This window comes from Bartonella sp. AA89HNZF, from assembly GCF_042196905.1.
Classification (GTDB): Bacteria; Pseudomonadota; Alphaproteobacteria; order Rhizobiales; family Rhizobiaceae; genus Bartonella.
The window spans coordinates 1-57,671 of the sequence record NZ_JBHIRD010000012.1 but is presented as its reverse complement, the minus strand read 5'-3'; the positions used below and the strand labels follow the sequence as shown (position 1 = coordinate 57,671).

The 57,671-nt window shown below is 36.9% G+C and carries 44 protein-coding genes and 2 tRNA genes (1 of these 46 running past the window's edge); 21 read left to right on the top strand and 25 right to left on the bottom strand.

Features of this window, described 5'->3' with window-relative positions:
• Together ACFIN0_RS06645 and glpX are read left to right on the top strand one after the other, a co-directional pair.
• A protein-coding gene (locus ACFIN0_RS06645) for a homoserine dehydrogenase (RefSeq protein ID WP_375606659.1) crosses the window boundary here: on the top strand, positions 1-794 show its 3' portion. The gene continues 523 nt to the left of window position 1, outside the view; only the last 794 of its 1,317 coding nucleotides appear in the window; its start codon lies off the left edge, out of view; it ends in the stop codon at positions 792-794.
• A 144-nt stretch (positions 795-938) separates the two neighbouring features.
• Positions 939-1,925 carry a class II fructose-bisphosphatase gene (gene glpX / locus ACFIN0_RS06640; RefSeq protein ID WP_375606658.1) on the top strand — a complete coding sequence of 329 codons (987 nt, stop codon included), beginning with the start codon at positions 939-941 and terminating at the stop codon, positions 1,923-1,925.
• Positions 1,926-2,035: 110 nt separating this feature from the next.
• Here glpX and ACFIN0_RS06635 read toward each other — a convergent pair whose 3' ends face one another.
• On the bottom strand, positions 2,036-3,142 hold the full coding sequence (locus ACFIN0_RS06635) for a branched-chain amino acid aminotransferase (protein WP_375702167.1): 1,107 nt from the start codon (positions 3,140-3,142) through the stop codon (positions 2,036-2,038).
• 310 nt (positions 3,143-3,452) lie between these two features.
• Here ACFIN0_RS06635 and ACFIN0_RS06630 point away from each other — a divergent pair, with 310 nt between their 5' ends.
• Positions 3,453-3,728 carry a hypothetical protein gene (locus tag ACFIN0_RS06630; protein WP_375606656.1) on the top strand — a complete coding sequence of 92 codons (276 nt, stop codon included), beginning with the start codon at positions 3,453-3,455 and terminating at the stop codon, positions 3,726-3,728.
• Positions 3,729-3,909: 181 nt separating this feature from the next.
• On the opposite strand, the gene ACFIN0_RS06625 is transcribed toward ACFIN0_RS06630, so the two are convergent.
• From ACFIN0_RS06625 to ACFIN0_RS06615, 3 genes are all read right to left on the bottom strand, one after another.
• Positions 3,910-6,414: an SPOR domain-containing protein gene (locus tag ACFIN0_RS06625; RefSeq protein ID WP_375702166.1), complete on the bottom strand. Its 2,505-nt coding sequence runs from the start codon at positions 6,412-6,414 to the stop codon at positions 3,910-3,912.
• Between the two features lie 150 nt (positions 6,415-6,564).
• A complete protein-coding gene (gene argS, locus ACFIN0_RS06620) occupies positions 6,565-8,322 on the bottom strand; it encodes an arginine--tRNA ligase (protein WP_375702165.1) in 1,758 nt (585 codons plus the stop codon).
• A gap of 30 nt (positions 8,323-8,352) precedes the next feature.
• On the bottom strand, positions 8,353-9,555 hold the full coding sequence (locus tag ACFIN0_RS06615) for a deoxyguanosinetriphosphate triphosphohydrolase (RefSeq protein ID WP_375608325.1): 1,203 nt from the start codon (positions 9,553-9,555) through the stop codon (positions 8,353-8,355).
• A 108-nt stretch (positions 9,556-9,663) separates the two neighbouring features.
• Here ACFIN0_RS06615 and ACFIN0_RS06610 point away from each other — a divergent pair, with 108 nt between their 5' ends.
• The 5 genes from ACFIN0_RS06610 to glmS all read left to right on the top strand — a co-directional run bounded on the left by ACFIN0_RS06610 (position 9,664) and on the right by glmS (position 15,209).
• Positions 9,664-9,987 carry a HesB/IscA family protein gene (locus ACFIN0_RS06610; RefSeq protein ID WP_375606652.1) on the top strand — a complete coding sequence of 108 codons (324 nt, stop codon included), beginning with the start codon at positions 9,664-9,666 and terminating at the stop codon, positions 9,985-9,987.
• Positions 9,988-10,026: 39 nt separating this feature from the next.
• A complete protein-coding gene (locus ACFIN0_RS06605; protein ID WP_375608338.1) occupies positions 10,027-11,016 on the top strand; it encodes a carboxypeptidase regulatory-like domain-containing protein in 990 nt (329 codons plus the stop codon).
• A gap of 43 nt (positions 11,017-11,059) precedes the next feature.
• The gene (locus tag ACFIN0_RS06600; RefSeq protein ID WP_375702168.1) at positions 11,060-11,848 is read left to right on the top strand and encodes a cytochrome c biogenesis CcdA family protein; all 789 of its coding nucleotides are present in this window, start codon (positions 11,060-11,062) and stop codon (positions 11,846-11,848) included.
• Between the two features lie 14 nt (positions 11,849-11,862).
• Complete coding sequence (gene glmU, locus ACFIN0_RS06595; RefSeq protein WP_375702164.1) at positions 11,863-13,212, top strand: bifunctional UDP-N-acetylglucosamine diphosphorylase/glucosamine-1-phosphate N-acetyltransferase GlmU; 1,350 nt, start codon at positions 11,863-11,865, stop codon at positions 13,210-13,212.
• Positions 13,213-13,385: 173 nt separating this feature from the next.
• A complete protein-coding gene (glmS, locus tag ACFIN0_RS06590; protein WP_375702163.1) occupies positions 13,386-15,209 on the top strand; it encodes a glutamine--fructose-6-phosphate transaminase (isomerizing) in 1,824 nt (607 codons plus the stop codon).
• Positions 15,210-15,597: 388 nt separating this feature from the next.
• Here the strand turns inward: glmS and recG are convergent, their stop codons facing one another.
• Positions 15,598-17,706, bottom strand: coding sequence for an ATP-dependent DNA helicase RecG (gene recG, locus ACFIN0_RS06585; RefSeq protein ID WP_375702162.1), 2,109 nt, complete (start codon positions 17,704-17,706; stop codon positions 15,598-15,600).
• Positions 17,707-18,072: 366 nt separating this feature from the next.
• Here recG and dnaE point away from each other — a divergent pair, with 366 nt between their 5' ends.
• Positions 18,073-21,561, top strand: coding sequence for a DNA polymerase III subunit alpha (dnaE, locus tag ACFIN0_RS06580; RefSeq protein WP_375610452.1), 3,489 nt, complete (start codon positions 18,073-18,075; stop codon positions 21,559-21,561).
• A gap of 191 nt (positions 21,562-21,752) precedes the next feature.
• Here dnaE and ACFIN0_RS06575 read toward each other — a convergent pair whose 3' ends face one another.
• Both ACFIN0_RS06575 and ACFIN0_RS06570 read right to left on the bottom strand, forming a co-directional pair.
• Complete coding sequence (locus tag ACFIN0_RS06575) at positions 21,753-23,003, bottom strand: FAD-binding protein (protein ID WP_375702161.1); 1,251 nt, start codon at positions 23,001-23,003, stop codon at positions 21,753-21,755.
• 52 nt (positions 23,004-23,055) lie between these two features.
• Positions 23,056-23,304, bottom strand: coding sequence for a zinc-finger domain-containing protein (locus ACFIN0_RS06570; RefSeq protein WP_375606646.1), 249 nt, complete (start codon positions 23,302-23,304; stop codon positions 23,056-23,058).
• Between the two features lie 327 nt (positions 23,305-23,631).
• Here ACFIN0_RS06570 and ACFIN0_RS06565 point away from each other — a divergent pair, with 327 nt between their 5' ends.
• Both ACFIN0_RS06565 and ppx read left to right on the top strand, forming a co-directional pair.
• Positions 23,632-25,812, top strand: coding sequence for an RNA degradosome polyphosphate kinase (locus tag ACFIN0_RS06565; RefSeq protein ID WP_375702160.1), 2,181 nt, complete (start codon positions 23,632-23,634; stop codon positions 25,810-25,812).
• 6 nt (positions 25,813-25,818) lie between these two features.
• Complete coding sequence (gene ppx, locus ACFIN0_RS06560) at positions 25,819-27,336, top strand: exopolyphosphatase (RefSeq protein WP_375702159.1); 1,518 nt, start codon at positions 25,819-25,821, stop codon at positions 27,334-27,336.
• Between the two features lie 270 nt (positions 27,337-27,606).
• Here the strand turns inward: ppx and ACFIN0_RS06555 are convergent, their stop codons facing one another.
• The 3 genes from ACFIN0_RS06555 to rnd all read right to left on the bottom strand — a co-directional run bounded on the left by ACFIN0_RS06555 (position 27,607) and on the right by rnd (position 29,594).
• Entirely contained in the window at positions 27,607-27,810 is a 204-nt protein-coding gene (locus tag ACFIN0_RS06555; RefSeq protein ID WP_375606725.1) for a DNA-binding protein, read from the bottom strand.
• 339 nt (positions 27,811-28,149) lie between these two features.
• Positions 28,150-28,293 (bottom strand): hypothetical protein, encoded by a 144-nt coding sequence (locus ACFIN0_RS06550; RefSeq protein ID WP_375608318.1) that lies wholly within the window; start codon positions 28,291-28,293, stop codon positions 28,150-28,152.
• Between the two features lie 146 nt (positions 28,294-28,439).
• Positions 28,440-29,594, bottom strand: a complete 1,155-nt coding sequence (gene rnd / locus ACFIN0_RS06545; protein WP_375606642.1) for a ribonuclease D — start codon at positions 29,592-29,594, stop codon at positions 28,440-28,442.
• A gap of 132 nt (positions 29,595-29,726) precedes the next feature.
• Here rnd and aspS point away from each other — a divergent pair, with 132 nt between their 5' ends.
• Both aspS and parC read left to right on the top strand, forming a co-directional pair.
• Complete coding sequence (gene aspS / locus ACFIN0_RS06540) at positions 29,727-31,520, top strand: aspartate--tRNA ligase (protein WP_375608317.1); 1,794 nt, start codon at positions 29,727-29,729, stop codon at positions 31,518-31,520.
• A gap of 796 nt (positions 31,521-32,316) precedes the next feature.
• The gene (gene parC / locus ACFIN0_RS06535) at positions 32,317-34,566 is read left to right on the top strand and encodes a DNA topoisomerase IV subunit A (protein ID WP_375702158.1); all 2,250 of its coding nucleotides are present in this window, start codon (positions 32,317-32,319) and stop codon (positions 34,564-34,566) included.
• A gap of 553 nt (positions 34,567-35,119) precedes the next feature.
• Here the strand turns inward: parC and ACFIN0_RS06530 are convergent.
• From ACFIN0_RS06530 to rpe, 10 genes are all read right to left on the bottom strand, one after another.
• On the bottom strand, positions 35,120-36,376 hold the full coding sequence (locus tag ACFIN0_RS06530; RefSeq protein ID WP_375702157.1) for a multidrug effflux MFS transporter: 1,257 nt from the start codon (positions 36,374-36,376) through the stop codon (positions 35,120-35,122).
• Positions 36,377-36,447: 71 nt separating this feature from the next.
• Positions 36,448-36,780, bottom strand: a complete 333-nt coding sequence (gene grxD / locus ACFIN0_RS06525) for a Grx4 family monothiol glutaredoxin (RefSeq protein ID WP_375606638.1) — start codon at positions 36,778-36,780, stop codon at positions 36,448-36,450.
• A gap of 98 nt (positions 36,781-36,878) precedes the next feature.
• Positions 36,879-37,112, bottom strand: coding sequence for a BolA/IbaG family iron-sulfur metabolism protein (locus tag ACFIN0_RS06520; protein ID WP_375702156.1), 234 nt, complete (start codon positions 37,110-37,112; stop codon positions 36,879-36,881).
• 59 nt (positions 37,113-37,171) lie between these two features.
• Positions 37,172-39,382: a phosphoribosylformylglycinamidine synthase subunit PurL gene (purL, locus tag ACFIN0_RS06515; RefSeq protein WP_375610460.1), complete on the bottom strand. Its 2,211-nt coding sequence runs from the start codon at positions 39,380-39,382 to the stop codon at positions 37,172-37,174.
• Between the two features lie 281 nt (positions 39,383-39,663).
• The gene (gene purQ / locus ACFIN0_RS06510) at positions 39,664-40,335 is read right to left on the bottom strand and encodes a phosphoribosylformylglycinamidine synthase subunit PurQ (RefSeq protein WP_375606636.1); all 672 of its coding nucleotides are present in this window, start codon (positions 40,333-40,335) and stop codon (positions 39,664-39,666) included.
• 11 nt (positions 40,336-40,346) lie between these two features.
• Positions 40,347-40,586, bottom strand: a complete 240-nt coding sequence (gene purS / locus ACFIN0_RS06505; RefSeq protein ID WP_375606635.1) for a phosphoribosylformylglycinamidine synthase subunit PurS — start codon at positions 40,584-40,586, stop codon at positions 40,347-40,349.
• A 79-nt stretch (positions 40,587-40,665) separates the two neighbouring features.
• The gene (gene purC, locus ACFIN0_RS06500; protein WP_375606723.1) at positions 40,666-41,430 is read right to left on the bottom strand and encodes a phosphoribosylaminoimidazolesuccinocarboxamide synthase; all 765 of its coding nucleotides are present in this window, start codon (positions 41,428-41,430) and stop codon (positions 40,666-40,668) included.
• 173 nt (positions 41,431-41,603) lie between these two features.
• Complete coding sequence (locus tag ACFIN0_RS06495; protein ID WP_375606634.1) at positions 41,604-42,152, bottom strand: RBBP9/YdeN family alpha/beta hydrolase; 549 nt, start codon at positions 42,150-42,152, stop codon at positions 41,604-41,606.
• A gap of 68 nt (positions 42,153-42,220) precedes the next feature.
• Complete coding sequence (gene purB / locus ACFIN0_RS06490; RefSeq protein WP_375606722.1) at positions 42,221-43,528, bottom strand: adenylosuccinate lyase; 1,308 nt, start codon at positions 43,526-43,528, stop codon at positions 42,221-42,223.
• Positions 43,528-44,214: a ribulose-phosphate 3-epimerase gene (gene rpe, locus ACFIN0_RS06485; RefSeq protein WP_375608312.1), complete on the bottom strand. Its 687-nt coding sequence runs from the start codon at positions 44,212-44,214 to the stop codon at positions 43,528-43,530. Before rpe ends, purB begins: the two co-directional genes overlap by 1 nt.
• Positions 44,215-44,360: 146 nt before the next feature.
• Here rpe and ACFIN0_RS06480 point away from each other — a divergent pair, with 146 nt between their 5' ends.
• Positions 44,361-44,900, top strand: coding sequence for a flavin reductase (locus tag ACFIN0_RS06480; protein ID WP_375610461.1), 540 nt, complete (start codon positions 44,361-44,363; stop codon positions 44,898-44,900).
• Between the two features lie 308 nt (positions 44,901-45,208).
• Positions 45,209-45,625: an RNA polymerase-binding protein DksA gene (dksA, locus tag ACFIN0_RS06475; RefSeq protein WP_375606631.1), complete on the top strand. Its 417-nt coding sequence runs from the start codon at positions 45,209-45,211 to the stop codon at positions 45,623-45,625.
• A gap of 57 nt (positions 45,626-45,682) precedes the next feature.
• Here the strand turns inward: dksA and ACFIN0_RS06470 are convergent, their stop codons facing one another.
• The gene (locus tag ACFIN0_RS06470) at positions 45,683-46,159 is read right to left on the bottom strand and encodes a hypothetical protein (protein WP_375702155.1); all 477 of its coding nucleotides are present in this window, start codon (positions 46,157-46,159) and stop codon (positions 45,683-45,685) included.
• 218 nt (positions 46,160-46,377) lie between these two features.
• Here ACFIN0_RS06470 and ACFIN0_RS06465 point away from each other — a divergent pair, with 218 nt between their 5' ends.
• Positions 46,378-48,912 (top strand): response regulator, encoded by a 2,535-nt coding sequence (locus tag ACFIN0_RS06465; protein ID WP_375702154.1) that lies wholly within the window; start codon positions 46,378-46,380, stop codon positions 48,910-48,912.
• 284 nt (positions 48,913-49,196) lie between these two features.
• On the opposite strand, the gene purN is transcribed toward ACFIN0_RS06465, so the two are convergent.
• On the bottom strand, positions 49,197-49,808 hold the full coding sequence (purN, locus tag ACFIN0_RS06460) for a phosphoribosylglycinamide formyltransferase (protein ID WP_375610464.1): 612 nt from the start codon (positions 49,806-49,808) through the stop codon (positions 49,197-49,199).
• Complete coding sequence (gene purM, locus ACFIN0_RS06455; RefSeq protein ID WP_375702153.1) at positions 49,805-50,896, bottom strand: phosphoribosylformylglycinamidine cyclo-ligase; 1,092 nt, start codon at positions 50,894-50,896, stop codon at positions 49,805-49,807. Before purM ends, purN begins: the two co-directional genes overlap by 4 nt.
• A gap of 158 nt (positions 50,897-51,054) precedes the next feature.
• Between purM and ACFIN0_RS06450 the strand changes: the two genes are divergently transcribed.
• The 5 genes from ACFIN0_RS06450 to ACFIN0_RS06430 all read left to right on the top strand — a co-directional run bounded on the left by ACFIN0_RS06450 (position 51,055) and on the right by ACFIN0_RS06430 (position 54,251).
• A complete protein-coding gene (locus tag ACFIN0_RS06450; RefSeq protein ID WP_375606626.1) occupies positions 51,055-52,266 on the top strand; it encodes an AI-2E family transporter in 1,212 nt (403 codons plus the stop codon).
• Positions 52,263-52,952 (top strand): DnaA regulatory inactivator HdaA, encoded by a 690-nt coding sequence (gene hdaA, locus ACFIN0_RS06445; protein ID WP_375702152.1) that lies wholly within the window; start codon positions 52,263-52,265, stop codon positions 52,950-52,952. Before ACFIN0_RS06450 ends, hdaA begins: the two co-directional genes overlap by 4 nt.
• Positions 52,953-53,663: 711 nt before the next feature.
• A tRNA-Pro gene (locus tag ACFIN0_RS06440) sits at positions 53,664-53,740 on the top strand.
• Between the two features lie 89 nt (positions 53,741-53,829).
• Positions 53,830-54,135: an ETC complex I subunit gene (locus ACFIN0_RS06435; RefSeq protein ID WP_375606624.1), complete on the top strand. Its 306-nt coding sequence runs from the start codon at positions 53,830-53,832 to the stop codon at positions 54,133-54,135.
• Between the two features lie 39 nt (positions 54,136-54,174).
• A tRNA-Arg gene (locus ACFIN0_RS06430) sits at positions 54,175-54,251 on the top strand.
• A gap of 1,881 nt (positions 54,252-56,132) precedes the next feature.
• On the opposite strand, the gene ACFIN0_RS06425 is transcribed toward ACFIN0_RS06430, so the two are convergent.
• Both ACFIN0_RS06425 and ACFIN0_RS06420 read right to left on the bottom strand, forming a co-directional pair.
• The gene (locus ACFIN0_RS06425; RefSeq protein WP_375702151.1) at positions 56,133-57,176 is read right to left on the bottom strand and encodes a tyrosine-type recombinase/integrase; all 1,044 of its coding nucleotides are present in this window, start codon (positions 57,174-57,176) and stop codon (positions 56,133-56,135) included.
• 9 nt (positions 57,177-57,185) lie between these two features.
• Positions 57,186-57,398: a hypothetical protein gene (locus tag ACFIN0_RS06420; protein ID WP_375610653.1), complete on the bottom strand. Its 213-nt coding sequence runs from the start codon at positions 57,396-57,398 to the stop codon at positions 57,186-57,188.
• Positions 57,399-57,671 lie beyond the last annotated feature (273 nt).

Below are 57,671 nucleotides of genomic sequence, written 5' to 3'. Positions count from 1 at the left end.
GTCTTTCATTTAAAGATTGTTTAGCAGATGCACAGAGACTTGGGTATGCTGAAGCAGATCCAAGTTTTGATATTGAGGGAAATGATACTGCTCATAAATTAGCTTTGTTGACAAGCTTGGCATTTGGAACTGCTGTTTCGTTAGATGATGTTTATGTTGAAGGAATTCATAATATTTCGCAAATTGATATTCGAGCAGCTGATGAATTGGGGTATCGGATTAAGCTTTTAGGGGTTGCATTAAAAACGGATTCTGGAATAGAGCAACGCGTTCATCCAACAATGGTACCAACATCCTCGATGATTGCACAGATAAATGGTGTAACCAATGCTCTTTCTATTCAAAGTGATTTATTAGGTGAATTACTGTTTTCTGGTCCTGGTGCCGGAGGAAAGGCAACAGCATCAGCCGTTATTGGTGATTTGGCTGATATAGCAAAAGCACGTTCTGGTTTTCAGTATGCACCTGTTTTAAGACGCCCAGCATTAGAACTTGCTCCTCATAAAAAAGCACGTATTTCGCATCATGCAGGTGGTTATTTTATTCGTTTAAATGTTCATGATCGTACTGGTGTTTTTGCCGCGGTCGCAAGGCATATGGCTGATAATCACATCTCATTGGAGTCGATTGTTCAAAGATCTTTTGTAGAAGATCAAATTGAAAAAACAATTATTTTAATTACGCATGAAACAACAGAGGTGAATGTACGACAGGCACTTGCAGAAATTGAAAAAGATGGACATCTTGTTGCAAAATCTCAATTTATTCGTATTGAACCTATGGCAGAGAATTGATAACTTATCTTGATAATGACAAAAAGGTAAGCTTGAGTTCCTTTGTCTCTTGTGGAAAATTTTCATCTTTGCCAAAAACTTTATTCTTAGTATTTAATAAGGACTCATATTTTTTCTGGTATTCATTCGGTAGGATTTTTTCATATGCCCACAACTCAGAAGATTTTAAATGGACTTGATCGTATTTTGACACTTGAATTGGTACGTGTTACTGAACGTGCTGCTGTTGCTGCTGCACGCTGGCGCGGACGTGGCGATGAAAAGGCTGCAGATCAAGCTGCTGTAGATGCAATGCGGCAGGAACTTAATCGATTGCCTATTGATGGTACAGTGGTGATTGGTGAAGGTGAGCGGGATGAAGCGCCTATGCTTTATATTGGAGAAAAAGTAGGTCTTCAAAGTGGATTGGCGATCGATATTGCACTTGATCCACTAGAGGGAACAACACTTTGTGCTAAAAATATTGCCAATTCTTTGGCTGTGGTTGCAATTGCTGAAAAGGGTAACCTCCTTTATGCTCCTGATGTTTATATGAAAAAAATTGCTATTGGTCCTGGTTATCCAAAGGGAATAGTAGATATAGATGCTTGTCCTGCCGATAATATCCATGCTCTTGCAAAGGCTAAAGGAGTAGCCGTTAATCAGATTACTGTTTGTATTATGGATAGACCTCGTCACGAAAAATTGATTGATGAAGTACGAGCAACAGGAGCAGCGATTCGCTTGATTGGGGATGGAGATGTGGCTGCTGTTATTGATACAACTGATCCAGAAGAAACAGGTATTGATATCTATATGGGGATTGGTGGAGCACCAGAGGGGGTCTTAGCTTCTGCTGCTTTGCGCTGCATTGGGGGACAGATGCAAGGTCGTTTGCTGCTTGATACAGAAGAGAAAATTGCTCGTGCAGCTAAAATGGGGATTAGTGATCCCAATAAGGTTTATACAATGGAAGAAATGGCAAAGGGTGATGTTTTGTTTTCAGCAACAGGGGTGACAGATGGTAATATGCTTTCTGGCGTTAAATTCACGCCTCGCTATATTCAAACAGAAACTCTCGTAATGCGTTCCCATACGGGAACAGTCCGCAATATTAAAGCACAGCATAAAGATTATTCAAAATTTGATTAATATTTTTTGTAGTCGCTAAAAAATAGAGAAACTTTTTAGTGAACACGTACGCTTCCATGAAGGTAGATATGTATTCATGGAAGCGTTATAAATATAAAAATATCTCATTATTATGAGATCTGGACAGAATGTACCCAGCCGTTTTTATCTTCTATATCCCCTTTTTGAAGGCCGACCAATTGCGTACGAAGTTGCTTTGTAATTTCTCCAATTGTTTCATTTCCGATAATGATTTCTCCCCCTTTATGTCTAAAACGGCCAATTGATGTGACAACGGCAGCTGTACCACAAGCAAAGACTTCTTTAAGATGTCCACTCTTTGCATCTTCTTGGAGAGATTTAAAAGAATAAGGACGCTCTTCTATCTCTAATCCCATTTGTTTCGCCAATTCTAAGAGTGAATGACGTGTTATTCCTGGAAGGATCGTTCCATTAAGTGGAGGGGTTACGAGTGTATTATTGTCCATAATAAAGCAGACATTCATACCACCAAGTTCTTCAATCCATTTATGTTCAACCATATCGAGAAAGAGCACTTGGCTACAATTGTTTTCAGTTGCATTTTTTTGTGCAAGTAAGCTTGCTGCATAGTTTCCACCACATTTGGCAGCCCCTGTTCCCCCTGGACCGGCTCGACTATAATCTGTTTCAATCCAAACGCTGACAGATTTTTCTTCTCCTTTGAAATAGGATTCGACTGGAGAGGCTATGATACAAAAAAGATATTCTTGAGAAGAGCGAACACCCAAAAAGCTTTCATTGCCAAACATAAATGGACGTATATAGAGGCTAGCATTGGGATGATCGGAAACCCATTTTTGATCAATTTTTACTAATTGATGAACGGCATCTAGAAAAATATTTTTTGGTAATTCTGGCATCGCTAACCGTTGTGCTGACTCTATAAACCGTTGTGCATTGGCATCAGGACGGAAGAGTAAGATGCGCCCATCTTTTGCACGATATGCTTTTAAGCCCTCAAAAATTTCTTGTCCGTAATGCAAAACGGTACTTGCAGGATTAATTTCTAAAGCTTTGTATTGAGAAATAATGGCATTATGCCAGCCTTTGTCTTCAGTCCATTGAATAGTACACATGTGATCTGTAAAAAACTGACCAAAACCGGGACTTTTTAGAATTTTTTCACGTTTTTCTTCTGACAAAGGTGATGGGTGTTTTTCTATTTTAAAGGGAAGCGATGATATGGGGGATTTCATAAAAAACCTTCTGAGTATGTTTCATTTTTATTAATAAAAATAATGAAATATTTTAATTATAACTCTATTATTAACAAAACCTTTGTGTCAATGTTTTATTATAGAATACAAAGGGGTTTATTATAGAATTCAAAGGCTAGGGTAGGGTGGATATTTTAATTCTATCCCTGCCTCTTCTCCTCAACTTTATGAAGTAAGCTGGAACTTTTGTCTATAATTATCGTTTTCTCACAATAAGTATCTGAATAATTTCATATATGCATATTTTCTAGAAATTTAAAGGTAAGGGAATTGAGAAAAGGAATCCACTATGATTGATAAAAATTATCACACATATGAAGAACGTATGGCCGCAGAAAGAAGAGGTCGTGAACAACCTGTTTCAATCGCTAAGGGTATTTTTGCTATTCTTCTTGCGATGGTTATTATCTGGTTTATTTTTGGTTTTTTAGGATCTTTTTTTGCAAAATCTCCTGAACATAGTTCGCGTTATAATACCCCAGAAACAAGCCAAAGCGTAACAACGCCCAAAAAAGATTTAAATTCGCCTCCCCTTGTACCTTATACTTATAAGGGTACGGAGTGATTTTTTCATAAATATAATCTTTTAGATAGAGCAAAAATCGACGTAGATTAAGGAATAAAGTCAGCACAAAGACATAAGCGAAAAAGATTGAGGGAATTGTAATTTCTAACGTTTTCGATAAGTAATGAGCTGGTATGGAAATAAATAATGCAACGGTTGTTAAAACCGCTGCATTATTGGTTTAGCGTGTGATGAAGCAGCTTCCACCAGAACTTTTAATGGATTCACAAAGGATTATGGCTTCATTACGGTCTTGCGCTTGAATCCGAACACGGTAATAAGTGCCTTTTCCTGGTATAAAAGCGGATTGAATATTTAAAGGACGGGCACCGATAAGGAATCCAAATTTAGATTTCATATTTCTTAAAGAATCTCTAGCGAGCTCATACGTTGGTTGAGATGCAAGTTGTACGTAATAACTTTCTGAATTTTGTGCTGCGACTCTGTTTGGTGATATGGGGTGAGACGCGGCTGGTATTTCGACTTGTGCATTTCTCTCTGCATGAGAAGGAATTGGGATAAATTTTTCTTCAATATTTGAGCTAGAATTATTTTCTGCGATTATTTTATCAATATTATTTTTGAGATCATGATCTCTTTCTTGGTCGTTTATATCAGAATCATGGGACGAATCTTGAAGTTCATTAGAAGCTTGATCAATGCTTTCTTCAGATTGAGCAGCAGTTTTGCTGTTTGTTTGATGCGCGGGGGCTAGTGTAACTGTACCATCTTGATTGACAATAACAGTTTGTACTTCTCGCATTGGAATAGTATGATTTATGGCTTCTGTGACAGCATCTTCAACATCAGATTCATTTAAAGATGATGAGGAAACGCTTGAAGATTCTTCAGGGTTTAATTCTTTTAAATTTTCAGGTTGTTCAGAGTTATCAATAAGAAATTGTTGTGTATTTTCTTGTTTCTCATTTTGTTCAGTTGTTTGTTTATAGATATCTAAATTATGTGCAACATCATTTTTCGTTTCAGTTGTTTCTGGTTTGAATTTAAAAGGCGTATTATCAGCGTGGATAATGACCGTTTCTTGATTTTTTTGTGATGGCATAAAAAAGTGAGAATAACCAGCAAACCCAATTCCTATTAAAATAAGTATAAAAAAACCTTTAATGAAAGTTTTACCAAAAATAAAACTTTTTAAGGGAGGAGGAGCTGATGGATGCGTGGGAACCTCATCTGAGTTTGTGTATGATGAATTCTCGCTAAAAGAGGGAAAATTATATTCCATATTGGCAGAAGAAAAATAGTCGGAGTTTTGTTCTTTAGAGTTTATATAAACACCTTCTTTTGAATTTTGCATAGACTGATGAAAAATTTCACTAAAAACCTCATTTTTCTGTTGTTTTTGAGAAAAATTATCCGTTGGGACATTCCCTACATTGAGTACATCAGAAAATTCTTCTTCTAAACCACCATTAGTTGGCACATCATATTCTGGCGCTTCATACGGAACTTCTGGAACCATAATAGGACCAGTTTTTTCTACGATTTCCTCTGAAAATTTATAAGTATCAACATTGGGAGGGGGAGTATCTCTGTGCGTATAGTTATGGGTAAAAAAGTCATCCGTTTGTTTTGTATTTAAAGAGGGGGATGAGGAAAGAAACTCATCTAAATTATTTTCATTATATGAAATTTCTCTATTTGGGTTAGACGCACCTTCGGCGTTATTGATGTATTGGGCTCGAGCCTCATCATATATCGGAACTTTTTCGCTATAAGTTTCTTGTTGTGAGGGGTTTTCTTCAAAAAAATGGGGATAATTGGTTTTATGATCTTCTTGTGAAGCTCCCTTTAAATAAGATTGTCTATCAATTGGTGGAGAATCTAAAGGTGAAGAGAAGGTACTTGTTGTTTGATTTCTTGTAGTGTTTTGTCTTTCTGACACAAGATTAGAAGATGAGAAAAACTCATTTTCCTCTGTAGAAGAGGAGGAATCAGGATAATCTTTTTTAATCCAATTTTCTTGATCAGCTGAAATTTTATAGGGATGGTTTATAGGAGTGTCATAGAGGTTTTGATTGTCATCATAAGTTTTTTGTATATTCGTAGCCTCAGGTTGTTGTGAATTTATTTGTGAAAAACGATTGGTTTGTTCAACATCTTCTGGTGTCTCTCTCTTATTTTCACGCCTTTCAGATTTATCAAAAAAGAAATTTTCTGATTCTGATTGTGACATAAGATTACTTTTTTCAAGAAAAGGATCAGCACTGGTTGCTGTTGTTTTCTGTTGATGTGATTGATTTTTTGGGATTGGTAATGGAGAAAGCGCATCTAAAATTTGTTCTTCATCATGACTGCTAGATGAAGAATATTTCTCTTCAGATAAATTATTTTGTTTTGAATGGTTGAAAGAAGCAGCTTGTGCAATATCTGAGGCTTTTGCGTTGCTGGTTGCATGCAAGCCCCATTGTTTTTTTTGATCATCAAACGGTAAGTCATGTGCTAAATTATTTTCAAGTTCCTCTTCTAGAAAAGACAAATCAAAATCATCATCATGGGATGATATTTCGGGGTGAGATGTTGATCGATCTGTTTTTAAAGAAGATTGCCCATTTTGGTTTCCGCTTTGTTTGTGCGGATTAAAAATGCGCGTAAGCCTTCCTAAAGGATCATGGTGTTCATGATCGTGTTTTGTTTCGTGTAGATTTTTGCGATCGTTATCGCTCATAGCTTTTCTCACATGATAGTTTGCACTTACGTGCAATCAATGGTTGATTTGATTTGTTATATTAAAATTATAAATTTTCCCCCTCTCATGCAAGGATACATGAAAAAGTTTATCAATAGAGTACCTATTGTATGTATTTATAGAACTTTTTCAACGCATTTCTATGGGTGCTTCGACTCCTATGATGGTAAGCCCTGATGATAAAATATTGATAACAGCTTGTATCAATCCTAATCTTGCAAAGGATAACTCTTTATCATCGGGTTGAATAAAGCGTAAATTGAGATTTTCACTCCCTTTATTCCAATGGGTGTGAAAGCTGGAGGCAAGGTCATAAAGATAAAACGCTAATCGATGCGGTTCCTTATGAACTACGGCCTGTTCAATGATACGTGGATATTCAGAAAGTTTGCGTATTAACAATATTTCATGGTCATCTGTTAATCGATGAAGATAGGTAATCAATGTATCATTTGAAAAGCTTTTAATATGAAGCGCTTCTTGTGCTTGACGAAAGACTGAGTGACAACGTGCACTTGCATATTGTACGTAAAAGATGGGGTTATCTTTTGATTGTTCTGTTACTTTTGCAAAATCAAAATCAAGAGGCGCTTCACACTTACGGTATAACATCATAAAACGCACAGGATCACGACCAACTTCTTCGACAACATCCCGTAGAGTGACAAATGATCCTGCTCTTTTTGACATGCGGACAGGTTGACCGTTGCGAAAGAGTTTTACCAATTGACATAAGAAAACACTTAATTTGGCTTTATCACCAGAAATCGCTTTTGCCATTGCCTCTAGTCGTTTTACATAGCCAGCATGGTCTGCGCCTAGAATATAAATCATTTCATCAAAATGACGATTAAATTTATCCCGAAAATAAGCAACATCAGCAGCAAAATAAGTGTAAGAACCGTCAGATTTGACTAAAACACGGTCTTGGTCATCACCGACATTTGTTGAACGGAACAAAGTTTGTTCGCTTGGTTCCCAGTCTTCTGTGTTTTGTCCTTTGGGAGGGGGGAGTTTTCCTTTGTAGATATAACCATTTAAAGTGAGGTCGTTGATAGTGTTACGAATGGCACGTGCATTATCTGCATAAAGCATTCGCTCAGAGAAAAAGATATCATGATAAATATTAAGAGCAGCCAAATCTTCGCGAATCATGGACATCATTGCATGAATTGCACGTTCTTTCACAAGAGATAAGGCTTCATCTTTATCCATTGTGAGGAGTTGGTCACCAAACTCTTGAGCAAGCGATTGACCCAATGGTATCAAGTATTCTCCAGGATAGAGTCCTTCTGGAATTTCATTAATTTTTTGCCCAAGAGCTTCACGATAGCGCAATAGTACCGAATGGGCGAGGACTTCGATTTGTTGACCCGCATCATTGATATAATACTCTTTTGTAATGTTATAGCCCGTAAATTGTAGCAAATTGGAGAGAACATCCCCAACAACCGCTCCGCGGCAATGTCCTACATGCATTGGTCCTGTCGGATTTGCTGAGACATATTCAACATTGACGCATTTTCCTTGTCCCATTGGAATACGACCATAAGAAGTGCCTAATTCAAGCATAGATTTTATAGCATCTTGCCAAAATAATTTTGTAAGCTTTATGTTTATAAAACCAGGACCGGCAACATCTATATTTTCGATAGAGGAATCATTTTGAAGAAGTTCTATGATTTTATCTGCAAGTGCACGTGGATTGATTCCAATAGATTTTGCAAGCACCATAGCAGCATTGGTTGATAAATGACCATGGGAGGAATCACGCGGAGGATCAACAGTGATTTTTGATAAATCTAGAGCTTCTCCATTTTTTCCTTTTATATCAGATAATTCAATTGATCTCTTAATTTTTTTTTCGAAGTTTTTAAAGATATTCATATTTAGCTTCCATGATGATGCCAAAAGCCATTAAACGAAATTATCTGTATGGTCAAATAAACGCTGATATTCACGTAGAGCGTAATGATCCGTCATGCCTGAAAGAAAGTCAGCAATCAAACGTGCTAACTCTTGATTTTTTAAGTGCACTGCTTTGCTCTGCCAACTTTCAGGCATTGTATTTGGATTTTCATAATAACAATTGAATAATTTTTGTACAATGCATTTTGCTGCATTGCGACGACTAAGAACTTGTTCATGGTAGTAAAGATTTTTAAATAAAAAGTTTTTTAGTTCTTTTTCATAAACGGTCATTGTCGGTGAAAAGGTAACAATGGTTTGTTTTGCTTGGTGAATATCGTTTATGCTTGTTGGTTTGATGCGTGCTAAATTTTTTTGTGACTGTTTGATAACATCTTCAACCATGGTTGTTATTTGTCTTCGTACAAGTGTGTAACCGCGACGCGTTTGGTCGAGGTGGGGATGCTCATCTGTTATATCTTTTAATATTGCTGCTGTTAGTGAAACATGTTCAAATTGATCGAGTGTTAAAAATTGCGAACGTAGACCATCATCAATATCATGCGCATTGTATGCGATATCATCTGCAATAGCAGCACATTGCGCTTCTAATCCTGCAAAACAATCGAGTGCAAGATCTTGCTTTACATTGTATTGTAAAATATCGATAGGAACCTCCTTATTCTTTGCGTAAGGCCCTAAAAGGGGACCATTGTGCTTTACAAGTCCTTCGAGGGTTTCCCATGTAAGGTTAAGTCCATCAAAATTTGCATAGCGCTGTTCTAGTTTTGTTACAATGCGTAATGCTTGTGCATTATGATCAAAGCCGCCATAATATACCATGGCTTCATTAAGAGCATCTTCTCCAGCATGGCCAAAGGGTGTGTGTCCAAAGTCGTGAACAAGGGCAATGGCTTCGGCAAGGTCTTCATCAAGACACAGGGCACGGGCTAATGTTCTTGCAATTTGAGAAACCTCTATGGAATGGGTTAGGCGAGTACGGTAATGATCGCTTTCATCAGCAATAAACACTTGCGTTTTATGTTTAAGACGTCGAAATGCATTAGAATGGATAATACGATCTCTATCTCGTTGAAAAGGTGAGCGTGTGGTGCTCATCGTTTCATGGTATAATCGACCACGGCTTGTTTGTGGATGAGCACTGTATACTGCTCGAGATTGGTAATTGAAGTCGATATTTCCTATATCCATTGCAAGCTGTCTATTATCATCTTAAAATTGAGAGTGGTTTATGACAAATAAACTGCTCTTTGAGTGTAGGATACTCTTTCTTGATGGTTTAATGCAAGGATATATAAAATGAATGTGAAAATTTCAGATGTTGCTGCCAAAAAAATTGCACAGATACTTTTGCGTGAACCCGATAAAATAGCATTACGTATTTCTGTTGAAGGTGGTGGGTGTTCTGGTTTTTCTTATAAATATGACTTGGTTTCTGAAATGTGTGAAGATGACCTCGTTCTCAAAAAAGACGGGGCAGTTGTGTTTATTGATTTACTATCACTTCCTTTTATGGAAGGAGCTGAGATTGATTTTGTTGATGATCTTATGGGGCAGTCTTTTCAAGTCCACAATCCCAATGCTGTTTCATCATGTGGTTGTGGTGTAAGTTTTTCAATTTAAAATGATGGCTGTGTGATATTGTTTCTTGAAAAAAAGATCATGTTGGTCAACAATGCAAAAATGGGTATTCTTATAAAAATAGTGCACCGATGTGTATGGTTGTGCGTGGTGCTTGCTTTATTGACTTGGAGTCACTGTGCTTTTTCTGAAGCAGGAGAAGGGCAAGATCAGCAGCAGAGACAATCAAGGAGTTTTATTGTAAAGACTCAAGAGCAGGAAAATGAAAACTTAGCATCTCAAACACAACTCATTTTGAATGCTCGATTAACAAATAGTCATCCGGATATTGAAAAAGGGCTTGTCTGGCGGGTTTATGCCCCTATTCTAGGGATTGATAATAAATTACCATTAGTGGCAACCTATAAGGGGGGAAGTGCACGTTTTAATCTCGAACCAGGAAATTATCTTGTTCATGTCTCATTTGGTCACACGAGTGCTGTGCGCCATATTCGTTTAGAAAATGGGCAAAGTCTTGTAAAAAACTTTAATCTTAAGGCTGGTGGTGTTATTTTAAATGCAACACTGCTCAATGGCGTAATGAATGAAAAGGAACTCCGTTTTACCATTTATGAGGATGAAAAAGAAAATGATGATACGGGAGTGATTATATCAAATGTTAAACCCCACTCAGTTGTGCGTTTAAAAGCTGGCCGCTACCATGTTGCTTCCCATTATGGTTCTATTAATGCGACGGCTCGTTCGGATATTCAAGTGGATGCTGGTAAAATAACAGAAGCTACTCTTGAACATCAGGCCGCTCAAATTGTCTTAAAGCTGGTCCGACAAGAAGGAGGAGAAGCACTTGCAGATACAAGTTGGTCTCTTGCCAATGATTCTGGTGATATCGTTTATGAAACAGTTGGTGCGTATGTTTCACTCGTGTTAGCGGAGGGAGAGTATATTGCAATTGCTAAAAATAAAGATAAAATTTATCAAAAAGTTTTTTCAGTCGTTTCTGGTCATGATGAAGATATAAGTGTGGTGGCGAATGAACAAAATATGCAACGAATTGATGAAGATGTGGATTGATCGTTGTTCATGGGGGTAAACTATGATGAGAGATGGGGTATGAATTTTGATTGAAGTTTCAACAGTTGGTGTGTTTTTTGCTGGGGCACTCTCTTTTTTGTCACCATGCGTTTTGCCGTTAGTTCCTCCCTATTTGTGTTATATGGCAGGGATTGGTATTGATGATTTTCGTTCAGAAAATCGTGATGAGAAAGTCTTTATACGGTGGACTTTATTGTCTTCTGTTATTGCTTTTGTTCTTGGGTTTACGACTGTTTTTGTTGCTTTAGGTGCCAGTGCTAGCACAATTGGGAAATTCATCGGTTATTATCGTGATTGGTTTGCACTTGCTGCTGGAATTGTCATTATTATTTTTGGTTTAAATTTTTTGGGGATTTTCAAGATCGCTTTTTTATTTCGTGAGGCGCGTTTTCAGACCAAAAAAACACCTGCTGGTCCTTTAGGCGCGTATATTATCGGTTTAGCTTTTGCCTTTGGTTGGACACCGTGTATTGGCCCTATTTTAGGTCCTATTATAACGCTTGCTGGAACAAAAGAAACTGTGGGAGAGGGAGCTGTTCTCTTAGCGGTTTATGCATTAGGTCTTGCTATTCCTTTTATGTTAGCAGCTTTATTTTCGAGCAGTTTTATGCGATTTTTAGGAGCTTTTCGTATTCATTTAGGAAAAGTTGAAAAAATCATTGGTATTTTTCTTATTCTTACAGGGATTTTGTTTTTAACAGGTTCTATGCAGGATCTTTCATTTTGGCTTTTAGAACATTATCCTTCGTTGAGCTATATTGAAGATATTCGTTGGCACAGTATTATGAATTTTTTTGGATTTTTTCGTTAGTCTTATGTGTTTTTATGGTTAGAAGTTGTCTTTCTATTGTTCTTGCCGCAGGTGAGGGGACGCGCATGAAATCGCCTCTGCCTAAGGTACTTCATAAAATTGCTGGGTTACCTCTTATATGCCATGTTTTAAAACAAATAGAATTGGCTGGCTCTTCGCAATTAGCCGTTGTTGTGGGATGTGGTGCTAAGGAGGTTACGCACGTTGTTCAGTCATTTGTAAAAGATGTAATGATTTTTGAACAAAAAGAGCGTTTAGGAACTGCCCATGCTGTTTTGTCTGCTCGTTTAGCTTTGCAAAAGGAAGTGGATGATGTTCTCATTGTTTTTGGGGATACTCCTCTCATTCAGCAAGATTCATTGCACCAAATGCGTGCACAGCTTGCTGATGGAGCAGATGTTGTTTTTGCAGGTTTTCATACCAAACATCCAACAGGTTATGGGCGTCTTCTCGAGAAAAATGGTCAATTGATTGCAATTGTAGAAGAAAAAGACGCTAGCGATGAAGAAAAAAAGATTTCTTTTTGTAACGGTGGAATACTCGCTATGCGCGGAAAACATGCACTTTCTCTTTTAGAGAAAGTTGATAATAACAATATAAAAAAAGAATATTACTTAACAGATATTGCTTCTCTTGCAACACGCGAAGGATTAGATGTGCGTGTTGTTGAAGTTCCTTTTGAAGATATTGTAGGAATTAATAATTGTTTTGAGCTATCGAGGGCTGATTCTTTATGGCAAAAACGTAAAGCGCGCGATTTAATGTTATCGGGTGTTACACTCTTAAAGCCAGAAACACTCTATTTTTCTTATGATACAGAAATTGCACCAGGGGTGGTGATAGAGCCAAATGTTTATTTTGGGTTAAACGTAAAAGTACAATCTGGTGCGGTTATTCATGCATTTAGTTATCTCGAAGGTGCTGTGGTTGGTAGAGATGCACAGATTGGTCCCTATGCACGTTTGCGTCCTGGAACAGAGTTGGCTAAGTCCGTAAAGATTGGAAATTTTTGTGAAGTTAAACAAGCTAAGGTAGGAGAAGCTTCTAAAATTAATCATTTGAGTTATATTGGTGATGCCGAAATTGGTGCACATACCAATATTGGAGCCGGTACGATTACTTGCAATTATGATGGATTTAACAAATATAAAACGATGATTGGTGATCATGCTTTTGTTGGATCTAATACGGCGCTTGTTTCTCCATTGGTGATAGGGGATGGTTCTTATGTTGCTTCAGGAAGTGTTATTACTGAAAATATTCCTATGAACAGTATGGCTTTTGGGCGTGCACGACAGGTTATAAAAGAGGGCTATGCGACAAAATTTCGAGAGCGTTTGTTAGAAAACAAACAGAAAAAATGATTATTTTCAGCTTATTCTTTTGTTTCGTGTTAATCTAACGATGGATGGAAGATTTATTCTTAAAGATTGCCGTATTCCATGTTTGAATTATTTTTATTATTTATAGTTTTAAATAAAGGCTGTTGGATTGTTTTGTAAAATTTGAATCTTAAGATGTGGGTTGGAGCTTTTTAATGTGTGGAATTATTGGAGTTCTTGGAAAGAGGTGTGTTACGTCCTCTTTGGTTGAGGGGTTAAAACGTCTTGAATATAGAGGGTATGATTCATCTGGGGTGGCAACGGTCCATAATGGGCATCTTTATCGTGTACGTGCTGAGGGGAAGCTTGTTCATTTAGAAGAAAAATTAAAAAAAACACCTCTGGAGGGAAGTTTAGGGATTGGTCATACCCGTTGGGCTACGCATGGAATTGCTGTTGAACGCAATGCGCATCCCCATGTGACTGAAAAGCTTGCGATTGTTCATAATGGTATTATTGAAAATTTTGTAGAACTGCAAAAGGAACTCATAGAGGATGGTTGTATCTTTGAAACAGAGACGGATACGGAAGTTATTGCACATTTAATAACGCGTGCATTAAAAGATGGTCTTTCTCCGCAAGAAGCCATACGTACCAGTTGGAAAAGGCTGCAGGGGGCTTTTGCTATTGCTCTTATTTTCGAAGGTGAAGATAACCTTATGATTGCGGCTTGTTCTGGTCCACCTCTGGCAATTGGTTATGGAAAAGATGAATTTTTTGTGGGGTCAGATGCGATTGCTTTGGCACCATTCGTTGATTATATTAGCTATATGGAAGATGGGGATTGGGCTGTTCTCACACGGGAAGGTGTTACAATTTATGATGCTAACAACCAACCGGTAAAACGTCCTGTGACGACATTACTCGAAGGGGCTTTATTGATTTCTAAGGGTAATCATCGTCATTTTATGCACAAGGAAATGTTTGAACAACCTGAAGTGATTTCTCATAATTTGGCGCATTATCTTGACCTTGGAAATTATGCGGTTCGACCGCTTGAGAATTTGATTGATTGGAAAAGTATTCATCGGCTTCTTTTTGCGAGTTGTGGAACGGCTTATTACTCAACCTTAGTTGCGCGCTATTGGTTTGAAAAATTTGCCGCTTTAAGTGTTGATAATGATGTCGCTTCGGAATTTCGTTATCGCGAACCTCCTATAACGTCTGATGCGTTATCATTGTTTGTTTCTCAATCTGGTGAAACAGCGGATACATTGGCTTCTTTGCGTTATTGTCGTGAACGGGGTATAAAAACAGCAACAATTGTGAATGTTGAACAATCAACAATGGCAAGGGAGGCTGATTTTATTCTCCCAACACTTGCCGGACCAGAAATTGGTGTTGCTTCAACAAAAGCCTTTACCTGTCAATTGGCAACGCTTGCTTCACTTGCTCTTAGTGCTGCTAAACAACGTGGTTATCTTACAGTTCAAATGGAACAGCAATTGGTTCAGCAGTTGGCAGAAGTTCCTCGTATTTTAAATGAGGTCTTAAAATTAGAAGGCAAAGTTGAATCTATTTGTCGTGATTTGGTGAATGCAAAAAGTGTTCTTTATTTAGGACGTGGAACTTCTTATCCGATTGCTTTGGAGGGAGCCCTTAAATTGAAAGAGCTTTCTTATATTCATGCTGAAGGTTATGCGGCGGGTGAGTTGAAGCATGGACCAATTGCGTTGGTAGATGAGACAATACCCGTTATTGTTGTGGCGCCTTATGATCGATGGTTTGAAAAGACTTTTTCTAATATGCAAGAAGTAGTAGCGCGCAATGGTCGTATTATTTTAATAACCGATAAAAAAGGAGCAGAGGTAGCGTGTCTTAAGACTTTATCAACGATTACTTTGCCAGATGTTTCAGAATTTATTGCTCCTATTATTTATGCTCTCCCCATTCAGTTAATCGCTTATCATACGGCTGTTTTATTAGGAACAGATGTTGATCAACCCCGTAATTTAGCAAAATCAGTTACGGTTGAATAAAAGTATATTTCTGAATCTTTTGGAGAATAATCAAATGTAAGAAATTGATTTATAATGAAATTTATTTTTTCATTTTTCTCTGTTGAACGAGAATACTGAAGAAAGTTTTTTCTTTCTCAATCTTTACAATAAAACAAAAAATATCTTCTTACCTATCAAAAACAGATCAGTTATGTGAATATAATAGTAAAAAAAGACGCAATATTGCTTCTACTGTTTTAATACAAGAATAATTCAGATTGAGAGAGAAGATAGTGCTGTTGATTTATTATTCGTTCATGAAGCATAAAGATGGTAAGAGACTGCGTAGATCATTTATGGGTAATTCTAAGAGAAAAAACCATATTTGAGCAGAGAGGTAGTTAAGTTTTTTATTAGAGGGTTTTTGTTATCCTGCTCGTAAGAGGCGTGTAGCGTCATTGTGTCCGAAAAGATAAAGGAGCAACCGTAAAGCTTGTCCTTGCTCAGAAGAAAGATGAGGATCGCGTTGTAAAAATAAACGAGCATCTTTTCTTGCCATTGACAAAAGATCGCTATGAACTGCAAGGTTTGCTATATGAAATTCAGGGACTCCGGATTGTTTTGTACCTAAAAGTTCTCCTTCGCCTCGTAGGCGCCAATCTTCTTCAGCAATTTCAAAACCATCTTCTGTATTGCGGATAATATTAAGGCGTGTTGCTGCTGTTTTAGTCAGTGGATCTTTATAGAGCAAAATGCAGGAAGATTTTTTATTGCCTCGTCCTACACGTCCACGTAATTGGTGCAATTGAGAAAGACCAAAATGTTCCGCGTGTTCGATGACAATGATCGAAGCATCTGGAATATCTACTCCCACTTCAATGACGGTGGTTGCAACTAAAATACGTGTATTTCCACATTTAAAAGATGCCATAGCGGCTTCTTTTTCCGCTGTAGACATTTTTCCATGGATCATACCAACGTGTGCTCCAAAGCGCTCATGAAGAAATGCAAAGCGGTTTTCAATTGAAGTGAGATCAAGAGCTGTCGATTCCTCCACTAAAGGACAAATCCAATAGAGCTTTTCTCCTTTTTCTAATGCAATTGCGATTCTCGCTATAAGCTCATGAAGACGTTTTAAAGAAAGGGTTGCTGTTGTAATGGGTTGTCGCCCAATTGGTTTTTCTGTAATTTTAGAGACATCCATATCACCAAAAGCTGTTAAGACAAGTGTGCGCGGAATGGGCGTGGCGGTCATAACCAGCATATCAGCTTTATTGCCTTTTTCTGTAAGAGCGATACGTTGATGGACACCAAAACGGTGTTGTTCATCGATAATGGTTAAAGCGAGATTATTATAAGTAACGCTGTTTTGTATGAGAGCATGAGTTCCGATAACAATAGAAACTTGACCTGACAGAATATCATTTAAGATATTTGTCCGCAATTTTCCTTTTTCTCGTCCTGTTAAAAGCGTTGTTTGTAATCCGATTTTTTCGGCAAGAGGGGCAATAGTGGAAAAATGTTGCCTGGCAAGCACTTCGGTTGGTGCCATTAAAGCTGATTGTCCTGAATTTTCAGAAATTTGTGCCATTGCCATTAATGCAACGACAGTTTTTCCTGCGCCTACATCACCTTGGAGTAGTCTTAGCATCGGTTCTGGTGAAGCAAGATCATTTGCGATATCTTCTACTGCTTTTTTTTGTCCGGTTGTGAGTTGAAAGGGGAGGATATTGAGCAATTTGTTAGTATAAATTCCTGTTGCTGGTCGAGAAGTGCCAACAAGAGATTTAGTTTTCAAACGCACGAGTCCTAGCGCCAATTGACAAGCAAACAATTCATCATAGGCAAGGCGTTTGCGTGCTGTACTTTCTAAGGATAGATCATCGGGGTTAATGGGCGCATGGATGCGGCGTAAAGCAACAGAAAAAGAAGGAAAATTTTGCTGCTTTTTTATATTTTCGTCTATCCATTCTGGTAGAAGAGGAATAAAATCAAGAGCGTTTTGTATGGCGCGTCTTAGTGTCTTGGCCGCTAGTCCTGCAGTAGATGGATAAATCGGTTCGATGAGAGGTATCTGATTTGATTGTTCGCTTGGGGCAATATAGTCTGGATGCGCCATTGAAAGCTGCCCATTAAACCATTCAACTCTTCCGGATACAATGACTTTTTTGCCTTCGGGAAGTTGTTTTTTTAGCCAAAGAGGTTGAGCATGAAAAAAGACTAAATTTATTTTTCCTGTTTGATCATGCGCAATAACACGATAGGGAATTCGGTTATGACCACGGGGTGGTGGTTGATGTTGATCAATGATAATTTCAAGCGTCACAGTATCTCCTTCTTTTGCACAAGCAATACTAGGACGCATTCTGCGGTCTATAACGGAATGGGGCATTAATTGAAGGAGATCAATAAGGGTTGCTTCCCGTTGTGTAGGATTAACATTTAAGAGTTTGGTCAGTAAGCCATAGACTTTAGGTGTAATACCAGAAAGGGTTTGAATAGAGTTGAAAAGAGGGGCAAGAAGACTTGGAGGCATGAGAAAATTTAACCTGCTCTTTTTGTTTTTTCTAGACCTTTAGAAGAGCTTTTTGGGGATAAAGTCATTAAAGAAGATGATATTTTATTTACACATTGCGTTGTAAAAAGAGAAATTATCTTTAAAAGAGAAATAAAATAAAAAAATGAAAGTACTTATGGCATATTTTGCTTCTTTTTATTTTAGGCGTTTATTTGCTGTGAATAGAGGCACTTTCTTGATAGAACTCTCTTATAAATATCAATAAAATTAGGGTATTTTTTCTATGTGAGATGATAAAATTTATAGCTTTAAAGTTATGCTAGCCTGAATTTTTTTCTTTAAGGGGGCTGTTTGGCATTTAGTTTATAGTAGGAAATTGTGAGAGTGGTTAAAGATAAAAATAAAATGCAAGAGTACAAAAATTCTCTTCCTCGCTTTATTCATTTGAGAGTGCATTCAGCTTATTCCTTGCTCGAAGGAGCTTTAAAAATCCCACAAATTATTCAACAGACGATTGTAGATCATGCTCCAGCGGTTGCTATTACCGATACCAATAATTTATTTGGTGCTTTGGAGTTTTCGCAGTATTGTCTTTCTCATGGGGTTCAACCCATTATTGGTTGTCAGCTTACCGTTGATTTTTGTGATGAAAATGATCATTCACATTTGGTTAAAGGACGTAATGCTTCTGATTTCTGCTCTATTGTTCTGTTCGCTTCTAGCGAAACCGGTTATGCTCATTTGGTTCGTCTTGTAAGCCGTGCTTATCTTGATAAATGTGATACTGATCCTCCTCATATTAAAGCTGATTGGTTGTCAGAACACAGTGAAGGTATAATCGCTTTAACGGGTGGAAAGGGAGGACCTATTAATCGTTCTTTGTTAGAAGAAAAAAAAGAACGCGCTGTTGAGCGCTTAATTTATTTAAAAAAAATTTTTTCTGATCGTCTTTATGTGGAATTACAGCGACATGGCTCTTATGACCGAAGAGTAGAAGCAGATCTTATTGAATTGGCTTATACACATGAAATTCCTCTTGTTGCAACGAATGAAGCCTTTTTTCTGAAGAGAGAGGGGTATGAAGCGCATGATGCGTTGATGGCTGTTTCAGAAGGACAAATCGTCTCTAATCCAGACCGCAAACGGGTGACGCCAGATCATTACTTGAAGTCACAAGATGAAATGGTTGCGCTGTTTTCTGATCTTCCAGAAGCTTTGGAAAATAGTGTTGAAATTGCATTGCGTTGTCATATTGCTACGCCTCTTCGAAAACCGATATTGCCTCGTTTTATAGAACAATCTTCTAATTCAGAAAATACTTTAGAAGCAGAAGATAGTGAATTGTTAAATCAAGCTAAAGCTGGTTTGAAGATGCGCCTTGAAACAATTGGATTGGCTGAAGGGTATACGATTGCAGATTATGAGCAGCGATTAGATTATGAGATTTCAGTTATTACGCGTATGCAATTTTCTGGATATTTTCTTATCGTTTCAGATTTCATAAAATGGGCGAAGATTCATGATATTCCTGTTGGTCCAGGGCGGGGATCTGGTGCTGGTTCACTTGTTGCTTATGCATTAACGATTACCGATGTTGATCCATTGCGTTTTTCCCTTCTTTTTGAACGTTTTCTCAATCCAGATCGTGTTTCGATGCCAGATTTTGATATCGATTTTTGTCAAGAGCGGCGTGAAGAAGTTATTCAATATGTTCAAAAAAAATATGGACGTGATCAAGTTGCTCAAATTATTACCTTTGGTAAGTTACAGGCACGTGCAGTTTTGCGTGATGTGGGGCGTGTTTTAGAAGTTCCTTATCGTCAGGTGGATTATCTTACAAAATTAATTCCTGCCACCCCAGGAAGTCAGGTAGAATTAGCGGATGCTATTAAGGATGAACCTAAATTTGAAGAGGAAAAGAAAAAAGATCCCGTCATTGGACGCGCATTAGATATAGCACTTCAGTTGGAAGGGCTTTATCGTCACGCTTCAACGCATGCTGCTGGGATTGTTATCGGAGATCGGCCGCTTTGGGAGCTTGTCCCGATGTATCGTGATCCTCGTTCTGATATGCCTGTTACACAATTTAACATGAAATATGTAGAACAGGCAGGGTTGGTAAAATTTGATTTTCTTGGACTAAAAACACTGACTGTTTTGAAAATGGCTGTTGATTTTGTTGCCAGAAAGAAGATCAAAATAGATTTATCAAATATCCCTCTAAATGATGAAGCAACCTACGCTATAATGGCATGTGGTGAAACGGTTGGTGTGTTTCAGGTGGAAAGTTCTGGTATGCGCAAGGCGCTGATTGGAATGAAGCCAGACCGTATTGAAGATATTATTGCGCTGGTTGCGCTTTATCGTCCTGGTCCAATGGAGAATATACCAACCTATAATGCACGTAAACACGGGGAAGAGGAGATAGCTTCTATTCATCCTAAAATAGATCATCTGATTAAAGAAACACAAGGTGTTATAGTCTATCAAGAACAGGTGATGCAGATTGCTCAGGTGCTGGCTGGTTACTCGCTTGGAGAAGCTGATTTATTACGGCGCGCTATGGGGAAAAAAATTCATGCAGAAATGCAAAAACAGCGTACGCGTTTTGTCAATGGTGCTGTTGCTGGTGGTGTTGATAAAGAGCAAGCTGATATTATATTTGATCTTTTAGCAAAATTTGCCGATTACGGTTTTAATAAATCACACGCTGCTGCTTATGCGATTGTTTCTTATCAAACAGCGTATATGAAAGCCAATTATCCCGTTGAGTTTTTAGCTGCTTCAATGACGTATGATATGACGAATACCGATAAGCTCAATGATTTTCGGCGTGAAGCGTTAAGGCTGGGTATTGAAGTTATTGCACCTTCTATACAAACATCTCATCGTATTTTTGAGGTTGGTGATAACTGTATTTATTATTCTCTTGCGGCCATTAAAGGTGTGGGAGAAACGGTTGTAGATCATATTGTCACTTGTCGTGGAAATGAGATTTTTAAGGATTTGGAAGATTTTTGTGCGCGTGTTGATCCTCGTATTGTTAATAAGCGTGCGATGGAAAGTTTAGTTTGTGCTGGCGCTTTTGATTGTTTTAACATTGCACGCGAAGTTTTATTAGCGAATCTTGGAACCCTTCATGCGCGAGCGCTTCGTATTCTCGATGACAATTCTAGCGGGCAGGTTGACATATTTGGAATGGCAGGCGGATTAAAAGAGCCCTTGATTTTATCGCAAACGACCCCTTGGTTGTTGGCTGAAAAACTTTATCGAGAATTTCAAGCTATAGGTTTTTACTTTTCAGCTCATCCATTGGATGAGTATCAAGCCATTCTCGCTAAAAAACGCGTTCAGACTTGGGGTAATTTTTCCAATGCCGTTAAAGGAGGAGCAACGGCTGCACGGCTTGCTGGAACTGTTGTGGCAAAAAACGTGCGCAAAACAAAATCTGGTAAAAAAATGGGAATTATTCATTTTTCTGATACAAGTGGACAATATGAAGCAGTTCTCTTTTCTGAGGCACTCTCGGATTATGAAGAGATGCTAGAACCCGGAAAATCTTTTATTATTACGGTGAGCGCAGAAAATCGCTCTGAAGGAGTTAGTTTGCGAATTGAGACAATTCAGTCTTTGGAAAAAGAAGCGTTACAGCAGCATAAAATGATGCGTCTTTTTATAAAAACAGTTGATATGCTTCCACAAATTGAACAAAATTTAAATCTTGGGGGAAATGGAGAGGTTGGACTTATTTTAATTCAAGAGGATGGATTGCGAGAAGTTGAAATTGCGCTTCCTAAGCGATATAAGGTAAATTCACATGTCGCAAATGCTATGAAATTAATTCAGGGTGTTGTTGATGTAGAGTTGAGTTAAAGAAAGATTAAAGATGGGAGCTGATTTTGAGTGGTGTTTTTGCTTTTAGGAGAGTTAAAAATTGAGCTTTTAAAATCGGATTGTAGGTTTAGAAAAATATTGCTTTTATTTGAGTAAATTATGATATTTTTTTAGTGTCATAGAATCAAAAAATCTCTTTCTTTCATAATATTCAAAGTACGGGAAGAATTTTATAAGTTTTTATCACGATTTTTTATAGAATTCATCGCATCATACATATAAAGCCAATTGAGATTTGACATAATACTCTCTGGTGTACGAATTTTCATCATGAGATTACGTGCAATTGCTATGGGCCCCGTTGCATGATAGGTTAATCTATTGAAATCTCCGCGTTTTTTTACTGCTGCAATACGGGTGGTACGTGTTTTTTCGTAAAGCGAAAGTGCTTTCATTAATGAAAGATTTTTCAATGAAAGTACTTCTGCTAATGTAGCAGCATCTTCGATTGCCATAGCGGCACCTTGTGCTGCAAAAGGTAAGGCTGCATGCGCACAATCGCCAACAAACACTTGTCTCTCTAGGCCTAGAAAACGATTTTGTTTCATCTGAAAGAGTGGCCAATATCTCCATTCATCAATATGATCAAAGATTTGTAAGATTTTTGAATTCCAAGCTTTAAAAAGAGATTTAAGTTTTTCTTTATCTCCTTTATAGGCCCATCCCTCTTTTGAATTATCCCCATGTGTAATAGCGACAAAATTTACAATTTTTTCTGACGATTTAATGGGATAAACAACAAGATGATTTTGAGGCCCCATCCAAGCCGTAATTGTCTTCATATTTTGCAATGAAGAACGAAAGTCTTGAGGAAGATTATCAAGTACTGTTGTTGCTCGCCAAGCAATAAAACCACTAAAATTTGCTCTTTCATGAAAAGGAAATTGTTGCCGTAGTGTTGACCAAACGCCATCACATCCGATCAGGAGAGGGGTTGAATAAAGCTGTTGTTGTGTTGCTGTATCTGTTTTTATTGTGGTTATTTTAATGTTGGTTGCCGATTGGGTAGAAGATACAATCGTTTCGCCTGCTTTGTATTTGATCAAAGGATTTTCAATCACTGCATTATATAAAATTTTTTGTAAAGCCGCGCGGTGAATCGTCATATAAGGGGCTTTCCAGTATTTTTCTGTTAGAGTGATAAGATGAGAACGTAGACGTATTTTTAAAGATATTCCATCTTTTAACTCAAGAAAATGTGGGATTGTCGCAACTTCAGTGAGTTTGTTAAGAAGTTCCCAGCGAGCAAGAATAGATGTTGCATTTGGTGTCAGTTGAATACCAGCGCCTATCGTTTCAAGTTTTTTACACTTTTCAATAATGATGCTTGCAATTCCTTTATGAGCGAGTGCTAAAGCGGTGCTTAAACCAGCGATTCCTCCTCCAACGATGATGGGTGATTGTTCTACAAACGATTTCATATTAAACAAGCAGAATTAAAAGAGTAGTTATTTAAGAAAGCCCTAGAACACATTATAATAGCTTGTCTGGATGATATAAACATCCTGTTGGGTTTGTTTGATCGTACGATAACGAGGGAACATAACGATAAAGGGTTGAGCAGTAAGGGCAAATTTTCTCATCAGCAGCGCCCATATCAATAAAAATATGAGGGTGATCGAATGGTTGTGTCGCGCCTACACACATAAACTCTTTCACACCAATTTCGATTGTTTTATATCCAAGGTCATTTTGAAAATGGGGAATATTGTGATCAGCCATGGCGTACAAACTCCAGAATAAATTGTCTCATTAGTTATGATAAGGCTCTTCTATTTTATAAGTGTGAGTTTGTAATAAAGCGTATCATAATGCAAGATGCTTTTTAAGACAAACTACTCCTCTTTTATGCTATAATCAGAATAGTTGTCTTACTTTTAGCGCTTTGCGCATAGAACCTCGTTCCAAGTATTTTAAAATATTAAATGGAAACATGACAAGAAAAATGGGGCATTGATGTATTATTATGATGATAACATATTATAAAATATTATGTGAGATATTTCGTCAAGGATTTTAGAAAATATAAAAGAAGCTTAGTTAGAATATATGGAAAAGAGGGTGAAAGATAAAATTTCTATATCAAATATAACAATGAAAAATCCGGTACGGTTTATTAATCGAGAGTTTTCATGGCTACAATTTAATAATCGTGTTTTGATGGAAGCAGCTAATTCGAAACATCCTTTATTAGAACGTCTACAATTTCTTTCTATTTCAGCTGCAAATCTTGATGAGTTTTTTATGGTTCGTGTTGCAGGACTAGCAGCTCAAATTCGTGCTCGCGTTACAGCGTGCAGTGCAGATGGGCACACTCCACAGGAACAACTTGATATTGTGCTCGCTGAGATTTCAAAGCTGCAGGCTCACCAACTACGAGAATTGAATGTTTTACGTGATGAATTAAAAAAGAATGATATTGAAATTATTTGTTCTGATGATCTTTCAGAAATTGAAAAATCATGGCTTGAAAAATATTTTCTTGAGACAATTTTTCCTGTTTTAAAACCTTTGCCTGTTGATTCTACTCATCCTTTTCCATTTATTCCTAATTTAGGGCTTTCTATTGGGCTTCAATTGTCTGGAGAAGCTGATCAGAATTCACACACAGTGTTGTTGTCTATTTCAATGCTTTTAAGGCGTTTCATTCTTCTTCCTCAAGAAGGTAATCATTTTCGTTTTATCGCATCTGAAGATGTTATTTGCCTTTTTATTAAACATGTATTTCCTAACTATGAGATTAAAGGAATTGGTACATTTAGAATAATCCGAGATAGTGATATTGAAGTAGAAGAGGAAGCTGAAGATCTTGTTCATTTTTTTGAAACTGCTCTTAAAAGGCGGCGCCGTGGACAGGTTATTCGAATTGAATTTGACGCAAAAATGCCAGAGAGTTTACGCCAATTTATAGCGAATAGTCTTGCTGTTCCTGATCATTGTATTAATGTTCTTGATGGATTTTTGGCGCTTAATATGGTATCAGAGATTGTTTCTATTCCCCGTGATGATCTCAAATTTATTCCTTATATTTCTCGTGTTCCGAAATGTATTCGTGAACATCATGGGGATTGTTTTGCAGCTATTCGTGAAAATGATATTGTGATTCATCACCCCTATGAGACATTTGATGTTGTTGTCCAATTTTTACGTCAAGCTGCTTGCGATCCTGATGTTGTAGAAATAAAACAAACACTTTATCGTACATCAAATGATAGTCCAATTGTTGGCGCTTTGATTGAAGCAGCTGAACAGGGAAAGTCTGTGACTGCTTTGGTAGAACTTAAAGCACGTTTTGATGAGGAAGCAAATATTCGTTGGGCCCGGGATCTTGAATGTGCTGGGGTTCAAGTTATTTTTGGTTTTATTGCATTAAAAACACATGCTAAGATGTCATTGGTTGTGAGACGTGAGGGAAAACGTCTTCGCTCTTATGTTCATCTTGGAACAGGAAACTACCATCCCATTAACGCTAAAACTTATACCGATCTTTCTTTTTTTTCCACGGATGATGTTATTGCTCATGATGTTGCGTTATTGTTCAATTATATTGCGCAATATGAGCGTCCAAATGAAACAATAAAGATTGCTTTTTCACCCTTAACATTGCGTGGTCGTATCTTAGAGCATATTGAGGGAGAAATTGTTCATGCACAACAGGGAAGATTTGCTGCTATTTGGATGAAAGTTAATGCATTGGTTGATCCTGAAATTATTGATGCTTTATATCGTGCCAGTCAAGCAGGGGTGCAAATTGATTTGGTTGTGCGGGGGATATGTTGTTTACGTCCTGGTATTCTAGGAATTTCGGATAATATTCGTGTAAAATCAATCGTCGGGCGTTTTCTTGAACATAGTCGCATTTTTTGTTTTGGGAATGGTCAAGATTTGCCTAATGAAAATGCACTCGTTTACTTAGGCTCTGCTGATATGATGCCTCGTAATTTGGACTATCGTATTGAAATATTGGTTCCAATTTTTAATAAAATAGTGCGTCAAAAAATTCTTTTACAGATTATGTTAGCTAATATCATTGATAATCAACAAAGCTTTGATATACTTAAGGATGGAACATCAAAACGTATTACACCGCAGAGAGGTGAAAGTCTATTTAATGCGCAGGAGTATTTTATGGCCAATACAAGTTTTGCGGGGGAAAATGAGTCTTTTGAGTCTTCTGTTTCGCGCTTGGTTGCGTTGCATCGGCAACAAGCCGAAATACATAAAGACTAAAATCCAATGACATATAGAGATGCTCAAGGTCGGTTAAAAGGGCGTAAGCCTGTTGCTGTTATTGATATTGGCTCAAATTCTGTTCGGTTGGTTATTTATGAGGGGCTTGTTCGATCACCAACGGTTTTATTTAATGAAAAGATTCTTTGTGGTCTCGGTCATGGTGTGGCGAAAACGGGATTTTTAGAAGAAAAATCGATGAAGATGGCGTTGCAAACACTGAAACGGTTTCGTACGCTTTGTCGACAGATTGGGGCAGATGAGGTCTATACTTTAGCAACAGCAGCAGCACGAGATGCACAGAATGGCGTAGCATTTATTCAGCATGCTGAAGATATTTTGCAAAATAAAATATATCTTCTTTCAGGAAGTGAAGAAGCTATGTATTCAGCCTATGGAGTTGTGTCTACCTTTTATCAACCAAAAGGTATTTCTGGGGATCTTGGTGGTGGAAGTCTTGAGCTGATTGATATTGATCATTCTGATGTTGGTGAAGGGATAACGCTCCCATTGGGTGGTTTAAGGCTACAGTATATATCAAATAATGATAGTGCTGTAGCTACAAAAATTGTACATGAGCAATTTTATAAATCGTCTGTTGTTCGTGCTCGTAAAGGTATAGCACGTTATTTTTATGCAGTAGGGGGGACATGGCGTAATTTGGCAAAACTCCATATGGCAATGAAACACTATCGGCTTCCTGTTATGCATGGCTATGAAGTTGATGCTGTTGAAATGGAGAACTTTTTACGTCTTGTAGCACGTGGCAATATTGATAATATGAGAGGGATTGCAGCGGTTTCTCAGAACCGTCGAAAACTTTTATCTTATGGGGCAATAGTTCTTATTGAACTCATTCAGTGTATGGAGTTTGAAAAGATAATCTTTTCTGGTGCTGGCGTTCGTGAAGGTTTTCTTTATTCACGATTGCCGCAGGCGATTCGACTTTCTGATCCTCTCATTGCAGCATGCACAGAAATGGCTATTTTACGGGCACGTTCACCAAAACAAGCAGAAGAACTCATTGATTTTACGACGAATGCTTTTGAAGTTTTTGGAATTTCAGAAACTGAAAATGAATGCCGTTATCGTCAAGCCGCTTGTCTTCTTGCGGATATTGGTTGGCGTATACATCCAGATTATCGAGGCAATGAAGCAGCAAATCAAATAGCTTTAGGATCTTATCCAGGAATTTCTCATGAAGGGCGCCTTTATGCGGCGCTTTCTGTTTTTTTTCGCAATACGAGTTTATTGGTTGATAAAGAATCTCTTCCCATTTTTCAATTAGCAACTCAAAATATAATTGATAAAGCACGTATTCTCGGTGAAACTATGCGTCTTGCTCATCTTTTTAGTGCTTCTGTTGCAGGAATTTTACCTCATTTATTGTGGCATAAAAAAGCAGATCATATTATCTTGCAGATCCCAAAGAATTACGCTGGATTATTAGGAGAACGTCCTCTTGGACGATTAAAGAAGTTATCAACAATAATAAAACAACCTCTCGCTTTTGAAGTTTTTTGATTTTTTTCCTAATTTATTCGTGTTTTATGTCTTATAATAAAGCCATTGACGAGGGATAAGCTAGGTAGCCTGTCATCATGAGCTGAACAACTGGTTGTTTCATAATGCCTGATCCAGACTCTACGCAAGGCATTTTTAATGCCCTGAGCATTCATAAAAGAAAATATAATTTTTTATTCTGTTATTTGCGTCACAGGATGTGATTTGCATTTCATAAGCTTCATGTAAAAATAAAAGCCTTGTCCGTCTTTACGTGACAAGGTTTTCTTTTTATGCTGCGTCGTTATAACGTTTCTGTTTAGCTTTCTTGATTATATTGATAAGATTTGATTGTAGCCAACGCGATAAAAAAACAAATTTTAAAGATTTTTGGAGAGATCCATTGGTTACATGACGCCGCAATGTTGAACCACTTATATGAAGTAATTTTGCACTTTCACGGTTTGGCAAAAGAATATCATTTTCTGACTTTATAAAATCCTTTCACTATAAAAAATAGAAACAAATCATAACTATTTATTAATCATATTTTTGAATTCTTTGTAAGATGCTTAATCTATAAAAAACAGCGCTTTATCATATAATTTCTTATGTGATACTTTATGATTCTTATTGAGATAAAATGAGAGAATCCTACGATATTCGGAGTTCTAATTCAATATAAATAACGCTAGATTATCTTTATAAATCAATATATTGCCTTTGTTAGGTATTTTAGATGCTGGCTCGTTTTTGATTGTTAGATTGCAATCTCGGTAGTTTTTTTATACGATATGGTGACGTGAGGCATTATATCTTTGTTTTTTTCTATTGCTAGGCTGCTATTTTTGTAATGAATGCGCTTTTATTATCAGAGCTTTTTCTTTTTAAAGCTTTTAAATAAGGAGCGGTCTGTTTTTTTAGATTATTTTTAATAGGATTGCTATTTGATTGACCTGATAAAGATTTAGCTGTCATTTTTAATAAGAGTTCACTATTTAATTTTTTAACTTTATCAGAAGTAGGCTTTATTTATCCTGTTTGCATTGGCCTATAGGGCATACCAATTGATGTAGATAATGAGTAGCGTAATGGATTTTTTAAAATAAAAATGTAAATGTAAATTAAAGCTGTTTTGTGCTTATTTTCCCATCGTGAAAGTAAAAACCTATCTGGCCCTTTAGCAGTTGTTCGGCTTTTTGACCAAATATTTCATAGCGCCAGCCATTCATAGCGGGAATATTTTTCTTTATTCCTCCATTGGCAATTTTTTCTAAATCATTAGATGTTGCAATAATTTTAGGGGCAATGCTGTTTTCATTTGCAACAATTTTTAATAACACTTTGAGCAGATCGATAACAGCGGCTGTCGTATCATTGAGTGGATTATGTTTAGGAATGGGGGGTAAAGTGGAAAGATCCACCTCTAATCCTTCGTGGACAGCTTTGATTAATGATTGAGCAATTGAGAATTTATCCCAATTCTTATTAAGACTGCGCAACCGTTTTAATGCAGATTCATCTTTTGGTTGTTGGATTGCTATTTCTATAAGACATTCATCTTTTATAATATGACGACGTGGCATATTGTATTTTCGTGCTTCACGTTCACGCCAAGCTGCTATCTTTTGTAATACAGCAAGTTCACGTGGCTTTTTAATTTGTCCTTTCACTTTTTTCCACGCTTCATCTTCCGGCATGTCATAGGTTTTAGGATTTAAAAGGATTGTTATTTCATCATCCATCCAGTGAGCACGTTGATTTTTTTCTAACCGTTTTTTCAATAACAGGTAAACATCTCTTAAGTAAGTTACATCAGCAAGTGCGTAGAGCAGTTGTTTTTCAGATAAAGGTCGGCAACTCCAGTCTGTAAAGCGGGAGGATTTATCAAGATGATGCCCTGTACAGCGTTGTACAATTTGATCATAGGAGATAGAATCACCAAATCCACAAATTGATCCTGCTATTTGCGTATCAAAGAGAGGGGAAGGAATAACACCTCCAAGGTGATAAATTGTTTCAATATCTTGGCGCGCAGCATGAAAAACTTTTACAACTTTTTTATCGACCATAAGGTCAAAAAATGGTTGTAAATCAATATCTGGTGCTATGGGATCAATCAAAACTGTGACATCTGGTGATGCGAGCTGGATTAAACACAGTTGAGGCCAAAAAGTTGTTTCGCGGATAAACTCAGTATCGACAGTTACAAAATCAGAGGTACGTAGAGCGTTAAGTGCAATTTTAAGATCTGTTGTTTTTGTAATAAGATTCATCATTTTATTATAATTCGATAAATTAAATTTGTGCTTTATTGACTTTATTTCTGAGTTTTTATTCTCATATCTTGACAAATGGTTATTAAAAAGCGTTTGTAGCGCATGTGAATATTATAATCAAAGGCAAAAAACATGCACCGTTATCGCAGTCATCATTGTGCGGCTCTTCGTAGATGTGATGTAGGAACACAAGTTCGTCTTTCAGGATGGGTTCATCGTGTTCGTGATCATGGAGGGATTCTTTTTGTGGATTTACGTGATCATTTTGGAATCACACAAATTGTTGCTGACCCTGCTTCACCAGCTTTTAAAGTTATTGAAAAAGTGCGTTCTGAATGGGTTATTCGTGTGGATGGGGAGGTATGTGCTCGTTCTGATGAGGTTATTAATGCAACGCTTCCAACAGGTGAGATTGAAATTTTTGCACAAGAGGTAGAAATTCTTTCAAAATCTGATGAGCTTCCTTTACCGGTTTTTGGTGAGCCTGATTATCCAGAAGATATTCGATTAAAATATCGTTTTCTTGATTTGCGTCGGGAGACTATGCACAAAAATATCATGCGTCGGACTGAAATTATTGCAGCTATGAGACGGGCTATGCAAAATAATGGTTTTACGGAATTTACGACGCCACTTTTGACAGCTTCATCGCCGGAAGGGGCGCGTGATTTTTTAGTTCCAAGTCGTGTTCATCAGGGAAAATTTTATGCGTTACCGCAAGCGCCACAGCAATATAAACAATTGTTGATGATGTCAGGTTTTGATCGTTATTTTCAGATTGCTCCATGTTTTAGAGATGAAGATCCAAGGGCCGACCGTCTTCCTGGTGAATTTTATCAATTAGATGTTGAAATGAGTTTTGTTGAGCAAGAAGATGTTTTAGCAACTATGGAACCTATTATGCGTTCTATTTTTGAAGAATTTGCGGATGGAAAAACTGTGACACAAAGCTTTCCTCGCATTTCTTATGATGAAGCAATGCGAAAATATGGTTCTGATAAGCCTGACTTGCGTAATCCGATCATTATGGAAGATGTTTCTCAGCATTTTTATAATTCTGGTTTCAAAGTCTTTGCTCAAATTTTAGCGAATGATGAGAATGCACAAGTGTGGGCTATTCCAGCTAAAACGGGTGGAAGTCGTGCTTTTTGTGATCGTATGAATGTATGGGCACAAGGCGAGGGGCAACCAGGACTTGGCTATATTTTCTGGCGTGAAGAAGAAGGAAAATTTGAAGGAGCAGGGCCTATCGCCAAAAATATTGGTGAACAGAGGACTGAAGCAATCCGTATACAGCTTGGGCTTGAAAGTGGGGATGCCTGTTTTTTTGTAGCTGGAGACCCTAAAAAATTCGCATCTTTTGCTGGAGCAGCACGCACAAAGGTAGGGGAAGAATTAGATCTTCTTGATAGAGATAGTTTCTCTTTGGCGTGGATTGTTGATTTTCCATTTTTTGAATGGAATGAAGATGAAAAAAAGATTGATTTTGGACATAATCCTTTTTCCATGCCTCAAGGGGGAGAAAATGCCCTTGCCTGTCAAGATCCTCTTACTATTAAAGCTTTTCAATATGATCTTGTTTGCAATGGTTATGAAATTGCATCAGGTGGAATTCGTAATCACTTACCAGAAATGATGCTTAAAGTTTTTGAACTTGTAGGACTTTCTAAGGAAGTTGTGAAAGATCGTTTCGGTGGTCTTTATCGTGCATTCCATTATGGGGCTCCGCCACATGGTGGCATGGCTGCGGGAATCGACCGCATCATTATGCTGTTGCAAGGTGTTAAAAATTTGCGTGAAGTTGCTTTATTCCCTATGAATCAACAAGCACTTGATCTTTTGATGAGTGCTCCGTCTGAGGTTTCTCCTACACAATTACGTGATTTAGGAATCCGCATGGCTCCTACTCATAAAAATAGTTCATAAAGTTGGTTGTGGATTGTTGTCATCTTTCTACATAAAGTGAAGCGTTGATGCTTCTCTATGGGGTCAGTGTGTGTACTATTTGTAAAAATTGAGATAAACAAAAAATGCTGTTGTTTTGATTTTTTATGAGGGTATTATTTTTAAAAAAATATCTCTCAATGCTGCAATTGTGTTTTACGATGCTTTTTCGTATGAAAGGTATAACTATAAAAGCCTCATGAGTGATATAAAAATCATTGTGTAGCACTATCTTTACTAATAATCACCGTTTTACTTTCTAGATTTCAATATATTGATAGTTCTTGTAAGCAAATGGTTTATAAGAGGTATTTTTCTTCCTTTCTTCATATAGACGCTTTTCCGCTTATGATCAGCGGGGAAATGTTTGTGATTGATTGATTGTAAGAAATGAGAGAATTCTACAATATTCTGGAGTTTCATTTAAGTTGTAAAAAAATGAATTATCTTTATATATCAATATATTATTTATTTTGAAAATGTCAGTTTCTCTATTTAACACTGAAAAAATGATTTACTTTCTTTGTTATTTATCACTTAAAGAGGATATTTAAAAAGTTTTCGATAATGTATGAAGTATTTTCATATACTGCTTAGGACAAGAGGGAAGAACATGTATAAATTTTTCAAATTGATATAATTTTCTGTTCATGTTTTAATTGCAGCACTTATTTTTATGTCGTTGACTTTTAATAAAAAAGTCGACTCATAAAGGGTTGTTTTAAATAAATCCTATAAAATAACTTTTTATTATTGTGGGAACTTTTGTTCTAATATTATGTCTGATAAAATGAATTTACCTTTTGATAAAGAACATATTGAGCCAATAGAATTACGTTCTGCTTTACAGGAACGTTATTTGGCTTATGCGCTTTCTACGATTACGCACCGTGCATTGCCTGATGTGCGTGATGGATTGAAGCCTGTCCATCGGCGGATTGTTCACGCGATGCGGCTTCTCAAACTAAATCCTGGACAGTCTTATGCGAAATGTGCGCGGATTGTCGGTGATGTCATGGGAAAATTTCATCCTCATGGGGATGCATCTATTTATGATGCTTTGGTGCGCTTGGCTCAAAGTTTTGCAGTTCGTTATCCGTTGGTTGATGGACAAGGCAATTTTGGCAATATTGATGGTGATAATGCTGCTGCCATGCGTTATACGGAAGCACGGATGACTGAAGTGGCAGCATTGTTGCTTGAAGGTATTAATGAAAACGCCATTGATTTTCGTTTAACTTATAATGAGGAAGATGAAGAGCCCGTTGTTTTGCCTGGGGCTTTTCCTAATCTTTTAGCAAATGGTTCATCAGGGATCGCTGTTGGTATGGCAACATCTATTCCACCCCATAATGTTGCTGAGCTTTGTGATGCGGCGCTCCATTTAATTGCACATCCCGATGCACATGATGAGGAATTAAATCAGTTCGTTCTTGGTCCTGATTTTCCAACTGGTGGCATTTTAGTTGAGCCTAAAAAGAGTATTGAGGAATCTTATCGTATTGGTCGGGGTTTTTTTCGCTTGCGTTCACGTTGGCATCAGGAATCTGGTAGCCGTGGTTCTTATGTGATTGTGGTGACTGAAATTCCCTATCAGATTCAAAAGTCACGTCTTATTGAAAAAACAGCAGAGTTACTGCTTGCTCGGCGATTACCAATGCTTGAGGATATCCAAGATGAATCAGCAGAAGATATCAGAATCGTGCTGGTTCCTAAAAATCGGTCGGTTGATCCGGAGCTCCTTATGGAGTCTCTTTTTAAATTGACTGACTTTGAAGTAAGATTTCCCCTTAATCTGAATGTTTTGTCTTTGGGAAAAATACCCAATGTCCTTTCTTTGCGAGAAAGTTTGCATCAATGGCTTGAACATCGTCAAGAAGTGCTTATGCGTCGCTCTCATTATCGGCTTGATCAAATTGATAGCCGATTGGAAATTCTCCATGGATATCTTATTGCCTATTTAAATCTCGATGAGGTCATTAAGATTATTCGTGAAGAGGATGAACCTAAAAAGCAGCTTATCAGTCGTTTTGAATTAACAGAAAATCAAGCAGAAGCTATTCTTAATATGCGCTTGCGCTCTTTACGTAAGCTTGAGGAATTTGAAATTCGTAAGGAATTTGAAAGTTTGAAAGCTGAAAAAGAAAAGCTAAAGAATTTGTTAGCTTCTCCTATAAAACAGTGGAAAATAATTTCAGAAGAAATCAAAAAAGTTCGAAACACTTTTGGTCCTGAAACACTCTTGGGGAAAAGACGTACGACGTTTGAAGAGGCACCAAGACATGATCTTGATGATATTCAACAAGCAATGATCGAAAAAGAACCAGTTACTATTGTTATTTCTGAAAAGGGGTGGGTGCGTGCTTTAAAGGGGCATTTAAACGATTATAAAGCACTTTCTTTTAAAGAAGGAGACAGTTTAAAGTTAGCCTTTCCAGCATTTACGACCGACAAGATTGTGCTGATCAGTACGGGGGGAAAGTTTTTTGCTATTGGTGCAAATAGTTTACCTGGAGGGCGGGGACATGGTGAACCTATTCGTCTTTTAGTTGATATGGACGATGAGCACGATATTTTTACAGCTTTTGTGCATCATGCAGAGGGAAAATTGCTCTTGGTTTCGTCTCATGGAAATGGCTTTATTGTCCTTGCTTCAGAAGTGATCGCCAATACACGAAAAGGAAAGCAAGTGATGAATGTCAAATCTCCTGATAAGGTGAAACTTTGTGTTCCGGTAAATGGTGATCATGTTGCTGTGGTCGGTGAAAACCGTAAAATGCTTATTTTTTCTATTGAACAAATACCAGAAATGAATCGTGGTAAAGGTGTTCGTTTACAGCGTTACAAAGAGGGTGGCATTGTTGATGCCAAAACTTTTAATTTATCAGAAGGTTTAAGTTGGCAAGATACAGCTGATCGAATCTTTAACCGCCAAGCTGATGATCTCATTGAATGGATGGGAACGCGTGCGGGCGTCGGGCGTTTGGTTCCAAGGGGATTTCCAAAATCGGGAAAATTTATCAATTAAATTTATTTTATAAACGGGAAAGTGCCGTATGACTTTATGATATGCAATATATTGATTTATAAAGATAACGTATCACTTTTATATTGAAAGAAAGACCTAAAGTGTGAGTTTTTTTCTTAATTTTTGTCTTGTTTAGGTTAAATCAGTAAAAAATATTTGCTTGCATGTCATAAGATGAGGGGGGGATTGTGTGCATAAAAACTATTGAAGAAAAGAATAAAAATATTTCTTATAGACCGTTTGAAATATAAGAGCTATTGCAACAATAGGTATGTTTGTTTTTTAATCAGTGATTATATTTTTGGAAACTGGGAATAGTATTATGATGACGATTTGCGTCTTTATTAAGTAAAGATACTGCTTTTCAATGATTTTATACAGTTCACTGTTTTTTTAACCTTATATCATTCATGAATGTTGTCGTGAAATGATTTGAGAAGTTTATTTTTAAAACAAACATGTGAATGTTCAGCACAAGAGTGTCCTATTTTATATTATAGGCATTTCCTTATTGTTCAAGAGAGATATTATTAATTGTCTCATAAAGCAGTCTTTATTCGTTAGGGTTATTATGATATTGCCTAAAAAGATGACCACGTTCAGCCCATAAAACAAGAAGTATGGCAGTGAGGCTCAGAAAGAAAAATCCTGCTGAGTTTGGGATGGTTGTTTCATCAAATTGTTGGGCAATAAAAAAGCTAAGTCCTGCACCGATAGATGTTTGAAGAAAGCCGGATACAGAAGATGCTGTTCCAGCAATTTCGCCTACAGATTCGAGAGCAAGTGTATTGAAATTGGCCATAATGCCACCACAGGTAAACATTAATATACAATATAACGTCATATAAAAAGGAAAAGGGATAACACCACCTGCTAAGATGGAGCCAATAAACCAAATGCATGAAGTGGCACAAAAGAGCAAAAGCATAGTATGAGCAATACGTCTCATTCCAAGACGTCCGACAAGTCGAGAATTCATGAATGATGAGAAAGCCTGAAATGCAGCACCGATGGCAAATGCGATAGGAAACCAAAAGCCTAAGTTATAAATTCCTTCATAGGTTTGTTGTGATGTATTAACAGCAATAAAAATGCACCCTAAAATGATAGAAGTTGCAAGTGTATAGCAAAGTGTTGTACGATTTGTCACAACAATCCATAAATTGTGTTTGACTGAAGAAAAGGAAAGAGGGCGTTGTTCATGAAGTGTTTCAGGCAAGCGGAATTGAATCCAAATCATCAGCCCGAAACCAATCATTGCCATGAAAATAAAAATATGTTGCCAATGTCCGAGTAGTAAAATGACCTGTCCTGTTGCGGGACCAACCATTGGTGCAACAAGAAAAACCATCATAACAATAGACATAACTTCTGCCATTTTTCGACCACTGTAAAGATCACGTACGACGGAAACTGTAAGAACCCGCATAGCAGCTCCTCCAATACCTTGCAAGATACGCAAAATAAGTAAGAGAGAAAAATCAGTTACAAAGGCACAGCCAATCGCCGTAAATGAATAAAAAGCAAGACCAATAAGGATAAGTTTACGTCGTCCATACCGATCGCTTATGGGACCGAAAAATATTTGAGCAATACCATAGCTAATAAGATAACTCGAAATGATATAATGTTGATCATTTTCATTAAGAACATTTAAGCCGTCTAAAATGTTGGGCATAGCTGGCAGCATAATATCAACAGCTATAGCGTTAATAGCCATGAGAGAAGCAATAAGAACAACAAATTCTTTATAGCCAATTTTTTTTCTAATCGCATCACTATGTGTTTGTTCATTGAGTGAATATGACATATGGCATCCTTGAAATAAAAATTTCGTCTGAAAACAGCTCTTTTTAAGAGTCTGAATAAAATGAAAGATACCTATGATTGATTGCAGGGAATATTTTTTTCTTTCAAAAGTTCCTGTAACTCATTGTTTTGAAACATCTCTTTAACAATATCACAGCCTCCGATAAATTCACCTTTGATATAAAGCTGTGGAATTGTTGGCCAATTTGAGTAATCTTTAATCCCTTGACGCAATTCGTTAGAAGTTAAGATATTAATCCCTTTATAATTCAATCCTAAATAATCAAGGATCTGAACAACTTGTCCTGAAAACCCGCATTGCGGAGCGTCAGGTGTTCCTTTCATGAATAAAATGACGTCGTTTGTTTTAATCTCGTTGTCAATAAAATCATGAACAGTGGTCATTTTTATCCCTCGATATTTCAGATTTTTATCAGTGTGTAATTTATATTCATACTGTTTTTAATCGTATTAAATGTGTGAATGCAAGAAGAAATTTTAGATTATTTTGGAATATTTGTTTGCAACATTAAGGCATGAAGGTCATTTCCCATATTGCCTTTAAGGGCATCATAAACCATTTTATGTTGTTGAACACGGGTTTTACCACGAAAACTTTCAGAAATAACTTCTGCAGCATAATGTTCTCCATCTCCAGCAAGATCACGAACTATTACAATAGCATCAGGAATACTTTCACAAATAAGCGTTTCAATTGCATGGGCACTCATCGCCATCATTATTCTCCTATGTTATTCATTTTTTTATAAAGGCTGTTTAAGAGAAAAAACAATTTTTACTCTTCACCCATAAATTGTGGAAACCAGTTTTCATAGGCTTTTGTGAGTTTGTCTATAGAAAGTTTTAGTATTCCATCTATATCAAGTGCATCACCTGCAACGTTACCTAGCTCTATTAAAGAAACTGCACTTATTTGTGCGAGCTCTTTAAGGCTATTGAGTGCTTCAGGTTTGACTGCTAAAAGATAACGTCCTTGGTCTTCTCCAAAAAGTTCTGCATGTTCTGGTGATTGGTTGCTTAATTTTGTTTTGATCCCTTTACCTGCTTTAATGACCATTTCTGCAAGCGCAATCGCTAATCCTCCATCAGAAAGATCATGGGCGGCGTGAACAAAACCACGATGTATGACATCTCGAACAAATTGACCATGCTTTTTTTCAAGTTGTAAATCTACGTGAGGGGGGGCACCTGCATCAATATTTAAAATGTTTCGCGCATAGATTGATTGTCCTAAATGAGAACCGCAATCTCCCACTAAAACAATATAATCTCCATTTTGCATCCCCTTTATTGTTACCATTTTAGACCAATCACCAAGAAGTCCTACACCAGCAATTGTAGGGGTTGGAAGAATAGCTTCTCCATTTGTTTCGTTGTAAAGAGAAACATTGCCTGAAACGATAGGGAAATCGAGGATTCTACAAGCTTCCCCTATCCCTTTAATAGCCAAGACCAGTTGTCCCATAATTTCAGGTTTTTCAGGGTTACCAAAATTGAGATTATCTGTAGCAGCCAACGGCGTTGCACCTGTCGTACTAATATTTCGCCAACATTCTGCGACAGCTTGTTTTCCTCCCTCATAAGGGTCTGCTTCACAATAGCGAGGTGTTACATCAGAAGAAAAAGCAAGAGCACGTTTGCTATTGTTGCCTACACGGATAACGCCTGCATCGCCTCCTGGGCGGATAAGGCTATTTCCTTGGATAAGGGTATCATATTGTTCATAAATCCATCGTCGTGAACTTTGATCAGCAGAATTCAATAAGCTCAAAAGCGCATCACCAAGATTGTTAACTTTTTTGACGTCTTCTGTTTTCAGGAGTGTTTTTTTTGCAGGTTCACTCCAAGGACGGTCATAAACAGGTGCTTCATCACCAAGTTCTTTGATGGGAAGATTAACAACTTCTTTCCCTTGATGAAATACACGGAAACGTAGATCATTGGTTGTTTTTCCAATAATGGAAAAATGGAGCCCCCATTTATGAAAAATTGCTGCTGCTTGCTTTTCTAACTCTGGTTTAAGAACCATGAGCATACGCTCTTGGCTTTCAGAAAGCATCATTTCATAGGCTGTCATGTTTTCTTCACGAACGGGAACTGCATCAAGATTAAGCTGTATTCCTAGATTGCCTTTTGCACCCATTTCAACGGCAGAAGAGGTGAGACCTGCAGCTCCCATATCTTGAATAGCAACCACAGCTCCAAGTTCCATGAGCTCTAAACATGCTTCAAGAAGACACTTTTCTGTAAAAGGATCACCGACTTGAACGGTTGGACGTTTTTCACTGATTGAATCATCGAATTCAGCAGAAGCCATTGTTGCTCCACCGACACCATCTCGCCCTGTTTTTGCCCCAAGATAAACAACAGGGAGTCCGATGCCTTGCGCTTTAGAATAAAAAAGGGCGTCTGTCTTTGCAATACCGGCTACAAAAGCGTTAACAAGGATATTGCCATTATAACGCTCATCAAAATTTACTTCTCCACCAACCGTTGGAACGCCAAAAGCATTGCTGTAACCACCAATACCAGAAACAACACCGGAAACAAGATGGCGTGTTCGTGGATGATCAGGAGCGCCAAATCGCAATGCATTCATAGCGGCGACAGGACGGGCTCCCATTGTGAAGACATCACGTAAAATACCACCAACACCTGTTGCTGCACCTTGATAAGGTTCAATATAAGAAGGATGGTTATGGCTTTCCATTTTAAAAACCACACATTCCCCTTCACCAATATCAACAACGCCAGCATTTTCACCAGGCCCTTGAATGACACACTTTCCTTCTGTTGGAAGAGTTTTTAGCCATTTTTTAGAGGATTTATAAGAACAATGTTCGTTCCACATTGCAGAAAAAATTCCTAGTTCAGTAAATGTTGGCTCTCTACCGATTAACGTCAGGATACGTTGATATTCATCTTCTTTTAGCCCGTGTTGTGCAATGAGCTCTGGTGTAATAGTGATGTTATCGCAAGGCTTCATGAGTATTTATCCGTTAAATTAACTGAAATTTAGCATTTTAGTTTCTATCTAGCAGCTATTATAAGCAATAATGTTGTTTAATAATAAAAATATTCATAGACCGTAAGCTGAAGATTTTGTTCGTTTGTTTGATGGGATTTAAGACCAAAAACGATCTTAAATAATTATGTATTTAGAAAATAATATCCATTGTTGTTTGTGAATAATTCCGTTCATGGATTTACGACGCAAGATATAGACCTTTGTTTTTTATAATTATGGAGCACAAGAATTTTTCGGCATCATCCATTTGCTAACTCTAAAGCACTTTGAAAAAGTAAACGACCGTCAACACCTCCATGAGCGGGTTCAATAAAGTTTTCAGGATGAGGCATCATACCAAGAATATTACCAGCTTTATTAACAATACCAGCAATATCTTTTATTGAGCCATTAGGATTTGTATTTTCTGCATAACGAAAAACAATTTGTTGATTATCTTCCATTTGTTTTAATGTTTCACTATCAACAAAATAATTCCCATCGTGATGGGCAACGGGACAACGAATAATTTGTCCTTTAGAATAATATCGAGAAAATTTTGTCTTGGCGTTAACGACTTCAAGTTTGATTTCACGACAAACAAATTTTAAAGAAGCGTTACGCATTAAAGTACCGGGTAATAATCCAGCTTCCAACAAAATTTGAAATCCATTACAGATCCCTATTATTGTAGTCCCTTCTTGTGCTTTTTCACGAATGGCCTTTAAGATAGGGGTTCGCGCTCCAATAGCGCCACACCTTAAGTAGTCGCCATAAGAAAAACCACCAGGAATAATAATAACATCTACATCTGGAATTGTTGTTTCTGTTTGCCAAATTTTTAGTGGTTCAACTCCCGTTATATGATGTAATGCTGCAATCATATCTCGGTCACGATTTAATCCAGGAAGTTGAATGATAGCAGTTTTCATGAGCGTTCCACTTAAAGAAGTTCGATTGTATAATTTTCGATGACAGTATTTACGAGTAACTCTTCACACATCTGGTTAAGTTTTTTCTTTGCGCTTTCAGAAGGTAGATCATCAAGAACAATATCAAAAACCTTTCCTTGACGAATGGAATGAATGCCCTCGAAAGCTAAACTTTTTAAAGCACCAACAATTGCTTCTCCTTGTGGATCAAGAACGCTTTCTCTTAAAGTAACTGTAATGCGTGCTTTCATTTTTTGCTTCCTGTTGTTAAAAGAACCTCTCCTTTGAAGAGGGGGTATTTATATAAGGTGATAATATTTTACCTTGTTTTTATTTTACGAGAACGGGACCACTTGGTCGTGTAGGTTCATTTTCATTCATAATACCAAGACGTTTGGCAACTTCTTGATAGGCATTAATAAGCCCACCCATATCACGACGAAAACGGTCTTTATCCATTTTTTCTTGTGTGTGCATATCCCATAGTCGTGCAGAATCAGGAGAGATTTCATCAGCAAGAACAATGCGCATTGTTTCATCTTCCCACAGGCGACCAAATTCCATTTTAAAATCAATTAATTGGATGTTAACACCGGCAAAAAGCCCAGAAAGAAAATCATTAATACGAATTGAAAGTTGCATGATATCTTCTATCTCTTGTGGGACAGCCCACCCAAAAGTTGTGATATGTTCTTCCGTTACCATAGGATCATCGAGAGAATCATTTTTATAGTAGAATTCAATGATGGATTGCGGAAGCGGGGTTCCTTCTTCCAGTCCTAAACGCTTAGCAAGAGAGCCAGCAGCAACATTGCGAACAACAACTTCCAACGGAATGATTTCCACCGCTTTAATAAGCTGTTCGCGCATGTTTATACGTTTGATAAAATGTGTTGGGATGCCCAAACGTCCAAGATGGCTAAAAATATGTTCCGAAATTCGGTTGTTTAAAACCCCCTTTCCATCGATAATTTCATGTTTTTTTGCATTAAAGGCAGTTGCATCATCTTTAAAAAACTGAATATAAGTCCCTGGTTCAGGTCCTTCATATAAAATTTTAGCCTTGCCTTCATAAATACGGTGGCGACGATTCATCATGATTCTCTATTTATCTTGAGAGGTTTTTAATAACATTGATAAATGATACTATCCTAATTGATAGAATTTCTCAATGATATTGCTATGATACTTTTATAATTTTTGTCATTACACGTTTATCCAAAGGTGAAGATACATAAGCGATGAGAAAGAAGATCATCTCTTTTGGATCAAATTTTTGCAAGAAAGTGAGAGAGGACCATAAGCCCTTCAGGCCAAGGTCCGTGTCCGGATTCTGCGTTAATATGGCCAGAATACCCAGCATCAACAAAGAGTGATCCCCAATCATTGGCAATTTTTTCTGCTACTGAAAATTGACAAAACTCATCGTTGCGACTGGCTATGACAATAGAAGGAAAAGAAAGCTTTTGGCGATGATAGGGGCCAAATGTCATTAAATGTTTGGGACGTATTTTTTCATTGGCGACATCTGGAGGTGCAACAAAGAAAGCGCCACAAATTTTTTCTGTATTTTGTACAGTTGCATGAATAACACTGGGAACTCCTAATGAATGAGCAATAAGCATAACAGGCCTTTGAGCTTTTGCGATGGCGGTTTTAACTTTGTTAACCCACTCTTCACAAACAGGCTTTGACCAATGGAGTTGTTCAATGCGGCGGGCTGTCGACAATTTTTTTTCCCAGCGTGTTTGCCAATGATCTGGACCAGATCCTTTGTAGCCAGGAACAATAAGAATATCGAGTTGATTTGCTTTCATGAATTGTTTTCTTTGTTACAACAGATTTTTGATCATAGGTGGAATGGATTTTGGTTTTCTATGTCGCTTTATTGTTCTTCAAAAACACGTTTAAAAATCGTATTGATATGTTTGGTGTGGTAAGAAAGATCAAATTTTTCGCGAAGTTCTTCTTCACTTAAAGCTTTGGTAACATCTTTGTCGTTGAGGAGTTCTTCTAAAAAATCTTTTCCTTGTTCCCAAACTTTCATCGCATTTCGTTGTACAATCCGATAAGAATCTTCACGACTAATCCCTGCTTGTGTGAGTGCTAAAAGAACCCGTTGTGAGTGAACAAGACCGCGGAATTTATTGAGATTTTTTTGCATATTTTCTGGATAGACAATGAGATTTTCAATGACAGATGTGAGGCGAGAAAGAGCAAAATCAAGTGTAATCGTCGCATCTGGAGCAATATAACGCTCAACAGATGAATGGGAAATATCACGTTCATGCCAAAGAGCTACATTTTCCATGGCCGGGAGTGCAAATGCACGTACCATACGGGCTAGTCCAGTTAAATTTTCTGTTAAAACTGGATTACGTTTATGAGGCATTGCCGATGAACCTTTTTGCCCAGGTGAGAAATGTTCCTCTGCTTCAAGAACTTCTGTTCGTTGTAAATGGCGTATTTCTATTGCTAGCCTTTCAATAGAGGAAGCAATAACACCAAGTGTTGCAAAAAACATAGCATGACGATCTCTTGGTATTACTTGGGTGGAAACCGGTTCAGCACGCATCCTCAAGGCTTTTGCTACATGTTCTTCAACGCGTGGATCGATATTAGCAAAAGTTCCTACAGCTCCTGAAATCGCGCAAGTAGAAATTTCTTCTCGTGCGGCAAGAAGACGTTTGCGACAACGGGAAAATTCAGCGTATGCAAGAGCAAACTTGATTCCAAAAGTTGTCGGTTCAGCATGAATGCCATGACTCCGCCCAATGGTGATTGTTTCTTTATGCTCAAAAGCACGTCTTTTTAATGCTTCAAGAAGTTGATCTATATCCTCTAGCAAAATATCACTCGCACGCATCAATTGAATGTTCAGCGTTGTATCGAGAACATCAGATGATGTCATACCTTGGTGGATAAAACGTGCTTCTGGTCCAATGAATTCAGCGAGGTGGGTTAGAAATGCGATAACATCATGTTTGGTAATTGCTTCAATTTCATCAATGCGATTGACATCAAATTTAGCTGCTGCCCCTTTTTCCCAAATGACTTTGGCGGCTTCTTTCGGAATAATCCCTAAGTGAGCAAGGGCATCACAGGCATGGGCTTCAATTTCAAACCAAATACGATATTTTGTTTCGGGAGACCAAATTGTTACCATTGCAGGGCGGGAATAACGTGCGATCATCATTTTTTTCCTTGTTGTGAGAGGATTGCGGCTTGGCGCAATGCACTAATACGAGTTTTGTAAAGCTCTTTATTTCCATCTTTATAAATTGCAGAGCCTGCGACAAATACATTTGCACCAGCTTTTGCAGCTATCCCAATTGTATCAACGGTGATACCACCATCAACTTCAAGGTCAATAGGGCGGTTTGCAATCATGCTTTTAACGCGCTTAATTTTATCTTTTATTTCTGGAATAAAACTTTGTCCACCAAAACCGGGATTGACCGTCATGATGAGAATGAGATCTAATTGATCAAGCAAATATTCAAGCATATGTTCAGGGGTGCTTGGATTGAGTGCGATTCCTGCTTTTTTCCCCATTTTTTTGATTGTTTGGAGTGAACGATGAAGATGTGGACCTGCTTCAGCATGAATAGTTATAATATCTGAACCTGCTTTTGCAAAAGCTTCTAAATAAGGGTCTACTGGTGCGATCATCAGGTGGACATCAAATATTGCTTTTGTTAATGGGCGCAGAGCTTTGACGATTTCAGGACCAAAGGTGATGTTAGGAACAAAGTGCCCATCCATAATATCAAGATGAAGCCAATCTGCACCAGCATCAACAACATCTAACATTTCTTGTCCAAGTTTAGAAAAATCAGAAGCCAAGAGAGAAGGCGAAATGAGATGAGCGTGGGGCATTAAAATCTCCTTAGATTGGCAGTTTTTATCATATCGCTGTGTATACACAAATATTTTTTGTGTTATGACGGAAAAGAAAAAATATGTATTATAGGTCTTTTTATGGAAAGATCGCTTGAAATTTTAAAGCTTTATAAGTGAAAGATATGTCGAATCATAAAACATATTTGATGCCTGAACTTCAACATAAACATACTATTGCGGTTTCTTCCCAAGAATATCGAGATGCCATGAGTCTTTTTGCAGGAGCTGTGCATATTGTGACAACAAATGGTATTAAGGGAAGACGCGGGGTGACTGTTTCGGCGTGTTGTTCTTTATCTGATAATCCTCCAACCCTTCTTGTTTGTCTTATGCGTCATAATTTAAAGAATCAGGTATTTATGGAGAATGGAAATTTTTGTGTTAATAGCTTGGCAGGAAAACATCGCTCATTAGCGGATGTTTTTTCGAGGCGTTGCAATTTTACACAAAATGAGCGTTTTGATGTTGCTCAATGGGGAGCTTTGCAAACGGGGGCGCCTAGTCTTTCAGACGCTCTAGCGTCGTTTGATTGTCGTTTGATTTGTTGGCACGAACACGCAACTCATTGTGTTTTGATTGGTGAGGTTGTTGCAATTAACTGTAATAAAGAAAAAGATGCTTTGATGTATTTGAAACGTGAATATCACACTTTGCCTTTATAAAGATTTTATTTTTTGCATTGATGAAATGATTTATTGTTGCTTCATTTAGATTTTAAACAATGTAGAGAGTAGGGGAGGGATGACTCTGATATCTGATTTCCTTCTTTTTAAGGTTTTTCAATAAGCGAGAAAAATGATTCTGGATGAGATTTAATCAAGAGTTCAATCTACATAAATAAAGTGATCAAATCTAAACAGTACATTTAAATATATTCGTCGATTGTTATGAAAAAACATTTTACTCTTGTGTTGATGGGTATTGCACAATATATAGACCGCACATAGCATATGTGGAGGTTTTTTATTGCATGAGCGAAGAGATTTATGGTCAATATCGCCCTAGTGAAGATGAGCCTTTTATGAATGAGCGGCAAAAGGCGTATTTTCGTGCTAAATTGGTTTCTTGGAAGAATGATATATTAAAAGAAGCTCGTGAGACTTTGGAAAATTTGCAGGAAGAGAATGTTGGTCAACCCGATTTGACTGATCGGGCTTCTTGTGAAACTGATCGTACAATCGAATTACGTGCTCGTGATCGTCAGAGGAAACTTATTTCAAAAATAGATGCTGCTTTAGAGCGCATTGATAATGGGACATACGGTTTTTGTGAAGAAACCGGCGAACCCATTAGTATAAAGCGTCTTGAGGCTCGGCCGATAGCCGTTTTGTCATTGGAAGCGCAAGAACGTCACGAACGACGTGAAAGAGTTTATCGCGATGATTAAGGTAAGGTTATTAAGATGATAAACAAACGAAATTCGTGGTGATAAAATTGTATATTTTTATTTTTGAGGGGTAGGAATGAATAAAGATGGTTCTTGCCGCCCCTCAATTTCGGCGGTGATGGCTGAATCTTTTACCGCTTGATTCGTAAAAGGAGAGGGACTTTTATCCGATATATCGTTTCTTTCTGTAGGGGTGGAATTTAGATGTGTGTGTGTTTCTCTCTTTTGTATTTTGGATGTACCGGTAATATCGGATTCTACAACCATATCTGTTAATCCACCAATAAGGAGCAAATGTTCTTTATTATCGCAACGGATTAAAACAAGGCGGCGTGCTCGATCTATAGAAATTACTTCACATAATGCTAATCGCGATAGGCTTTTTTTTCTATTAATGTTGAATCTTCTTGTATTTAAACGGCGTAAAAATACGATAATTATGGTAATAGCTGCGGTTGTTATTACAAAAATCAAAAAGCTTATCGTTATGTTTGCCGCAGATACACCTATTTGCTCTGATAACCAGATATACATAGATTTTCTCCCATTTTGTATGGAAATATTATTTTTTATTGAGATAAATTTATAAACATACCCTCAAAAGGTTCACTTATAACGTAAGAAATAAACTTTTGAATATTAAGCGATCTTATCTTAGATAATATCATAGTATATACTTTATAACAACATAACAACGAATATAAAGGAAGTTTTGTGACATAAGAAATAGCTATAAGCTAAGGCAAAGAGAGATGGATAAAGATTTTGAGAATAATGAAAGATCAGCGTCTTCGTTTCATCGGAGAGTTGTTATTTTTGGTGTTGTTTTTGTATTAGGTTTTCTTTTCATTGTGGGTATTTTAGGTTTTTTTTATACACAAAACTATTTGCAACAGGCGATATCAATATCTTTTTTGATTCTAGCAATGATCGGTGTTGCAACACTCGTTTTGTGTGGAATGGGAATTTTAAGATATCATGTGTGGTCGCATGAAGATTTTGATTTTAGCATCTTTAATAGGAGCGATGATGCAATTGTAATCTCTGATCTTTCTGGTTTTGTTTATTATTCTAATCAAAACTATCGAAAAATTCTGACCTATAGGCCTGAAGTGTCTTGTTATAGGGTTATTGCGGATCTTCCAGGAGCTGGTGCCCTCTCGTACCGCTTAAAGGTTGCAGCCTGTAATAATCTTGCAGCGCAAGAGGAATTAAGAGTAGAACAGCCAATTTTTACCGATTCTACACCAAAAAAGTCTGTTTGGTATAATATTTCCATTCAACCTATCACAAAACAGAAAAAAAAGCTTTTATTTTGGCGTATTACTGATATTTCGCACTTACAACAAACGCGAGAAGTTTTTTTCTCGAACCTTCAAGAGGCTATCAATCACTTGGATCAAGCTTCTATTGGTTTTGTATCCGTTAATAGACAAGGAACTATTCTTTATGCCAATGCGACTTTTGCAGAATGGTTTTCAATTGATTTAGCTAATTTCTCAATTGGTCAATATAATTTTGATTTGTTATTTGATAGCGTTGGCGCTAAGAGCTCATGGAGTGATATCTGTTTACAAACCAACAGATATCAAAGTTCAGGTTACTCTTTACCTTATAGGCTTTCGTTATGTTTAAATTCACACACGACTTGTGAGAAAATATTCCATTGTCTTATATCTGTTTCTTCTCTCTTAGAAGAGGAGGCTATTTATCGTATTGTGATCATTCCACAACAAATACAAAAAGAAGAGGACGATCAATTAAAATTACCCCGTATATTAGGAGAATATTTTGATGCGAGTCCTTTTGCAATAGCCGTGGTGGATCATGCAGGGCAATTGGTTCATATGAATAAAGCTTTTTCATCACTCACAGGATGTATGGACAAAGCTGTCAATTTTTATGATGTTATTTCTCGTCGTGATTGTGTGCAGTTAGAGCGTTCTTTTCAGAGAATTGCAACAAATAAAAATTATTTTGTTTCTCTAGAAACTGTTTTAGAAAAAAATGAAGAATGCCATTTACGGCTCCATATTATGTCTGTACCGCCCTATCATGGTGATGTATTGCAAGATTTGCTTATTATCTCTGTGATTGAAACAACCGAACAAAAAACTCTTGAAGATAAAATGATGCAAAGTCAGAAGATGCAAGCTGTAGGACAATTGGCTGGCGGCATTGCTCATGATTTTAATAATGTTTTAACAGCAATTTTAATGTCGTGTGATCTTCTTTTAAATACGCATCGTAGTTCTGATCCTGCTCATGCTGATCTGATCAATATTAAAAATAATGCTAATCGTGCAGCTGCTCTTGTACAGCAATTATTAGCTTTTTCTAGAAAGCAAACACTTCGACCTGAAGAAGTTGATTTTACAGAGTTTTTATCAGACATTCGCAATCTTATTTTACCACTTTTGGGTAATAATATTCAGTTAAAAATTATTCATGGAAGAGATTTGTGGAGCGTTGAAGTTGATCAAGCATCTTTTCAGCGTGTTATTATGAATTTGGTTATTAATGCGCGTGATGCCATGTTAGATGGAGGTATTGTTACGATTGCGACAAATAATATTACAAAGCAACAAAGTGCTGAATTTAATCATCTTGGATTAGCAATTGGCGAGTATGTGCAATTGACTATTTCAGATACAGGAGCTGGTATATCTGCTGCTATACAAGAAAAAATGTTTGAGCCATTTTTTACAACAAAAGAAGTTGGAAAAGGAACAGGACTTGGTTTATCAATGGTTTATGGAATTATCAAGCAGAGCGGTGGGTATATTTATTGTGAAAGTAAAGAAGGTGAAGGAGCAACATTTCATATTTTTCTTCCCCGTTATATCCCCAATATAAAAGGAGAAATTTCTCAAAAGGTTGAAAAAGATGAAGAGAAAGATAAAAATATAGACTTAACAGGATCTGCGACTGTTTTATTGGTTGAAGATGAAGATGCGGTCAGAATGGGGGGGGTAAGAGCTCTTCAAATGAGAGGATATACGGTTTTAGAGGCTGCAAGTGGGGTGGAAGCACTCTCTATTCTTGAGGAACAAAAAGGAGATGTTGATATTATTGTTTCCGATGTGGTGATGCCAGAAATGGATGGGCCCACTTTATTGAAGGAAGTCCGTAAAAACTATCCTGGTATCAAATTTCTTTTCGTTTCTGGATATGCAAAAGATGCTTTTGCTAAAAATCTTCCACAAGATGCTGTTTTTGGTTTTTTATCTAAACCTTTTACACTCAAACAGTTAGCTGTAACAGTTAAAGAAACACTTTCGTCATGAGCAAAAATTTATGCAATAGAAAAAGTGCGTATTTTAAGATTTTTTAGGCTAAATACGAGAGCATTTTGATAAATAGAGCTTATGATAATGTCATAGAACTAAATAAAGAAGAAGAATTTTGAAAATGAAATAAAATTCAAAAAAATCACATGTTTTGTGCAAAAATTTATTGAAGAGATGGGCTCTATTATGTCAACATTTCATAGAGATTTTCAATTGTAGATACTGAGCAGAAACTATGTGTAAAGCATTGAAATATGCTGATTAATAGATTGTTGATACACTCAAAAAGATAAAAGCTGTTGTTGCGTATCTATCATTTTGCTCTTTCCTTCAATAAATGCTTTTAAGGCTTCGGGGTAGAGTTTATGCTCTACTTTAAGAACTCTTTCTGCTAAGCGCTCAGCAGTATCATGGGGATAGACTGGAACGGCTGCTTGGGCAAGGATTTTTCCTGCATCCACGTCTTCTGTAACAAGATGAACAGTGCAACCTGTAATTTTTACACCTGCTTGTAAAGCTTTTTCATGTGTGTTTAAGCCTTTAAATGAAGGCAAAAGAGAAGGATGAATGTTTAAAATTCGTCCTTCATAAAGTTTTACAAAACGTGGTGAGATAAGGCGCATATACCCTGCAAAGCAGAGAAAATCTGGTTTATATTGATCTAAAATCGTAAAAATATTTTCTTCATGCTCTTCTTTTGTTTTGTAAATTTTACGATCAACAATATGAATGGGTAAGTTATGATTTTGTGCCTTTTCAATACCATTTGCACGCGGATTATCGCAAATAACAGCGACAATTTCAGCAGGATATTCCGTTTGTTGGCTTGCTTGAGCAAGGGCGACCATATTCGAACCATTACCAGAAATAAAAACGACAATTTTTTTTTTCATAAATTCAGTACCCCTTTATAAAGTATTCCTTTATTTTGATCTTGGCGTTTTATTAAAATGCCAAGTGGAGTTACAGTTTCTCCTTTTCTTTCAAGAGCTTGTGTAATTGTTTCAGCTGCATGCTGTGCTACGATAATGATCATGCCAATACCACAATTGAATGTTCTTAACATTTCTGTTTCTTCTATTTTACCTTGTTTGGCAATCCATGAAAATACTGCTGGAACATTGATGGTAGAAAGATTAATTTCAGCGCAGAGAGAAGATGGAAGGACACGTGGAATATTTTCAGGAAAGCCTCCACCCGTAATATGAGCAAGAGCTTTAATCCCTTCATATTTTCGCATGATGGGAAGAAGCGATTTTACATAAATGCGTGTTGGTGTAAGAAGTGCTATACCAAGGCTGTTTTCAGGGGAAAAAGGGGCAGGGTTATTCCATTTGAGATAATTTTGCTGGATGATTCGTCGAACAAGCGAAAAGCCATTGGAATGAATTCCAGAGGAGCTTAGACCTAATATAACATCACCTTCTATCAAATCTTTTGAAGGGAGTAGCTTGCTGCGTTCGCATGCTCCTACAGCAAAACCGGCTAGATCATAATCTCCCTCTGCATACATTCCTGGCATTTCTGCAGTTTCTCCTCCAATAAGAGCAGCACCGGCTTGTTTACATCCTTCTGCAATACCAGAAACAATCGCAGCCCCTTGTTCAGGGTCGAGCTTTCCAGTTGCAAAATAATCCAGAAAAAAAAGCGGTTCAGCTCCTTGTACAAGTAAATCATTGACACACATAGCAACGAGATCAATACCTACAGTATTATGGTGACCTACTTCGATAGCAATTTTTAATTTTGTTCCCACTCCATCATTGGCTGCTACGAGGATAGGATCTGTAAAGCCAGCGGCTTTTAAATCAAAAAGGCCACCAAACCCACCAATTTCTGCATCTGCTCCGGCTCGTTTTGTAGCGCGTATAAAGGGTTTGATTTTTTCTACCATGGCATTACCCATATCGATGTTTACACCGGCTTTTGCGTAGGTAAGGCCGACTTTGGATTTATTCTTTATAAGATCTTGATTGCTCATTGGAGCCTTCCTTTAATGGAAAATCAGGTTTTGATATTATGCAATGCCATGATAGAGTTCTCTCTGCAAGAGATATTGATAAGAAAATAAGCAACTTTTCTTGTAGCTTATTTTGAAGTTGTTTATAATTCTTTGTGAAGTTTTTTTTAGGATATTTTATGAGCAAGATATCAGATAATCACGGACAGTCTTCTTGGAAACTTATGAGAAAGAAAGTGAGTGAGAATACATCTCGTGATCGTTATAAGACTTATGTGCCAGCGTACACTCAATTACCGTTGCCGAATAATATGAAAAGACAAATCTTTTTTTGGCTGGGTACGCTGATTTTTTTCATTCTTTTTATGTTTGTTTTTGGATCGATTTTGCTTCCTTTTGTGGCAGGGATTGTGTTGGCTTATTTTCTCAATCCCATTGTTCAATTACTTGAAAAATTTGGTATTCGTCGTGTGTTTGGGACTGTCCTTATTACCTTATTTATTGTTATTATCTTTGTTGCTGCTTTAGTTATTTTGATTCCTGTTATTAGTTGGCAAATACAGCAATTTATGAGTGATGGTTTACCTGTTTATATTAATCGTATTCAAACCTTTTTTGTTGAGCATGATTTTGATTGGTTAAGGCGCTATTTTGGAAGTGATCCAAATGAATTACGGAATAATATTAAAGGATTTTTGGGCGAAGGTTCGGATTTTATTACGTCTCTTTTGAATTCACTTTTAAAGTCAGGAAAGTCAATCGTTAATATCGTTAGCCTATTTGTTGTGGCACCTGTGGTGGCATTTTATATGTTATTAGATTGGCCACGTATGGTAACAGCAATCGATTCGTTAATACCGCGTGATCATCTTGAAACCGTCCGTAGTATTTTTCATGAAATGGATAGAGCTATTGCAGGCTTTGTTCGTGGACAAGGAACAGTTTGTCTCATATTGGGAGGCTATTATGCTATTGGTTTAACGATTGCAGGACTCAATTTTAGTCTTTTGATTGGTATGTTTATTGGTCTTATTAGCTTTGTTCCTTATATCGGCACAATGAGTGGTTTGCTCCTTTCTGTTGGTATTGCATGGGTCCAGTTTTATCCCAATAATTGGGGGGGAATCATTGTTGTGATGGCACTTTTTTTAATTGGTCAATTTATTGAAGGTTATATTCTTCAACCCAAGCTTGTAGGTTCATCAGTGGGATTACATCCCGTATGGTTGATGTTTTCACTTTTTGCTTTTTCTTCACTCTTTGGTTTTACTGGTATGCTTGTTGCTGTTCCTGCGGCAGCGGCTGTTGGCGTTTTAGTTCGTTTTGCTCTTCATACTTATCTGAGTTCTCAGATGTATTCGCGAAGCGGAAATTCGGAGCCGCTAAAATGAATGGGCGTGAAACGCAATTATCTTTAAATTTTCCTTATGATCCGATTTCTCAATTTGAGGATTTAGTGGTAACGGAAAGTAATGGTATGGCTTTTCAGCTTATTGATCACTGGCCCAATTGGAGCTTACCTATTGCAGTTTTGGTTGGTAAAGAAGGATCTGGAAAAACGCACTTTTCTAATATATGGCTCCAAAAAGCAGATGCTTTCAGGATTCAGTACAATGAACTTGATCAGGCTGTTACTATGGCTTCTTTAGGCAGATCATTTTTAATAGAGGATATTGATACAGGTGAAATCAATGAGACAGAACTTTTTCATTTAATTAACAGTATTAAGCAAACAAATCTTGATGCACGACAAGCTACTTTATTGATGACGGCACGAACACTTCCTTCCGCTTGGAATTTAACGTTAAATGATCTAAAAAGTCGTCTTAATTCGGTGATGTTCGTTGAAATTAATCAGCCTGATGATGCATTGTTAACAGCTGTTGCTTTTAAGCTTTTTTCCGATAGGCAACTTATTGTACATCCAGATACGGTTTATTACCTTGTAAGTCGTTGTGAACGTTCTTTATTTTCATTGAAGCGTGTTATTGATTCTGTTGATCAGTTGGCATTACAAAGAAAAAGAAAAATAACACGTGCTGTTATTGCTGAAGTTTTGAATAGAAGAAATCCGTAAATACTCTTTATCGCGGCTTACCTATTCTGACCTTTTATTATCGTTTCAATATGTGAAAAGACAAGTCATTTAAATTTTTTCTTTTTTGGATATCTATATAAGAGAGAAAAATAGTGTTTTTTACTTTTGTCATGTGATTATTTTAAATAACTTTGAGATTTTATTGTATGATATTGAATTTTTTTCATCTTCGCATTTGAAAATTTTTCTAAAAAGAGCGCTTTATTTTATTTATAATGAAACCTTTGTGCTTTGAAAAAATGTTTGTTGTTTATGAATATGAATTGTCGCAGATTCTAGAGTTTTTAATAAAAGAGTCCTTGGGAAGATAGAAAAAGAGGAGAAAAAAGCTTAATACAGCTGAATTCTTTGGCTTATGTTCTCTTTGGGAAAATTTTTCTATGATATTTAAGTCGTTTTTTTCTAAAACTGTATCTGTGAAATGCGTTTTGATACAGTGAGAGCTTGCTTAAAACAGGATAAAAATTATGAAGTCTTTATAGAGAAATTCATTCTTTTTTAATATAGATTGGATTTTTTACGGAGGTTATTTTCTACTATTTGTCAATAAATTTGTTATTGAGTAGGGGAAAAAATTAAAAAATGTGCTTTTTTGTAAAGAAATGCAACAAAATTTAAAAAAAGTGTGTTTTTCTCTTGCACTTCTGTTGTGAAAATTTTAGGAAATGTGCATCAAGTAAATGTAAATGGCGGAGCGTAGCGCAGCCTGGTAGCGCACCTGATTTGGGATCAGGGGGTCGTAGGTTCGAATCCTATCGCTCCGACCATATTTGATTGAGTGTGTGAAAATGACCAAATTGGGTACGTGTGATGAGAAACTATCATTCAAGCGTTGTTTAATCTGAAGGAAAAAGACATGATCGCACGTATTTATAGTCCTGCTAAGACAGCTATGCAGTCAGGTAAGGGGAATACAAGTTTTTGGGTTCTAGAGTATGAGCCGATGAAAGAAAAAATGCTTGAACCTCTTATGGGATACACGGCAACGTCTGATATGAATAATCAGGTAAGGATCCGATTTAATAGGAAAGAAGAAGCGATTGCTTTTGCACGTAAGAATGCTATCTCTTACCGTGTAGAAAAGAAACATACATCGATTCGACGTGCTATTTCTTATTCTGATAATTTTCGCAGTGATCGGCAGCAACCTTGGACACATTGAATTAAAAATGCTATTTTGAATTGAGAAAATAATCAGTTGGGTCCCGTAGCTCAGCTGGATAGAGCAACGGCCTTCTAAGCCGTGGGTCACAGGTTCGAATCCTGTCGGGATCGCCATGTTTAAATAATATCAATAAGCTATAAAGAGAGTTTTCTTCTTATTGTATTAGCTTATTTTTCTGTATAATCCCGAACCTTTTTGATGTTTTTTGGTTGATTTTGTTGCTAAACGTTTTTCTATTGACTGTTTTAGTATAAAATAATGCTGTTTTACCTTTTTTCAGTAAAAATTGTTTTTTAAGAGCTTCTTTTCATTTTTCTGAAAATGATATTTTATTTCTTAGATTAGATTTAAGCATTGCTGCTAATGCTGGTGAAATTGCAAAAAAAACATCTATTGTAATTTTTTTATTTTTTATGAATAATATTATTATATTTTTCAGCATGACCTTTAGTAAGATCGACTTTGATTATATACAAGGCATGATGAATTTGATTTAGAACAGTTTATGAAACATTGAAGAATAAAAACGATATCTGTTTATGATGAGAATTTACAGGCGGCACAAGAGGTGGAAAATATCTTCTTGTCTTGGAAGCAGTGGATTCATAACGAATTGCTTTTTTATAGTTTTTTCGTATAAAAAGGTGTTATATGTGCCGCCCAGATAAGATATTGTTTTTTTCAATGAGAGACATTTGCGGACAATTTGATTTAACGTGATTATCACTGTTTCTCAGGTATGGTTATAGATATTCATCAATATTTAGGTTTTCTTAGTCTTATCAGTTTAAGAATATATGCTATGTATTTATATGAATGGAGATAGATTGTATCTCAGAATTAAGTTTTTAGATTTCATATTTAAATTTTCAAATGTTTTTTCTTATTTCTTTATAGTTTGTACATCATATTAGAGGTATTTTAATATTGGATAACAATCACATTAAAATGTTATGCAGATGAGATCTGAAGATCTAAATTCATACGATTCAAGGTGATCATTATTTCAATAGAAATACAGTGTGAGGAGAATGCCATTTTACGCGCTTATTTTAGAGATATCTCTTAAAGCTCACTTCACGCTAGCGCTCGTGAATAGTACAATGATAAATCCATTGAGCTCCATCATCTTTACACTTATGAAGAAATAAGCCGGCACTATCATACACTTTGCCTATTTTTTAGCCCCCGATGTTGCGATAAATCTTAGCATTTGAGGTAGTTATCGGCATTTTTGTGCTTTTTTATACAATTTTTACTTAATATTAATTCCTCTTATGACGTGTAAAAGAGACGGTTTTGATTAATTCAATATAAATAGGTTTGAAATGAGAAAACATTACGATATCTGGATTTCTCATTTAACATGGCAAACAATAAAACATGATTATGAATCAATATATTTTTAGAATGAAAAAATTTGCTTTTATCGTATTTTTTTACTCTTTTTAATATTTTATTATAATCTGTAATTGGTAAATTCAAAATAAAGCTCTAAGGGCTAAGTGTTTTATATCTATCGAAGTGACTGTTGTTATATCTAACTGTTTGGACAACAAGTGTATACCAATAGACATAAAAGAATTAAGAAAAACAGGGGATAGATCAGGAAATAAACAATGTTTTTTTGAACAGAAGCTTATGCTTGTGGAAAGAGTTTTAAAATCAAATTTCTAATCTGTTTCAAAATGAGGCTGTTATTACGTTTTTGATACTTTTTAGATGGATTCCCCAAAGAGGCGCTATCAGAACGTAAAAAAATATTAGAAATACTCTGTAAAGTATGTCCTTTGTAGAGGCATGTTGCAAAATCTTATTTCCGAATCTTTATTTACGCATCCCGTACCTTGGAAGAATACGATAATTCAATAATTTATTTATACTATAAAATTGAATGGTGGGCGTGACAGGCAAATAAAAAGCAAGTAAAATAAAATAGTTATGTCTAATATAAGGGAATAGGTGAATCTTGATTCTATTGAGTTTTTTTGCCTCTATCCCTCATCTTTTTGAAGCTTTTTTATGGCTTCAAGAGAGAGTTTTTTACGGTCTGCGCTCTTTGTGTAAAGAGATGCCATAGCATCATTTGTCCAGCCAAAAATTGCTTTGAGTTGTGATACTGTTGCACCAGAATTAGCTGCGCGTGTTGCTGCTAATTTTCTTAAGCCATGTGCTGATTTTTTGATTCCCGCTACGTTACAAGCCTCACGAAAAAGGTTGCCAAAACTTTCTTTAACTAGTTTTTTACCTTCTTTACCACAAATGAATGTTTCTTCTCCAATAGGACCAGTTTCAAGCGTTTTGGCTAATTCCGGTAAAATAGGTAGAAAGACATCTGTTTGGAATTTACTTTTCTCTGTTTTGAGATGAATGATATTATTCTTTACATCTTTCCAGCCAATGCGGACCGCATCACCACGACGCAAACCCGTATACAAAAGGACATCAATCCAAACGCGTTCATGGGTACCATGGGACCATCTTTGATAATATTTCTCAACATCTTCTTCTGTCCAAACAGCAAACCCATCTTTGTTATGAAGGGCTGGTCTTTTAACACCTAAGGCTGGATTATTTTCTAAAAGACCTTGGTCAATCGCCCAATTAAAAAGCCCATTAAGGGCTTTCAGAAAGTTTCTAGCCATTGCTGGTGTTTCTTTGCGTCGTTCAACGCCGGCTATGATATGTTTCTTTTCAATTGCTTTGTATGGAATGTTTCCTATGGTATCACATACCTTCATAAGGATGAGTTCTTTTTGTTTTTTTGTAGCTTTAGTGTAGCTATGCCAATTAGAGCTGTTAAAGTATTGTTTAAGCAGCCATGCAAATGACCCTTCAACAAGTTTACCGGTTTTGGATTTAGGAAGTATAAGCCCTTGTAATTCGGCAAGTGCGCTTTTGTAGTTATCAACAAACTCTTGCGTTCCATAGGTCCCGCGTATTCTAATGCGTTTGCCGTGACCAATACGTACATACCATACAATTTTGCCATGTTGAGTAATTTGTTTAACGAGATGAGGGGGGCGTGGTTTTGGCATGGTGATCACCTATAAGACGATATCAAATTCATAATCATCACGAGATAAATTCCATATTTTATCAGGATGTGCTGTTGAGTTTGGTAATGGGATATCTGCTTTAAGATAGATAAGCAGTTCACCGGTAGGTTTGATTTCTATGAGTTCGCATTTTTGCTTTTTTGCTTCTCTTAAAGCTCGTGCAATGTCTGCTTGCGTTATGATAGCTTTACGAGGTGCCATATCTTTTCTCCTACATTGAGACGCAATTCACCCATTTCGTGAATCACGCATGACTTGAAAGTGTTAAGAAGGGTGGTGGTGCTAGGAGGCATTTGTGAAGAGAAACACCTCCCATATGTAAAAAATCTGTAAGTTTATTTTTTAGATGTGTTTAATTTCATATTTCCAATCAGGCAATTGAGTAAGAGCTAATGCGAGTTGTCCTCTATGACACATGCATACATTGGCTTCAAAACAGGTGATTGCAACGCGCTTTTTGTTTAAAAAAATTTG

Excerpts from the sequence above, each read along its gene's own strand:
- glpX (WP_375606658.1), top strand. The coding sequence starts at position 939 with ATGCCCACAACTCAGAAGATTTTAAATGGACTTGATCGTATTTTGACA.
- ACFIN0_RS06635 (WP_375702167.1), bottom strand. The coding sequence starts at position 3,142 with ATGAAATCCCCCATATCATCGCTTCCCTTTAAAATAGAAAAACACCCA.
- ACFIN0_RS06630 (WP_375606656.1), top strand. The coding sequence starts at position 3,453 with ATGATTGATAAAAATTATCACACATATGAAGAACGTATGGCCGCAGAA.
- ACFIN0_RS06625 (WP_375702166.1), bottom strand. The coding sequence starts at position 6,414 with ATGAGCGATAACGATCGCAAAAATCTACACGAAACAAAACACGATCAT.
- argS (WP_375702165.1), bottom strand. The coding sequence starts at position 8,322 with ATGAATATCTTTAAAAACTTCGAAAAAAAAATTAAGAGATCAATTGAA.
- ACFIN0_RS06615 (WP_375608325.1), bottom strand. The coding sequence starts at position 9,555 with ATGGATATAGGAAATATCGACTTCAATTACCAATCTCGAGCAGTATAC.
- ACFIN0_RS06610 (WP_375606652.1), top strand. The coding sequence starts at position 9,664 with ATGAATGTGAAAATTTCAGATGTTGCTGCCAAAAAAATTGCACAGATA.
- ACFIN0_RS06605 (WP_375608338.1), top strand. The coding sequence starts at position 10,027 with ATGTTGGTCAACAATGCAAAAATGGGTATTCTTATAAAAATAGTGCAC.
- glmU (WP_375702164.1), top strand. The coding sequence starts at position 11,863 with ATGGTTAGAAGTTGTCTTTCTATTGTTCTTGCCGCAGGTGAGGGGACG.
- glmS (WP_375702163.1), top strand. The coding sequence starts at position 13,386 with ATGTGTGGAATTATTGGAGTTCTTGGAAAGAGGTGTGTTACGTCCTCT.
- recG (WP_375702162.1), bottom strand. The coding sequence starts at position 17,706 with ATGCCTCCAAGTCTTCTTGCCCCTCTTTTCAACTCTATTCAAACCCTT.
- ACFIN0_RS06575 (WP_375702161.1), bottom strand. The coding sequence starts at position 23,003 with ATGAAATCGTTTGTAGAACAATCACCCATCATCGTTGGAGGAGGAATC.
- ACFIN0_RS06570 (WP_375606646.1), bottom strand. The coding sequence starts at position 23,304 with ATGGCTGATCACAATATTCCCCATTTTCAAAATGACCTTGGATATAAA.
- ACFIN0_RS06565 (WP_375702160.1), top strand. The coding sequence starts at position 23,632 with ATGGAAAAGAGGGTGAAAGATAAAATTTCTATATCAAATATAACAATG.
- ppx (WP_375702159.1), top strand. The coding sequence starts at position 25,819 with ATGACATATAGAGATGCTCAAGGTCGGTTAAAAGGGCGTAAGCCTGTT.
- ACFIN0_RS06550 (WP_375608318.1), bottom strand. The coding sequence starts at position 28,293 with ATGACAGCTAAATCTTTATCAGGTCAATCAAATAGCAATCCTATTAAA.
- rnd (WP_375606642.1), bottom strand. The coding sequence starts at position 29,594 with ATGATGAATCTTATTACAAAAACAACAGATCTTAAAATTGCACTTAAC.
- aspS (WP_375608317.1), top strand. The coding sequence starts at position 29,727 with ATGCACCGTTATCGCAGTCATCATTGTGCGGCTCTTCGTAGATGTGAT.
- parC (WP_375702158.1), top strand. The coding sequence starts at position 32,317 with ATGTCTGATAAAATGAATTTACCTTTTGATAAAGAACATATTGAGCCA.
- ACFIN0_RS06530 (WP_375702157.1), bottom strand. The coding sequence starts at position 36,376 with ATGTCATATTCACTCAATGAACAAACACATAGTGATGCGATTAGAAAA.
- grxD (WP_375606638.1), bottom strand. The coding sequence starts at position 36,780 with ATGACCACTGTTCATGATTTTATTGACAACGAGATTAAAACAAACGAC.
- ACFIN0_RS06520 (WP_375702156.1), bottom strand. The coding sequence starts at position 37,112 with ATGGCGATGAGTGCCCATGCAATTGAAACGCTTATTTGTGAAAGTATT.
- purL (WP_375610460.1), bottom strand. The coding sequence starts at position 39,382 with ATGAAGCCTTGCGATAACATCACTATTACACCAGAGCTCATTGCACAA.
- purQ (WP_375606636.1), bottom strand. The coding sequence starts at position 40,335 with ATGAAAACTGCTATCATTCAACTTCCTGGATTAAATCGTGACCGAGAT.
- purS (WP_375606635.1), bottom strand. The coding sequence starts at position 40,586 with ATGAAAGCACGCATTACAGTTACTTTAAGAGAAAGCGTTCTTGATCCA.
- purC (WP_375606723.1), bottom strand. The coding sequence starts at position 41,430 with ATGAATCGTCGCCACCGTATTTATGAAGGCAAGGCTAAAATTTTATAT.
- ACFIN0_RS06495 (WP_375606634.1), bottom strand. The coding sequence starts at position 42,152 with ATGAAAGCAAATCAACTCGATATTCTTATTGTTCCTGGCTACAAAGGA.
- purB (WP_375606722.1), bottom strand. The coding sequence starts at position 43,528 with ATGATCGCACGTTATTCCCGCCCTGCAATGGTAACAATTTGGTCTCCC.
- rpe (WP_375608312.1), bottom strand. The coding sequence starts at position 44,214 with ATGCCCCACGCTCATCTCATTTCGCCTTCTCTCTTGGCTTCTGATTTT.
- ACFIN0_RS06480 (WP_375610461.1), top strand. The coding sequence starts at position 44,361 with ATGTCGAATCATAAAACATATTTGATGCCTGAACTTCAACATAAACAT.
- dksA (WP_375606631.1), top strand. The coding sequence starts at position 45,209 with ATGAGCGAAGAGATTTATGGTCAATATCGCCCTAGTGAAGATGAGCCT.
- ACFIN0_RS06470 (WP_375702155.1), bottom strand. The coding sequence starts at position 46,159 with ATGTATATCTGGTTATCAGAGCAAATAGGTGTATCTGCGGCAAACATA.
- ACFIN0_RS06465 (WP_375702154.1), top strand. The coding sequence starts at position 46,378 with ATGGATAAAGATTTTGAGAATAATGAAAGATCAGCGTCTTCGTTTCAT.
- purN (WP_375610464.1), bottom strand. The coding sequence starts at position 49,808 with ATGAAAAAAAAAATTGTCGTTTTTATTTCTGGTAATGGTTCGAATATG.
- purM (WP_375702153.1), bottom strand. The coding sequence starts at position 50,896 with ATGAGCAATCAAGATCTTATAAAGAATAAATCCAAAGTCGGCCTTACC.
- ACFIN0_RS06450 (WP_375606626.1), top strand. The coding sequence starts at position 51,055 with ATGAGCAAGATATCAGATAATCACGGACAGTCTTCTTGGAAACTTATG.
- hdaA (WP_375702152.1), top strand. The coding sequence starts at position 52,263 with ATGAATGGGCGTGAAACGCAATTATCTTTAAATTTTCCTTATGATCCG.
- ACFIN0_RS06435 (WP_375606624.1), top strand. The coding sequence starts at position 53,830 with ATGATCGCACGTATTTATAGTCCTGCTAAGACAGCTATGCAGTCAGGT.
- ACFIN0_RS06425 (WP_375702151.1), bottom strand. The coding sequence starts at position 57,176 with ATGCCAAAACCACGCCCCCCTCATCTCGTTAAACAAATTACTCAACAT.
- ACFIN0_RS06420 (WP_375610653.1), bottom strand. The coding sequence starts at position 57,398 with ATGGCACCTCGTAAAGCTATCATAACGCAAGCAGACATTGCACGAGCT.